Source organism: Rhodopseudomonas parapalustris (assembly GCF_053772255.1).
The window spans coordinates 1-55,727 of the sequence record NZ_JAMKBZ010000028.1; the positions used below are offsets into that span (position 1 = coordinate 1).

A 55,727-nucleotide genomic window follows, 5' to 3' on the forward strand; every position below is an offset into this window, starting at 1 on the left:
TCAGCAAACTTCACGGACGACCCAATAGGCCATGCCGACTCTCCAACGAGAGCCTTCGCTGAAACAGCTTTATCATCCAAGAGGATGGATTGCCGGGTCAAGCCCGGCAATGACGCCGAGAAAAGATTTCCGCTGTCATCCGTTCTCGGCCAAGACCGCGATCACTTGCACAGCGTCATGCGCGGGCTTGACCCGCGCATCCATCCAAGCGCGAGCGCGCTCGCATCAAGTAATTACAAGGAATGATGGATCGCCAAGTCGAGCCGGAATGGCGAGCAATTGAGGTTCGATGCCCGGCCGCGACCAAGACGCCTACCCAATATTCCCCAGCGCCGGGAAGGTGTTCAGCAGCCAGATACTGACGTCGCTGATGGCGCCGGTGAGGAAGCCGATGCCGGTGAGGACCATCAGCACGCCCATCACCCGCTCGACTGTGGCGAGGTGTTTCTTCATCCGGGCGAACAGGCCGGAGAACTGTTCGACCATCAGCGCGGCGAGCAGGAACGGCACGCCGAGGCCGAGCGAATAGATCGCCAGCAGCCCGGCGCCCTTGGCCACCGTCGCCTCCGCAGCAGCCACCGACAGGATCGCAGCCAGGATCGGGCCGATGCACGGCGTCCAGCCGAACGCGAACGCCAGCCCCATCACGTAAGCGCCCCACAGCCCGACCGGCTTTGGAATCGGCAGGCGGCCTTCGCGCATCAGGATGTTGATCCGCGTCAGGCCGAGGAAGTGCAGCCCCATCAGGATGATCACGACACCGGCGACGATCGCGAGCTGTGCCGAATAGGCGCGGATCAGGGTGCCGACCAGGCTGGCGCTGGCGCCGAGCGCGACGAACACGGTGGAGAAGCCGAGCACGAACATCGCCGCGGAGATCATCACCGCACGCTTCGAGCTGCGCTCGGCCTCGTCGGCGGCGACATGCTCGATCGTCGCGCCGGTCAGATAGATCAGGTACGGCGGCACCAGCGGCAGCACGCAAGGCGACAGGAAACTGACCAGGCCGGCGATCAGGGCGGCGGGGATCGAAACGTCGTGGATCATGGCCGGCTACATGCACCTGCGCTTCCCACCCATGCAAGCCGCTGCGTCAACGTTCCGCGCCTTGTGATCGCGCCCGAGGGATTGCTTCGACCAATTGTTTATGCCGACAATGTTCCCCCTTCAGTCAGCTTTCCGGACGGTTCGATCTTGCACAACCTGATGACCGATGTTGCCGGCGTTCGCGTCGGCCACGCGCACGACTATACGCTCGCTTCCGGTGTCACCGCGATTTTGTTCGACAAGCCGGCGGTCGCCTCGATCGACGTGCGCGGCGGCGGCCCGGGGATTCGCGACGGCGTACTGCTGGAACCGGTCAACACCGTCGAACAGGTCGACGGCTTCACGCTGTCGGGCGGCTCGGCATTCGGGCTCGATTCCGGCGGCGGCGTGCAGGCCTGGCTCGCCGAACGCGGTCGCGGCTTTGCGATCGGCAATGCGACGATTCCGATCGTGCCGGGGGCGGTGGTGTTCGACATGATCAACGGCGGCGACAAGGCCTGGGGCCGGTTCTCGCCGTATCGCGACCTCGGTTACGCGGCGGCCGAGGCCGCCGGCGACAGCTTCGCGCTCGGCAGCGTCGGCGCCGGCCTCGGCGCCACCACCGCAACGCTGAAAGGCGGGCTCGGCTCGGCCTCAGCGACGACGCCGGACGGCGTCACCGTCGGCGCCATTGCGGTCGTCAACGCGATCGGCAGCGCCACGATCGGCGACGGCCCGTGGTTCTGGTCGGCGCCGTTCGAAGTGGGCGACGAGTTCGGCGGACTCGGGATGCCAGACAGGTTCACGCCGGAGATGCTGCAGGTGCGGCTGAAAGGCGCCGCAACCCCGAGCGCGGTCGAGAACACCACGCTGGTCGCGGTGGTCACCGATGCCGCACTCACCAAGACCCAGGTCAAGCGGCTGGCGATGCTGGCGCAGACTGGATTCGCCCGTGCGATCTATCCGGTGCACGCGCCGCTCGACGGCGACGTGGTGTTTGCCGCCGCCACCGGCGTCAAACCGGTCGAGCCTCTGGCCGGCCTCACCGAGCTCGGCGCCATCGCGGCCAACACGGTGGCACGGGCGATCGCGCGCGGCGTCTATGAGGCCACCGCGCTGCCGTTCAAGGACGCGCAGCAGGCGTGGCGCGATCGGTTCAGACGCTGACCGACAGCGACGAGGCCGAGGCAGCCTGGATCTGCGCGGCTTGGCGCTGGATCAGTTGCTCGACGAAATTGTACGACGAGGTCGCGCTGCCCGACGAGGAGTTGGTCGCCGCCTGCGTCATCGTCACCTTGCTGCCGTCGGCCTGAAGCAGTGCATCGCTGGAGCCGCCGCTATTCGCGCCGTTGCCGCCATGCGCATGATGGCGACGATTGCCCTTCAGTGCGGAGGACATCTCGTCGAGGCTGACCTGGCCGTCGCCGTCGCCATCGAGCTTGCCAAACACCTTATCGGCATTGGCGACATTGGTGCCGCCTGCGCCGAGCGCGTTCTCGAATTCGCTCTTGGTGATCGAGCCGTCGCCGTCGGCGTCGATCTGTTTGAACAGATCCTTCAGCGCGGCATCGCGGGTCTTCGAGGCGGTCGAGCTCGAACTGGAGGTCGACTGCTGGCTCTGCGCGTCGAGCAGCGCCTGCATCGTCTCCTGCGACAGTCCGCTGCTCGGAAGCGAACCGCTGCCGCTGGTGGGCAGGCTCGGGAACGACGAAGTGCTCGCGCTGCTGCTGGAGCTGGCGAACGGATTGGTGAAGCTGGTGGTCTGCGCCGACGATTTCGACTTCGATGTCGCCGCGCTCAGCGTATTGAGCAGTCCGGACAGCGCGCCGAGCGCGCCAAGGGCAGGCAGCATGACTGAAACTCCGCATTACACCGCTCGCCGCGGCCGGCAACTACCCATTCCGGCATGTTGTGGAGCAATCCCTGTGCCAGCCTCGAAATCACCGGAAATGCTGGACTTTTCCGTCCGTCGCGGCGCCGCCGGGACGGCAATTTCTGCCTCCTCCGGCACAACCTGCCGGGCGCGCGCAGCCAAGTTTGCGCTCTCGATTTGCGGGAAACCGGCGCGGCGTGGTAGCGAAGCTGATCCACTCACACGCAACCGGAAGCCCTGATGTCCTCCTTCGCGCACCGTCCGCTCGCCATCGCGCCCTCGATCCTCGCCTCGGACTTTTCCAAGCTGGGCGAAGAGGTCCGTGCGGTCGACACCGCCGGCTGCGACTGGATCCATCTCGACGTGATGGACGGCCATTTCGTGCCGAACATTTCCTACGGCCCGGACGTGATCAAGGCGATGCGGCCGCACACCAAGAAGATCTTCGACGCCCATCTGATGATCGCGCCGTGCGATCCGTATCTCGAGGCCTTCGCCAAGGCTGGCTGCGACCATATCACCGTGCACGCCGAAGCCGGCCCGCATCTGCACCGCTCGCTGCAGGCGATCCGCGGTCTCGGCAAGAAGGCCGGCGTCTCGCTCAATCCCGGCACGCATCCGAGCGCGATCGAATACGTGCTCGACGACATCGATCTGGTGCTGGTGATGTCGGTCAACCCCGGCTTCGGCGGCCAGGCCTTCATCCCGAGCGCAGTTCAAAAGATCCGCCAGATCCGCGCGATGATCGGCGACCGCCCGATCGACATCGAAGTCGACGGCGGCGTCTCCGACAAGGTCGCCGGCGAACTCGCCGCAGCGGGCGCCAATGCACTCGTGGCGGGCTCGGCCGTGTTCAAGGGCGGCACGCTGGAAGCCTACAAGGCCAACATCGCGGGGATCAGGAATGCGGCGATGAGCGCGCGGGGGGAAGTGGTTTAAAGACCGTTCAGACCAAACTCGTCGAAACTGACGAGAGGCAAAAGTGCGCACCGTGCCAGGTGGGACTGATGATGTAGCACCACCTGAGCACACTCAGCCTCCATTTCGACTTACACAAGTATCACTGTGTTCATCTAGCGGCTGCTCGCTTACATCGCCGTCATTGCCGGGCTTGACCCGGCAATCCATCACTCTTCGCAAGATAGCGCGCTGACGCGCGCGATGGATGCGCGGGTCAAGCCCGCGCATGACGCAAATGAATGTGGCTGCGACTGCGCCACATAATCGGTCCCCCCCCCCTGCAGCTGTTACACCCCCCTCGTTCGTCATTCCGGGGCGCCCGGAGCGCGCAGGCCGGAATGACGCGGTGAAAAGACAGGTTCTGCCAACCGCGGAATTCGGGCTTCGCCCAGCCGGGCCTGAAGCCCGGGTGGCGGCGCCCCCCGCCCGTCCCACTCCCTCCCCGTCCCTAGCCCCTGCCCCGCCGATCTGCTAAAGCGCGGCGTAATCCCCAGAACCCACGAGTTTGCGATGATCCCGCGTTATACCCGTCCGGAAATGGCTGCCATTTGGGAGCCGCTGACCCGTTTCAAGATCTGGTTCGAGATCGAGGCCCATGCCTCCGACGCGCAGGCGGCGCTCGGGGTGATCCCGAAGGAGGCCGCCGAGGCGATCTGGAAGGGCGGCAAGGACGCGGCGTTCGACGTGGCGCGGATCGACGAGATCGAGCGCGAGGTCAAGCACGACGTCATCGCCTTCCTGACCCATCTGGCCGAGTTCGTCGGCCCGATGTCGCGGTTCGTGCACCAGGGCATGACCTCGTCGGACGTGCTCGACACCTGCTTCAACGTCCAGCTCACCCGCGCCGCCGACATTCTGCTGGCCGACCTCGACCGCGTGCTGGCGGCGCTGAAGGCCCGCGCCTTCGAGCACAAGATGACCCCCGCTATCGGCCGCTCGCACGGCATCCACGCCGAGCCGGTGACGTTCGGCCTGAAGATGGCCTACGCCTACGCCGAGTTCAGCCGCGCCCGCGACCGCCTGATCGCGGCCCGCAAGGAGGTCGCGACCTGCGCGATCTCCGGCTCGGTCGGCACCTTTGCGCATATAGACCCGCGGGTCGAAGAACACGTCGCCAAAGCGATGGGCCTCGCGGTCGAGCCGGTGTCGACGCAAGTGATCCCGCGCGACCGCCACGCGATGTTCTTCGCGGTGCTCGGCGTGATCGCGTCGTCGATGGAGCGGCTCGCCACCGAGATCCGCCATCTGCAGCGCACCGAAGTGCTCGAGGCCGAGGAGTACTTCTCCGAGGGCCAGAAGGGCTCCTCCTCGATGCCGCACAAGCGCAACCCGGTGCTGACCGAGAACCTCACCGGCCTCGCCCGCATGGTGCGCGCCTATGTGATGCCGGCGATGGAGAACGTGGTGCTGTGGCACGAGCGCGACATCTCGCACTCCTCGGCCGAGCGGATGCTGGCGCCCGACGCCACCGTGACGCTGGACTTCGCGCTCAACCGCCTCGCCGGCGTGATCGAGAAGCTGGTGGTGTATCCGGAGAACATGACCAGGAACCTCGACCGCCTCGGCGGCCTGGTGCATTCGCAGCGGCTGCTCACCGCGCTGACCCAGAAGGGCTGCTCGCGCGAGGAGAGCTACAAGCTGGTCCAGCGCAACGCGATGCCGGTGTGGCGCGGCGAAGGCGACTTCCTGACGCTGCTGAAGAACGACCCGGACATGAAGAAGTACATGACCGACGCCGAGATCGAAGAGCAGTTCGACCTCGGCTATCACCACAAGCACGTCGACACCATCTTCAAGCGGGTGTTCGGCGAAAGCTGATAATCGCCACCGAAACGGCGTAGCTCAACAAAAAGCCCCCGGTTCGCGGGGGCTTTTTCATGGCTGCGGCAAGCCTGATACGTACGCAACCGGCCGCCCGCTCGAGCACGGAGCTTGGGTTCAGACTCACGACACGTCATGCCCGGCCTTGTGCCGGGCATCCACGTCTTCAGACCGATGTGCAGGAAAGACGTAGATGGCCGGGACAAAGCCCGGCCATGACGAAGATCATCAAAGAGCTGCCGCTCACGCCGCCTTGGCGAAGTGCTGGGCGAGGCCGGCGAACAGGCCGCGGCCGTCGGTGCAGCCCATGATGTCTTCGACGTGGTTTTCCGGATGCGGCATCATGCCGAGCACGTTGCCGCGCTCGGAGACGATGCCGGCGATCGAGGCGGCGGCGCCGTTGATGTTGTGGCTCTCGCCGATCTCGCCTTCCGGCGAGCAGTAGCGATACAGCACCCGGCCGTCGCCTTCGAGCCGCTTCACGGTGTCTTCGTCGGCTTCGTAATTGCCCTCGCCGTGCGCCACCGGCACCTTGATCACCTGCCCGGCCTTGTAGCCGCGGGTAAACGGAGTGTCGTTGCGTTCAACGCGCAGATGCACGTCGCGGCAGATGAACTTCAGCCGCGCGTTGCGCATCAGCACGCCCGGCAGCAGGCCGGACTCGCACAGGATCTGAAAGCCGTTGCAGACGCCGAGCACCAGGCCGCCATCGGCGGCGAACTTGCGCACCGCGTCCATCACCGGCGCCCGCGCCGCGATCGCGCCGCAGCGCAAGTAATCGCCATAGGAGAAGCCGCCCGGGACGACGACGAGGTCGGTGCCCTTCGGCAGTTCGGTTTCGGCGTGCCACACCATCGCGGCATCGTTGCCGGAGACGAGTTTCAGCGCGCGCGCCATGTCACGCTCGCGATTGATGCCGGGGAAGACGAGGACGGCGGATTTCATGCAATTTCCGATTTCGCGTAGAGCGGGCCTGGGACGATCTCGTCGACTGCTATTTGTCAGGTCGAGATTGCCGGTGCGTCATTCAGTTCGAGACGGCGCTCAATGTGTTCGAGCCGGCCGTCGTAGCGACCAAGGATTGCGTACACGTTCTGGACGTCCTGTTGCATGGAAATCAAATAGCCACGCATGGCGTTCATTTCGGACTTCAGTTCGTCCACCTTATGGTCGACCTTGTCCAATCGCTGCTGAACCTGCTTCAGCACCTCGAAAATCAACTCATTGCTCACTTCAGCCATGACCTGATCCTCTGAACGTCGGCTTAGCCCAGCACCTCGACGCGATAATTCTCGATCACGGTGTTGGCCAGCAGCTTGTCGGCGGCGTCCTTGAGGGCGGCTTCGGCCTTGGCCTTGTCGGCGGCGCCGTCGAGCTCGATGTCGAACACCTTGCCCTGGCGCACGCTGGCGATGCCGGCGACGCCGAGCGACTTCAGCGCGCCCTCGATCGCCTTGCCCTGCGGATCCAGGATCCCGTTCTTCAAGGTAACAGTTACCCGTGCCTTCATGGTCGCCTCGATGATCCCCTCGTCATGCCGGGCGAAAGCCTCGCCCTGCCGGTCATTCCGGGGCGCTCGCGCAAGCGAGCGAACCCGGAATCTCGATCGTTCTATAACTTCTGGATTCCGGGTTCGCCGCTGCGCGGCGCCCCGGAATGACGTCGACGGGGCGCTCAGCGCGCCCGAGCGACGTCAGCCCTTCACCAGAACCGGGCCGGAGCCGATCGGGCGCTCGTTTTCCATCAGGATGCCGAGCCGCTTGGCGACTTCGGTGTAGGCCTCGAGCAGGCCACCGAGATCGCGGCGGAAGCGGTCCTTGTCGAGCTTCTCGTTCGACTTGATGTCCCACAGCCGGCACGAATCCGGTGAGATCTCGTCGGCGACGATGATACGCATCATCTCGGCTTCGAACAGCCGGCCGCACTCCATCTTGAAGTCGACCAGGCGGATGCCGATGCCGAGGAACAGGCCGGTGAGGAAATCATTGACGCGGATCGCCAGCGCCATGATGTCGTCGATCTCCTGCGGGGTCGCCCAGCCGAACGCGGTGATGTGCTCCTCGGAGACCATCGGGTCGTTGAGCTGGTCGTTCTTGTAGTAGAACTCGATGATCGAGCGCGGCAGTTGCGTGCCTTCCTCGATCCCGAGCCGCTGCGACAGCGAACCCGCGGCGACGTTGCGCACCACCACCTCGAGCGGCACGATCTCGACTTCGCGGATCAGCTGCTCGCGCATGTTGAGGCGGCGGATGAAATGGGTCGGCACCCCGATGTCGTTGAGGTGCTGAAACAGATATTCCGAGATCCGGTTGTTGAGGACGCCCTTGCCCTCGATCACCTGGTGCTTCTTGGCATTGAACGCGGTGGCGTCGTCCTTGAAGTGCTGAATCAGCGTTCCGGGTTCCGGACCTTCATACAGCACCTTGGCCTTGCCTTCGTAAATGCGACGTCGCCGGCTCATGGGGATGTACCGTGTTTTGTTGAAATCCATCGGGTGGTGGGCTCCGTCTGACGAAAGCGGCCCACGGCGGAGCTGCCGAACAGGCCAGGAATAGGAAACAGAACGAGAACCCAGCCTCGCTGCAACCTAGCTGATTGGCCCCCTCGATACAATCGATCCGGCCGGGTGGCCCTGGAGTTTTACCCCTCGCTGTGCGCCATTGTGGCAGTTGTCTTAACGGGCGGCTCTGGATATCTAGGCATCGAACCCGCCCACCGCAAACCGGCCGTTCTGCCGGCTCAAGATCGGAACATCAGACATGACCACGTTCGACAAGCGCGAGGAAGGCTTCGAGAGGAAGTTCGCGCTCGACGAGGAGCAGAAGTTCAAGGCCGAAGCGCGCCGCGACAAACTGCTCGGCCTCTGGATCGCCGAAAAGCTCGGCCTGTCCGGCGACGCCGCCGCCGCTTATGCCAAGGAAGTGGTGATCGCCGATCTGGAAGAGGCCGGCGACGACGACGTGGTGCGCAAGGTCACCAAGGACCTCACCGACAAGGGCATCACCCTGCCGGAGACCGAACTACGCGCCAAGATGGCCGAGTTCTATGCCCAGGCGGTGCAAGAGGTGAAGTCCGGCACCTAATTGGTGCCGGCCGCTGCGGCAGCGTGCTTGATTGCTTGATCGAATTTTCGAATGCCCGGGCCTGTCCCGGGCATTCGTGTTTTCGGCGCAGGTTCTCGGTCAGACCCCAGTCGAGGTGTCCCGCTCTGCGACAGCGCGCCCGTCCCGCATTAACACTCGGCACACAGACGGAACAAAGCGGCGACGAATCGCTGCGAATCGGCGTTGCCGCCGTGGCGAGCGCTGCAGCTTGTGCGTCGACATTCCCGCCCACACCAAGGCTGGAACCCGCCACTTCATCCACCGCGGTGAAACAGGGCGAAAAAGTTAACATCCCGGATCGGAAACATCGGGGCGCGGGGTCGATCGCCGTGGCGGCGCCGCGACGCTCTGCCCATTCAATCCGGCGCCTGTCGCTGGGGCGGGGCTCTTCCCGATGCGATGGCTGCAGGGCGAGCCTTGCTGCGGCAGAACATTAGGCATATATTCTTATTTTGAATTGATGCCTTGCCTTTAACGGAGCCCAACATGCCCTTCCCGGTTTTTCGCTCCCCCATTCGCGTGATCGACTCCCCCATCGACCGACCGATCCTGGCGGCGCTGGACGACGGACCGCCGCCGGTCCCGGGCGGCCGTCCGAAGGGCTGCAAGCGGCTGCACACCAACGCCAAGGTCGCTCATGTGCGCCGGCTGATCGAACAGACCTCGTTCACCTACAAGGAGATCGCGGCGAAGACCGGCGTCAGCGCCGGCACCATCGGGCGCTGGGCCCGCGACGGCGGCTGGGCCCGTTACCCTTTGGCGCCGCGCGCCAGCGACACCGTGCCGACCGAGCGCGCCGGCCGCCGGCTGAAGCTGCGGATGCTCAGCCACAAGCTGCAGCAGCTTGCCGAACGCTATGTCGACGAGCTGTGGCAGGCGCCGTCGGTCGATCTCAACCGGCTGATCGAGGCCATGGAGGTGCTGAAAATGGCGCGGCTCACCCAGAAAGGCCGCGGCCGCCCCGGCAAACCCGGCCCGGCGCCCCGCACCGAAGAGGACTGGCTCGACCGCGAAAGCGCGATCCGAAAAGCCCTGACCGACATGCGTCACAACGGCGTCTTCACCACCTGCATCCCCGCCGAAGCCATGGCGCTGCTGGACGACGCCTACACCCCGCCGGAGCGGGAGGTGGTGCGGCGGGGACCGAGGAGGAGGCTGTAGATCGGTCAACAAACAGCACATTTGCCCGCGACTGTTTGCCGTCGCCACAGGCTCCCCCTCCCCCTTGCGGGGAGGCGCCTCAAGACGGCCCCGGATGCCGCCTTTCGATCATCCGGCTTACGCTTGCTGCCCCATGCGAAATAACACCTTGAAGTGCGGAGCCAATTGACCGCAAACCTGTCGAAGGAATTGTAGGTCCAACGGCATCTACGACGCCGGGACAGCGTCGGTGAGGCGGCATGACTCCAGAGGACGGCAAGGGCGAAGGCGAACTGATCCTCTATCGCACGGAAGACGGCCGCGACGCGTTGCAGCTTCGTCTGGTGGACGGAACGGTGTGGCTGACCCAGGCCGAGATCGCGGTGCTGTTCGACACCACCAAGCAGAATGTCAGCTTGCACTTCAAAACCATCTTTGCCGATGCGGAACTGGCCGAGGGGGCAGTTGTCAAGGATTCCTTGACAACTGCGGGCGACGGCAAGCGCTATGTGACGAAGCTCTATAATCTCAATGCCATCCTGGCTGTCGGCTACCGAGTCCGCAGCGCCCGCGGGGTGCAGTTCCGGCGTTGGGCGACTGAGGTGTTGAACGACTATCTGGTTAAGGGCTTCGTCATGAATGACGAGCGCCTGAAGGACCCTGCCGGCTTCGACTATTTCGACGAACTGCTCGAACGCATCCGCGATATCCGGGCGTCGGAAAAGCGATTCTATCAAAAAGTCCGCGACGTGTTCGCCGCGACAAGCGCCGATTACGACCCGAAGAACGAGACCGCGAAAACCTTCTTCGCCTCGATCCAGAACAAACTGGTGTTCGCCATCACCGGGATGACCGCCGCCGAACTGATCGTCGCGAGGGCCGACCCGTCACAGCCGAACATGGCGCTCACCAGCTGGAAGGGCGACCGCGTCCGCAAAGGCGACGTCGCGATCTCAAAAAACTATCTGACCGCCGAAGAGATCAGCGACCTCAACCTACTAACCACTGCTTTCTTGGACTTCGCTGAATTGCGCGCCCGCAACCGCCAGCCGACCACGATGGCCGAATGGATGGCGCAGACCGACCGCTTCGTCGCCTTCAACGAACGCGGAGTGTTGCAGGGCGCGGGCCGCATCTCCCATCTCCAGATGGAGCAGGTCGTTTTCGACCGCTTCGAGACATTCGATAAACGCCGCCGCGCCACCGAGACCGATGCAGCCGAGCAGGCAGCGATCAACGAACTGACCGAGCTCGAGCAGCAGGCGCGATCTGCGAAACTCCCCTCTGCGGGCAAGAAACCATCGAACAGGCCATCGTGACGGCCACGCTGGCGCATGAACACCGAGTGAAGCCGGCGGACCGAATCCGCAGTTCAGCCGTCGCCTGCATGAGCGACGCGACATTCAGGAGAGGCCGCCACCAGTCTCCCGGGCATCACTTCGCTCACTCGGATCACGCTCGTTGAGCCACGAGCCGATCGCAGCCACTACTCCCCCGCAAACAGCCCGTTCAGCTCCGCGCCCTTGGTCGCCCCGGCGAAGGCCGTGAAGGTGCCCTGCTCGGCGATCTCGCGCGCGGCGCCGAGGAAGCCGGCCCAGGCGCAGCGCGCCAGCGAGCCGCCGACGCTGATGCGGCGGACGCCGAGGTCGGCGAGCATCGGCACCGTCATGCTCGGCTGTGCGATCAGCACGTTGAGTGGCTTCGGCGCCACCGCCTTCACCAGCGTGGTGATCTCGGCCTCGGTGGTGATGCCCGGCGCGTACAGGCAATCGGCGCCGGCCTCGGCGAACGCCACCAGCCGCGCGGTGGTCTTGGCGAGATCGCGCTCGCCCTTGAAGAAGCCTTCGCAGCGCGCCACCAGCACGACGTCCTCGGCCGACGCATCGATCGCCGCCCGCGCCGCCTTGATCCGCTCGGCGGCGAGCGCGTCGTCGTAGAACGGTTGCGCCGGATCGGTGGTCGTATTCTCGATCGACAGCCCCGCGATGCCGGTGGCGATCGCGCGCGTGACATTGGCGGCGAGGGCGTCCGGGCTGTCGGCAAAGCCGTTCTCGAAATCGGCGTTGACGGGCAGATCCACCGCCGCGCACAGCGTCGTCAGATGCGCCAGCACGTCGTCGCAGCTCACCTGATTGTCCGCCCGCCCCGCCGACCAGGCAAAGCCAGCGCTGGTCGAGGCCAGCGCCTGAAACCCGAGCGACGCCAGCGCCCGCGCCGAGCCGACATCCCACGGATTCGGCAGCACGAAACAGCCGGTCTCGTGCAGCTTGCGAAACGTGGCGCGCTTGGCGGCGGTGCTGATCATCCGCGATCTCCCTGTGATGTTGGCTGTTGTTGTCGGGACGCTAGCATGGTGCCGGCCGCGGCGTCGAAGCCGCCGATGCCAGCCGAGGTGTCCCACCCTGCGACAGCCGCCACCGCGCGTCTTAACGTTCCGAACGCAACCGGAACAAAGCGGTGACGAATCACAGCGAATCGGGCCGGGCGGGAAGCGGCGCGCTGCATGTCGCGCGGAGGCCAGCGCCACCACACCAGGGATGGACCCGCGTCAGCGCTGGACGAAGGCAGCGAAGGCAAAGAACGTTAACGGCGGGACACCGTCAAGTAACCCGCTGCTCCGGACAGCAGACCGAAGAGGCGGCCCTACAGACCATCCCGAATCGCAATCGAATAGAGGGCGTACTGGACCAAAGGTAACATATATGTTACCCTTGGTTATGCTGGACATTCGCTACTATTCGGCGGATCGGGAAAGCCCATTCGCGGATTGGCTCGACGGGCTCGACGTCATGGCAGCCGCCAAGGTGACGACCGCCGTGGCGCGGCTGTCCCTCGGCAACCTCTCCAACGTCAAGTCGGTCGGCGAAGGCGTCCTCGAAACCAAGATCGATTTCGGGCCCGGCTATCGGATCTATTTCGGGCGTGACGGCGACACGCTGGTCATTCTGCTTTGCGGTGGCACCAAGAAGAGACAACGCAGCGATATCGCGCGAGCCATCGTGTACTGGCGCGACTACAAGCAGAGCAAGAAGCGGCGGTCAGGACTGAGCAATGGCTAATACGAAGAGCTTCAAAGAATTGATCCAGAACCGCGTCGCGAAGGACCCGGCATTCGCCGACGCCCTGCTGCGCGAAGCGATCGAGGTGATGCTCAAGGGTGATATCGAGACCGGAAAAGCCGTCCTGCGCGACTACATCAAGGCCACCGTCGGCTTCGAACAACTCGGCGCCGCGACCGAACTGCCGCCCAAAAGCCTGATCCGGATGTTCGGCCCCAACGGCAACCCGCAGGCGAAGAACCTGTTCAGCGTGATCGGCTATCTGCAGGATCGCGCGGGGTTGGAGCTGAAGGTGAGCAAGGCACGACGGGCGTGAGCCGACCGCATCGAGCCGCTGATGCGGAGACAAAGACCATGAGCGAACAACGATTCGACAGCGTCTGGGATGCGTTGGAAGAGTCCCCTGCAGACGCCGCCAACATGAAGGCCCGATCGGCGCTGATGATCGCGATCCGCAACGTGGTCGACGATTGGAAGCTCACGCAAGCCGAAGCAGCCAAACGCCTCGGCGTGACGCAGCCGCGGATGAATGATCTGCCCCGCGGACGGATCGACAAATTCAGCCTCGACGCCCTGATGCTGCTGGCGACGACGGCGGGGCTGACAGTGAAATGGCGCGTGGTGAAGTCAGCGGCGTGACAAATAATTGCGGACGGCAGCCTGCATGAGCGAAGCGATATGCAGGAGACATCAATCGTCCCGGGTATCGCTGCGCTCACCCGGGCTACGCTCGCTTCGCTATTGCGCCCTGCGGGCTGAATGGAAACACGATGAAAGGCATTCTTGGCTGGGCACACGATCTGATCGCTTGGCTTGAATTACATGACAAGCTGGCAGGTTGGGCTCAATTCGTCGGCGCGATGATTGCTATCGCAATCACATATTTCACAGCTTTCGCTCCAGCTTGGCGACGGAAGCGACAGCTAAGAAGTGCGGCAGCGCGGCTTCTTTCGCATGGCTACGAGGCCTTGGAGAGCTATCATCGCACGTCGATCCATTTTCTGCCGTTCTCTCTGTCACTTCGCCAAGCTGCATTGAGCATGACTGCTGTGGCCAATGAAATAGATCAATTTCCGATCTTTGAGCTCGATGATCAAGGAAGTCGCTCTACGGCCCGGTACCTAGTCGCAACAAGTTTGACGTTGAATAGTGTACGGCTGTTTTTGGAGACCTTTGCAACTGAACTTGAGGGCCGCAAAGCAACGGAGGAAGATCGAGAGGCCATCAGAACTTTTGTCGGCCAACAGATCGACGTTCTGCAAAAGATGTTCTCAGGAGCCGACTTGAAGCGCCCGCAATGGTCCACTCCAAGGGAGTAAGGAATTGCATAAGGAGATGCTAAGATCCATCACGCAATCCCCACTACCTCCAACTCCTGCGCGCCCTTCCCGACCACGTCGCCGACGCTCTTGCCCATCAGCAAGCGCGCGACCGGGGCGACGAATGAGATCGTGCCGGCATTGGGGTCGGCCTCGTCTTCGCCGACGATGCGGTAGGTTTGGACGCGGCCGTCGGCGCGGCGGAAGGTGACGGTGGAGCCGAACGCGATCTCGTCGGTCGACGGCGGATCGGGCATCACCTGCGCGGTGCGAACGCGCGCCGCGTAGTAGCGCGCGTCACGCAAGGGGATCGCTTCGGCGCGGCGGCGTTCGTTGACATCCTCGATTAAACCAGCGGCTTCGAGCGCGGCCTTCGCTTCCGCAAGCTGCACCTCGAGTGCCGCGAGCCCGGCCGCGGTGACGAGATTCGGATGCTCCGAGATCGGGCGATCCGGCAGCACGGTCTCCGAGGCGGTCTCGGCACTGTCTTCCTTGGTAAAAGCGACGCTCAAGTTGAACTCCATTGACGGTCGGCAGACGACGACCTGACGCAGCGACACCGCAGCCCTCGATCAAGAGGAGCGGACCAGTTCGGCAAACTCCCACCAGTGGATCTTGTTCGCCAGCCAATTCCAATCCGCCATCGGCGAGGTCGATGGCAGCACATAGATCGACGTCGTTCCGATGCTCTCCTCATAACGCCCCAGGCCGACCCTGCGACCGACAAACCGCTTCGCAGCTTCCAGACTGGTGAAGGCGAGAAAGTCGGGGCGGTGCTCTTCGATCTTACGTCTGAGCACCACCCGATGTTCCGGCCGCGGCCGGACCTCATGATCGCTTCCGGCGACATCCTTGCACAGATCCGTCAGGCCGATGCCGAAGTTCGTCACCTCGCGAAACTCGTGCGGCGCCAGCTTTCGTGTCGTGAGGCCCGTTTCGCTCAGTACGCTCCAGAACTTGTTCCGGCCGTGCGCATAGTAGCTTTGCGCCTTCTCGGACGCGCGGCCGGCGGCGGTGCCGCAGAACACAACTCTGAGCCCGCGCTGCAGAACATCAGGCAAGATGACCTTGGGCAAGCTCTCCAGACCTTGCTGGCGCGCCTCCACTCAGTTCGCCCGCGTCCAGGTCGAGGACTTGCAGATCAGGCCGCCCATCGCGCAGCCCTGGGTGGTCAGGGTGCCGCCGGAGAGATTCATCTTGCCGGTGTAGGTCTTGCCGTCCTCCGGATTGAAGGCGCTCCCGGCCCAGGCGTTCGGCCCGGTGGGCTTCATATCGAAGAACACCTTCTGGCCGACCTTGGCGGGGGTCTCGACGCCCGGCTTGATCCACACCAGCGTGCCGCACAGCGCGCCGCCGCACGGCGCGAACTTGACCTTGGAAGCGCCGGTGTCGCGCAGCCAGGTGCCGCCGACCTCGTCGGCACGCGCACCCGTCGTCGCCAGGGCGGCGGCCAGCAGGCCGAGGCCGGTGAGCCATCCCGCGCGGCGCATTGTCGGTGTCGTGGTCATGTCCCCTCCCGCTTCCTTGCAATGCGGCGAGCCGCCGCTTGGCACGAAGCGAATCTCAGCCGGGGCGTGAAGTCAATCAGGCGCGCGCCAGCGCCGTCTCCAGCCGCTCCAGCACGGGGGCGATGTCGGCGGTGATCTCGGCCGCCTCGATCCACACCACCCGATAGTCCCGCTCTGCCAGCCAGTCTTTGCGCGCGGCGCGGTCGTTCGCGACCATCTCGCCTTCTCCCGGATGGATCAGCTCGATCGCGACGCGGCGGGTGAAGGAGACGAAATCCGGGATGTGGCGGCCGACCGGGGTCTGGCGCTTGAAGTTGCCGGCGAAGCGGCGGTCGGTGCGCAGCTTCTCCCATAAGAGCCGCTCGGCGTCGGTCGGGTTGCGGCGGAGCAGCCGCGCCAGCCCGCGCAGCGAGCCGCCCTCGGCCTCGGCGCCGCCGGCCGCGCGTTCGGCCAGCAGCGCGCGCAGCCGCGTGGCCTGATCGCCGTCGAGCACGCCGCCTTTGGCCGGGCCCTTGCGGCCGTCGGCGATCGCCATCACCACGCCGTGCAGCGTATGCATGTCCTGCTTGGACGGCTCCATCCGGGTGAAGATGTTGCGCAGGTTCACCAGCATGGTGTCGCGCTTTTCCGGCGGGCGGAGGAATTCGACGCGGTCGAGCTCTGCGACCAGATTGGAAAAGAACGCGTCGATCTGATGCTGCGAGGCGCGCGGGCTGCGCTCCGGCATCTCGTAAGGCAGCGCGTTCTGGGTGGCGTGCTTGAACCACTCGTAGCCCATCAGCAGCACCGCTTGCGCCAGGTTCAGCGAGGCGAACGCCGGATTGACCGGGAAGGTGATAATGCGGTTGGCGAGCGCGACCTCGTCGTTCTCCAGGCCATGGCGCTCGCGGCCGAACATCAGGCCGGTGGTGCCGCCGGTGGCGGTCTCGGCGACGATCTCCTGCGCAGCGGCTTCCGGTCCGCGCACCGGCTTGGCCTGGTCATGGGCGCGCGCGGTGGTGGCGAACAGCAGCGTGCAGTCCTTCACCGCGTCGGCGACGCTGTCGAACAGCTCGACCGCGTTCAGGATGTGGTCGGCGCCGGCGGCCGAGCGCTGGGCGGCGATGTTCGGCCAGCCGTCGCGCGGCTTCACCAGCCGCAGCCGGGTCAGCCCGAAATTGCCCATTGCGCGCGCGCACATCCCGATGTTCTCGCCCAATTGGGGCTCGACCAGAATCACCACCGGGCCATCGAGCGCGGCCGCGGGCTTGGATCGGTCGGTGCCGGAGCCGGACATGGGCAAGGTCTTTCAAAAACGGGCGCCCCTCGGAGTGATCCGAGGCGGCGCGAGGAGAAGCGGGAAAGCCGCGGCAGGCTGGCCGGTCGCCGGCGGCCGCCGCGCCCTCCCGTTGCCAAGGCGGCGGAAATTTCTCAAGCAAATAGTGGTTTTACCGGCGCGTTTTAGGCGGTGTGACGTGCGCCTGACACAGCGCCCGCCCGCCCCGCATCCAGCCGCGGCGGCGCACGCGGCCGCGAACTGGCCGAGCCATGCGCGAACGCGCTGCGAATCCGTCCAAATTGCTTCCCCAATCGCCTTTCGGCCCGTCCGGCGCGGTGCTATAGCGGGCGCGGCTTTAGTCCAATTCCCGCCCCTTTGAAGCGCAGAATCACAAGAAGGCCCGATCCCGCATGGCGAAAATCAAGGTGAAAAATCCCGTCGTGGAACTCGACGGTGACGAGATGACCAGGATCATCTGGCAGATGATCAAGGACAAGCTCATCACCCCGTTCCTTGATGTCGAGCTGATGTATTTCGACCTCGGGATGGAGCACCGCGACAAGACCGACGATCAGGTCACCATCGATGCGGCCAACGCCATCAAGCAGGTCGGCGTCGGCGTGAAGTGCGCCACCATCACCCCGGACGAAGCGCGGGTGAAGGAGTTCGACCTCAAGAGCATGTGGAAGTCGCCGAACGGCACCATCCGCAACATCCTCGGCGGCGTGATCTTCCGCGAGCCGATCATCTGCAAGAACGTGCCGCGGCTGGTGCCGGGCTGGACCAAGCCGATCGTGATCGGCCGCCACGCCTACGGCGATCAGTACCGCGCGACCGACATCAAGTTCCCCGGCCCGGGCACGCTGACAATGAAGTTCGTCGGCGAAGACGGCTCGGTGATCGAGCGCGAAGTGTTCAAGGCGCCCGGCGCCGGTGTCGCGATGTCGATGTACAACCTCGACGAGTCGATCAAGGACTTCGCCCGCGCCTCGCTGAACTACGGCCTGATGCGCAACTACCCGGTCTACCTGTCGACCAAGAACACCATCATGAAAGTCTATGATGGGCGCTTCAAGGACATCTTCCAGGAGATCTTCGACGCCGAGTTCAAGAAGGAATACGACGCCAAGGGTCTGACCTACGAGCACCGGCTGATCGACGACATGGTCGCTTCGGCGCTGAAGTGGTCGGGCGGCTACGTCTGGGCCTGTAAGAACTACGACGGCGACGTGCAGTCCGACACCGTGGCGCAGGGCTACGGCTCGCTCGGCCTGATGACCTCGGTGCTGATGACGCCGGACGGCAAGACGGTGGAAGCCGAAGCCGCGCACGGCACCGTCACCCGCCACTATCGCGAACACCAGAAGGGCAAGGCGACCTCGACCAACTCGATCGCCTCGATCTTCGCCTGGACCCGCGGCCTGGCGCATCGCGCCAAGCTCGACAGCAACGAAGAGCTGGCCCGCTTCTCCGACCTGCTCGAGAAGGTCTGCGTCGAAACCGTCGAAGCCGGCGCGATGACCAAGGACCTCGCGCTTCTGGTCGGCGCCGACCAGCGCTGGCTGTCGACCGAGGGCTTCCTCGACAAGGTCGCGCAGAACCTGCACAAGGCGATGAGCGAGACCAAGGCCGCCTGATCGGGCGCAGCGACTGAATACGCGAAAGGCGCGGGGCCCTGCTCCCCGCGCCTTTTTCGTTGGCGGCGCGGCTCGTCTATGGTTCGGCGCGGCGATCAATATGCCGATTCATCGAAAGCCACGGCTCACGCTCATGACTTCATTGCTGACCTTCTGCGCCGCCGCGCTGATGGAGATCACCGGGTGCTTCGCGTTCTGGGCGTGGCTGCGGCTCGACAAGTCGCCGCTGTGGCTGATCCCCGGCATGCTTGCGCTGGCGCTGTTCGCTTACCTGCTGACGCTGGCCGACAGCCCGCTCGCCGGTCGCGCCTATGCGGCCTATGGCGGCATCTACATCGCCAGCGCGCTGCTGTGGGGCTGGGCGATCGAAGGCAACCGCCCCGACCAGTGGGACGTCATCGGCGCCGCGATCTGCCTGGTCGGCATGAGCGTTATCCTGTTCGGACCGCGCACACTGCCAGCGTGAGCGATCCGACTGCGGAACCAGAACGGGCGGACGGCAGACCATTGGTGCTGAACCATCTCGGTCACTTTTGAGATGTTCTCGACTCGTCCCTGCGGCGTCCCGGTGCCGTGGCCGGGCTTCGGTGTCATAGTGTGGCTCATTGTCACCAGTGGTGTTCAACGGCGGAAGCATGACTTTGGAGCACAGGTGGACGGGCGCAATCTCACAGATCGATCTGGCCAGCGGCGTTCTGCAACAACCGGATGGTGATTGGGTCGACGAGCAGTTGCATCACGGCACCAAGGTGGTCGTTGTCCTGCGCGGTGCGATGCGGGCGCAGATCGACGGCTGCGGGGGCGAATTCAGTATCGCCGGCCCCACGGTCTGTGTGATCCGAGCGCCGGCCGATGCCTCCGGTCGCCAGATGATAACGGCCGACGAGCCGTTGCATTACGTGATGGTCAAGGCTGCCTTTGAGCCCGGCAGCGAGGCCGACCGCGAACGGGATCCGTTGGCGCCGCTGTTCTGCACCGATCGACCGAGCCTGCAACACATCGAGGCGCCGCGCGCACTGCAGGCGCTGTGCACGCAGCTCGAGGTGTGCCCGTTTGTCGGCGCGGCGCGGGATCTGTTCCTGTCCGCCAAGGCGATCGAGATCCTCGCTTTGGCATGCGACGCGGTCGACACCAACTCCGCGATCGAGACGCTGCGGCCTTCGCTCGGCGATGTCGAGCGCTTGAAAAAAGCCCGCGCCATCCTTCTGGAACGGCTCGGAGCTCCGCCGAATTTGCCGGCCCTGGCGGCAGCGGTGGGAATGAACACCCGGAAGCTGACGGACGGTTTCCAGGCGGCGTTCGGAACCACTGTGAACGACTTCCTGCAGGATGCCCGCTTGAACGAAGCTTACCGGCTACTGTCGAGCGGCGCCACCAACGTCTCGGAGGCCGCGCATCGCGTCGGCTACACGCCCGCTTACTTCTCGGCGGTGTTCCGAAAGCGCTTCGGGATTTCTCCGCGCGATCTGCTGTAATTCCGCTCTGCGACCGTTCGGCCGCGCCGCGATCGTAGAACGTTTGTAATCGTAAGAAATCGTCCGGATATCAAAAGTCCGGCGGCTTGTCGCATTCCTCGCAGTCACGCTTCTGTGCCGCGTCCTGGAGGAATAACACGATGACGACACAGCCGCGTTCCGCCGAACTAACTTCTTCACGCCAGCAAGCGCTGCGGCGCAGCCGCAGATACGCAGCGACGCTGCCGATGAGTGCATTGCTGTTGATGGGTGCGGTGGCCGACGATGCGCGGGCTCAGGCTGCGGGAACTGCGCCCTCCTCCCCGGCCGCGAGCGCGCTGCCTGCCGTGGTCGTCAGTGCCCCGAAGCAGAGCAAGCCGAAACGGAGGGCTACACCGCCGACCGTAACCGCCGCCCCCGCAGCGCCTCCCCGCCCGACCTCGCGGGCGACAACCGCGCGCGACGCCGACGGGTCGGGATTCGTCGCCCGGACCAGCACGACAGGAACCAAGACCAATACGCCGCTGATCGAAACGCCGCAGTCGATTTCGGTGATCAACCGCCAGCAGATGGATGCACAGAACGTGCAGTCGGTGACCGACGCCCTGCGCTACTCGGCCGGCGTTGTCGCGACAACACCGGCGATCTCGCAGCGCTTCGACACGTTCAGCATTCGCGGCTTCGATGCCAGCAGCAGCGGAATCCTGCGCGACGGCCTGCGCGGCACCACCGCCCAAGCCTGGCCCAAGACCGAGCCTTACGGTCTCGAACGCGTCGAGGTGCTGCGCGGGCCGAGCTCGGTGCTGTATGGCCAGAACGCACCGGGCGGCCTGATCAACCTCATCACCAAGCGACCGCTCGACAAGCCTTTCCACGAAGTGATGCTGCAGGGCGGCAGCTTCGACCGGCTGCAGGGGCAGTTCGATCTCAGCGGCCCGATCGACAAGGACGGCCAGTTTCTCTACCGGCTGACCGGACTGGCTCGCGACAGCAATACGCAATTCAAGGCGATCCCGGACGACAAGGTGTTCATCGCGCCGGCATTCACCTGGCGGCCGGATATCGACACCACGCTGACCATCCTGATCGACTACAGCCACGAGAAGTTCGGGCCGCCGCGCCCGTACATTCCGATCCAGGGCACGCTGCTTCCGAACAAGAACGGGCAATTGCCGCGCAACCAGTTCCTTGACCAGCCCGGTCTCGACAACGATCGCACGCAATATTCGGCCGGCTATCTGTTCGAGCGCAATCTCGACGACACCTTCACGATGCGGTCGAATTTCCGCTACGGCCACGTCGACCTTTTGACCAACACCGCGTCGGGCATGAGTCTTGCGGCCGACCAGCGGACACTCAATCGCGCGCTGTATCAATTCCGCATCGTTGGCGACACCTACGCGTCCGACAATCAGATCCAGGCCGACTGGTGGATGGGCTCGACGCAGTTCGTGTCGCTGGCCGGCGTCGACTATCGCCGTTCGACCGAGGATTACTACCTCAACAGCGGCCGCGCTCCATCGATCGACATTTTCAATCCAGTCTACAACCAGCCGATCGGTGCGGCGACCACGGCGAGCGCCTCGACCTGGCAGACCTCCGACCAGATCGGCATCTATGGCCAGCAGCAGATCAAGTTCGACGGACGTTGGGTACTGAGCTTCGGCGGGCGGCAGGACTGGTCGAACACCGCCACGGATAACCGCCTGAAGCGCTCGACCGCGACGCAAGACGACAAGGCGTTCACCTACCGGACAGGGCTCGTCTATCTCAGCGACGTCGGCCTCGCGCCCTATATCGGCTATTCGACCTCGTTCAGCCCGGTGCTCGGGACCGACTTCTACGGCCAGCCCTACAAGCCGACCATCGGACGGCAAGCGGAGATCGGCATCAAGTACCAGCCGGCCGGGGCGAGCAGCTTCGTCACCATGTCGGTGTTCGATCTCTATCAGGAAAACGTGCAGACCACTGATCCGAACAATTCGCTCAATCGTCTTCAAGTCGGAGAGGTGCGTTCCCGCGGGTTCGAGCTTCAGGGCGTCGCCAATCCGATCGCAGGCCTGAATCTCGTGGCCTCTTATACCCACGCCGAACTGACCGTGACCAAGAGCAACACCGCAGCCGAGCTCGGCAACCGTCCGACCGGGCTGCCTGCGGACACCGCGTCACTGTGGGGCGACTACACGTTCCAGAGCGGCCCGCTGGCCGGCTTCGGCGCTGGCCTCGGCACGCGCTATGTGGGCGAGAGCTTCGCGGATTCCGCCAACACTATCGGCGTGCCGTCCTATGTGCTGTTCGACGCCGCGCTTCACTACGATCTCGGCAAGCTTCATCGCGATCTGAAGGGGATGCGTCTCGCCGTCAACGCGACCAACCTCACCAACAAGCAGTACTATGTGAGCTGCTCGGCCACGAGCTGCAACGCCGGCTTCGACCGCTCGGTCATCGCCAGCCTTCGCTACCGGTGGTGAGCCATTCAGGAGACCAAACGATGCGCTTCATGACACACCTGACCCGGGCCGCGATCGTCGCGGTGTGGGCGTCGACGATGCCCTGCCTCGCTTCGGCGCACGAGCTAAGACCCGGCCTGACGCAAACCGCCGTCGCCTATCGCGGTGAACATCGTTGGGCGTGGCTGTCAGAGGACGGCGAGACCGGCACGTTGCGCCTCGGCTTCACCGCGCTGCCGAGCGGTGACTATCTGGTCGCCGGATCGTTGGTGCTCGACGACGCCGAACTGGGAGCCAGCGGCTCCGCCCGGTGGCGGGGCGACCGCCTGATCGTCGACCTGATGGTGAGCGGCGGGGTGCGCGCACAGGCGCCCGACGAAGCCAAGCAGCGGCTGTTCGCGAAAGGTGACGTGCCAAAGCAGATCGATTCGGCCGGCTTTGCCAGCTTCCGTGCTGAACTGTCGACGACGCTCGACGGCGTCACCCAGCAATATCAGACCAACGTGCTCACCGGCGGCAAGGTGCAGGGGCCGATCTATCGTAACGGCACGTTGAAGCTACTGTAGCAGTGACGAAGCGCCCCGATCACGCCGTGCGGCGGCCGTCGGCTCGCCGCATCTGGCGTGCGCTGCATCTTTCGCTTGCGCTCACCGTCGGTGCCGGCCTCGCCTTGATCGGCGCGAGCGGCGCGCTGCTGGTGCTGAAAGAGCCGCTGGTCGCCCTCGAAGTCGGACGCGAGATCGTCAAGCCGCCGCGCATCGCGGGGCGGCCGGACGCCACTGCGGACCGGTGGATCGAGCGAACGAGAGAGCGCTATCCCGAGCTGAAGGTGATCGGAGCCAACGCGCCGGGCGCGGGATTCCTGCCCGGCGACGCGGCGATCGTATTCGGTCGCCTGCCGCCGGGCGATCTTGGCGTGGTGTTCGTACATCCTCAGAGCGGCGAGCCGCTCGGACTGTTCGCGTTCGATCGATCGTGGTTCGCAGCGGTGGTGAATCTGCATCGCCGGTTGCTGCTGCCAAGTTCGCTGGGCGCCGACGTGGTCGGTTGGTGCGGCATCGGCCTCGCGGCATCGCTGCTGTCAGGCGCGTATCTGTGGCGGCCGCGGCAGCGAAAATGGTGGCGATCATTCTGGATTAACACATCCGCCTCCGGGCGGCGAAGCCTGATCGAATGGCATGGCGTGTCGGCCGCGTATCTGCTGGCGCCCATGCTCGTGCTGGCGGCCACCGGAGTGACTCTTACCAAACCGGAGTGGCTGGGACTGCCCGGGCCAGCACCGGCCAAGCCGACGGCCCAGGCAATCGCTCCGGCCTGTGCGGCCGGCGCGGACATTAACGCCGCATTGGCAGCCGTGGCGCAGACGCATCGTAGCGCCCACATCGTCGGCGTCGTCCTGCCACGAGGGCCGGCCGGCGCGTATCAGATCAGGTTGCGTTCACCGACATCGATCCGCAACGACCTGACTGTGGAGGTCAGAACGGGATGCACCACGCCTCTGGTGGAGACCGTTGAGGCGGACTCCGCCCTCCGGCGCGACTGGCTGAACCCGCTGCACACCGATATGCGGCTCGGCATGCTCGGACAAGCGGTCGTTTTCCTGTGTGGCATCGCGCTTCCGGTTCTGTATGCGACCGGGCTTTGGTTGTGGATAGGACGGCGGCGCAAGCGCGCCGGCTGAGGCGCCTTGCGGATGCACGGCCGTCTGGATCAAGCCGCCGCGCCGGCCGAAGCCGGGGCGGTGGAGCTGCTGATCGGACTGCCGCCAGCGCCTGCGTCGCCGCTGCCGGCCTCGACGCCGAGCCTTGCGATCATCGCGCGGGCGATTTCGTCTTCGCCCATGATCACCAGGTTGGCGCCGTTGCTCCTCAGATGCGTCACTTCCTCGGTGGAGTGTGCGCGGGCGATGATCAACAGGCCGGGATTGACCGCGCGCGCCTTCGAGATGATCTGGCCACCTTCGAACGCGTTGGGGATCGCCACCAACAGACCGTGAGCCTGAGCGATCTCGGCTGCATCGAGGATTTCCTGGGCGGCGGCGTTGCCGTTGATCGCCACGAAGCCCTCGCGCTGCAGCCGAGCCACCCGCTCGTCGTCGTTCTCGATCACCACCACGTCGGCACCTATTCGGCGCAGCACCGCGCTGACATTCGAGCCGACCCGGCCGTGGCCGACCAGAACGACATGGCCGCGCGGCTGCGCCGGCGCCGCGGCGGCTGCAGCCTCCTTGGCCGCCTGCTTGGCGGCTTCGGCAGCCGCCGCGACCTTGGCGCTGACGCGGTCGAGCAGCACGAACATCAACGGATTGAGCATGATCGAGATGATCGCGCCGGCAAGCACCAGATCGCGGCCACGCTCCGGCATCAACCCGAGCGCGACGCCGAGCCCGGCGAGGATGAAGGAGAACTCGCCGATCTGCGCCAGCGAGGCGGAAATCGTCAGCGCCGTCATGTTGGGATGGCCGAACAGCCGCACGATCAGGAACGCCGCGATCGATTTGCCGAACACGATGATCAGCACGGTGACGAGCAGCGGCAGCGGCTCGCGGACCACGATCGCCGGATCGACCAGCATGCCGACGGAAACGAAGAACAGCACCGCGAAGGCGTCGCGCAGCGGCAGCGTCTCGTTGGCGGCGCGCTGGCTCAGCTCGGACTCCGACAGGATCATGCCGGCGAAGAACGCCCCCAGCGCGAACGAGACGTCGAACAGCACCGCGGCGCCGAACGCGACGCCGAGCGAGATCGCCAACACCGCGAGCCGAAACAGTTCGCGCGAGCCGGTGTGCGCCACGTAGTGCAGCATCCAAGGGATGATGCGGCGGCCGACCACCAGCATGAAAACCATGAAGGCGAACACCTTGCCGAGCGTCAGCGCCACCGGCCACAGCACCGTCTCCCAGCTGGCGGTGGTGGCCTCGCCCTTGAGCAGCCCCGCGACCGCCGGCAGCAGCACCAGCGTCAGCACCATGGCGATGTCTTCGACGATCAGCCAGCCGACCGCGATCCGGCCGCGCTCGCTGTCGACCAGGCGGCGCTCCTGCAGCGCGCGGAGCAGCACCACGGTGCTCGCGACCGACAGCGCCAGACCGAACACCAGGCCGGCGCCGAACGGCCAGCCGAGCGCATGACCCAGCCCGGCGCCGAGCACGGTCGCGGCTCCGATCTGCACCACCGCGCCGGGAATCGCGATCGCCCGGACTTCGAGCAGATCCTTCAGCGAGAAATGCAGTCCGACGCCGAACATCAGCAGAATGACGCCGATCTCGGCGAGTTCGTTGGCGAGACTTTGGTCGGCCACATAGCCCGGCGTGAACGGACCGATCACCACGCCGGCGAGCAGATAACCGACCAGCGGCGAGATCTTCAGCCGCTGCGCCACGACACCGAGAGCGAATGCCAGCACCAAACCGGCCACGATGGTGGAAATCAGGGGTGTATTGTGCTCCATCGTCCTGTTGTGCGGCATGAAGCCGCGACTTTCCACCCGAATGAAGGCTACCGATCGCCGCAGTGCACGCGGCACAAAGAAACCAGAGTTGGGCCGGAACTCGAATCGCGGTGTATTGCCGCAGCTTGCGACGGACGCGCGGGAGACCGCCGCATCCAGCTACCGCATGTGGGTTGAGGAACGATGTCAGTCGAGAACGATGTTGGAGTATACCGCGAAGCCCTGGTGTTTCTCGGGACTGCAGGCGTCCTGATCCCGGTGATGACCCGGTTTCGCGTCAGTCCGGTGCTCGGCTTTCTGGTCGCCGGGCTGGTGCTCGGCCCGCACGGCCTCGGCCGGATCGGAGCCGATCTTCCGGTACTCAGTTACATCGCAATTACTTCGCAAGACGCGGTCGACCGCCTTGCCGAACTCGGCGTCGCGTTTCTGCTGTTCACGATCGGCCTGGAATTGTCGTTCGACCGGCTGTGGACGATGCGGCGCCTGGTGTTCGGCCTCGGCATGTCGCAGGTGGTGCTGACGACCGCTGCGATCAGCGGCATCGCTCTGGCGTTCGGTAACACGGTGGAGTCCAGTCTGGTGATCGGCGCCTGTCTGGCGCTGTCCTCGACCGCGATCGTGCTGCAGCTCCTCGCCGAGCAGAAGCGACTCGCCACCATCGCCGGCCGTAGCATCTTCGCGGTGCTGCTGGCGCAGGATCTGGCGGTGGTGCCGATCCTGTTTCTGATCGTGGTGTTCGGCAAGGCCGGCGCGGCGGCAGGTGACGCGTCGATCGGGGCCGGCCAGGTCTGGTTCGGTCTGCTGATGGCGCTGGTGCAGGCGGCCGCCGCGATCCTGCTGATCATCGGCTTCGGCCGGCTGGTGCTGCGGCGGCTGTTCCGGCTGGTGGCCTCGACCAACAACCGCGAATTGTTCATGGCGACGATCCTGTTCGTGGTGGTCGGCACCTCGCTGGTCACCCACGTCGCCGGGCTGTCGATGGCACTCGGCGCGTTCCTCGCCGGCCTGGTGCTGGCCGAGACCGAATTCCGCCGCCAGGTCGAGGTCGACATCGAGCCGTTCAAGGGCATGCTGCTCGGGCTGTTTTTCATCTCGGTCGGCATGCGGATCGATCTGGCGGAAGTCGCGCGCTATCCGGTGATGGTCGCCACCTCGGTGATCGGCATGACGGCGTTGAAGGCGGTGGTGATCGCGGGCCTCACCTGGATGTTCCGGCTGTCGCGGCCGGTGATCGCCGAGGCCAGCCTGCTGCTCGCCGGCGGCGGCGAATTCGCCTTCCTCGTCCTGGGCCTCGCCAGTTCGAGCGGCCTTGTCACCCGCGAGGTCGAACAGTTCATGCTGCTGGTGTCGTCCGGCACGATGATGCTGACGCCGTATCTGGCGCGGCTCAGCCGCAAGGCCAGTGCGCGGGCGCGCAGCGCGGTGGCGGTCGAGGCCGGCCACACCGATCCCCGCCCCGGCGACACGCCGCTGATCATCCTGGTCGGCTACGGCCGGGTCGGCCGCATCGTCGGCGAGATCCTGACCAAGCAGGGCAAGCCGTTCATCGGCATCGATGTCGACGCCGAGGCGGTGGCGCGGGCGCGCAAGGCCGGCGCCGATGTGGTCTATGGCGACGCCAGCCAGCGCGCGTTCCTGCGCAAATGCGGCCTCGGCGACACGCCGGCGATGGTGGTGACGATGCACGACGCCGCCGCGGCCGAGCACGTCGTCGCCGCCGCCCGCGCCGAACGCGCCGACCTGCCGATCATCGTCCGCGCCCGCGACGCCGACCATGCGGCGCGACTGTTCCAGCTCGGCGCCACCGACGTGATCCGCGAAGTGCTGGAAGCCAGCTTCGAGATCGCCAGTTCCGTGCTGCAGACTCTCGGCATCCCGGCCGGGAAAGTGATCGCCGCCATCCACGACGAACGCGACACCAGGAAGAAGCAGGTCCGCGAAGGCGTTGCGGCGGATTGAGGGCGTAGCTCCGCAAAAACCTACATCTCTCGCGCCACGTCGGTATCTCCGCGCTCTCCTACCATTCAGACCCGCGCTGAACGACGGCACGGAACAGATCACCGCGACCGAACTTATCGGTTGATGCGGTCAGTCTGCCTCGTGTCTCGAGCAGCGTTCGCAGCTTCGAAGTCAGCTGATCGGCCTCCCCCGTCCGATCTCCATTGCGATCGAAAGCCTCGACCTGATGAAGCTGGGCAAAGCCCAATCCCTGGAAGACGTCGCCGGTCTGGTCGGCGCCTGCGCGGTCACGATCCTGGCCGTCATCATCATCTTGGCGCTGTATGTCGGCCGAGAGGTGTTCGTCCCGGTCGCCCTGGCGATCCTGCTGAGCTTCGTGCTGGCTCGCCCGGTCAACTTCCTGCAGTCGCTGCGGGTGCCGCGGGCAATCGCGGCGATCACCACCGTTCTTTTCGCCTTCGCGGTGATCTTCGCGCTCGGCAGCCTGATCGCGACGCAGCTGTCGCGACTGGCCGACGACCTGCCGCAGTACCAATCCACGATCCAATCCAAGATCACCTCGCTGCGCGGCGTGACCGGCGGTTCCACGACGCTCGAACGCGCCGAGGGGATGCTGCAGAATCTCAGCAAAGAACTGAACAAACCGAAGAACGCGCCCGCGCCGTCGCTGAGCAATCCGCCGACGTCGTCGTCGAGACCGGTCACCCCCGTTCCGGTCGAAGTCCTGCAACCCGACCCGGGGACCTTGGCGAACTTGCGATCTCTGATCGCGCCGCTGATCTCGCCGCTGGCGACGACCGGCATCATCGTGATCTTCGTCATCTTCATCCTGTTGCAGCGGGAGGACCTGCGCAATCGGCTGATCCGGCTCGCCGGCACGCGCGATCTGCAGCGCACGACCGCGGCGCTGGATGATGCCGCCAGCCGGCTGAGCCGCTTGTTCCTCAATCAGCTGCTGATCAACTCCGGCTTCGGCGTGCTGATTGGCACCGGGTTGTGGATCATCGGCGTGCCGAGCCCGGCGCTGTGGGGCATTCTCGCCGCGGTGCTGCGCTTCGTGCCGTATATCGGATCGATCATCTCAGCGGCCTTCCCACTGACCCTGGCGGTCGCGGTCGATCCCGGCTGGACAATGCTGGTGTGGACGGCGATCCTGTTCTTCGTGATCGAACCGGCGATCGCCCATGTCGTCGAGCCGATGGTGTACGGCCGTAGCACCGGGCTCTCGCCGGTCGCCGTGGTGATCTCGGCGACGTTCTGGACCGCGCTGTGGGGCCCGATCGGCCTCGTTCTTGCCACGCCGCTGACGGTGTGTCTCGTCGTGCTGGGACGGCACGTCGAGCGGTTGGCGTTTCTCGACGTAATGTTCGGTGATCGGCCGGCGCTGTCGCCGCCGGAGATCTTCTATCAGCGCATGCTAGCCGGCGACCCGGCCGAAGCGGCCGAGAAGGCCGAGCAGTTTCTCAAAGAACGGTCGCTGTCGTCGTATTACGACGACGTCGCACTGAAAGGCCTGCAACTCGCCCAGGCCGACCTCGATCGCGACGCACTCGACGCCGTGCGCCTGACGCGGATCAAGGAGACGGTGCAGGAGTTCACCGAGGACCTCACGGACGAAATCGATCAGGCGCCGGACGGCGACGAAGCCACCACCGACGCCGAGGCAGCTGCCGCAGTCGAAGTGGCGCCGGTCGATCACGCCGACGACGACATCGCAGTGCTGAAGCCGGCTGATCTCAAGCCTGGATGGCAAGGCGCCGCGCCGGTGATGTGCATCGGCGGACGGTCGCAATTGGACGAAGCCGCGGCGCTGATGCTGGCGCATTTGTGCCGCGTGCACGGCATCGGCGCCCGTGTCGAGCCATCGAGCGCGCTGTCCACCAAGAACATCTTTGGCCTCGACGTCTCGAACGTCGCTCTGATCTGCCTGTCGTATCTCGAGGCGTCGAACACGACCCATATCCGCTACGCCGTCCGCCGCCTGCGCCGCAAGGCGCCGCACGCCAAGATCATCGTCGCCTTGTGGTCGGCGGAGACTCCGCAACTGGCCGATACCAACGAATCCGCGCAGGCCGACGCGACGGTACTGACGCTGCGGGACGCCGTGAAATTCTGCGTCGAAGAGGCGATCATTGAGCCGCCGCCGCAGACGATCGAAATGCCGGTGATCAGCGAGGCTGTGTAGAAGCGTAGCGGACAAACTTCGTACCGCGAATGTCCGCGTCCGTCATTCCGGGGTGTACGTAACGCGAACCCGGAATGACGGGGTAAGGCTGTTAGTTTTGCGCCGTCCGGCGATAGTGATAGCGATACAGCTCCAGGTCGAAGCTCAGGCTCGCATACAGCGCGCGGCCCGCTTTGTTGTCGGCAACGACTTGCAGGCAAGCGCCGGTGGCGCCTTGGGCGGCGGCCCAGGCCAGCAGCGCGATCATCAGGCGCCTGCCGAGACCGTGGCCGCGTAGCGCTTCATCGACCACCACCGACTCGATCACCACCAGACTGCTGTGCAGCATGCCGTAGGCGGTGGCGACGATGCGGCCGTCCCGGCGAAGCGCGAAGAAGCCAGTCGGCAGCGCGATCGCATCGACGACGCGGGCATAGACGGCCGCGTGCGACGGCGACTGCCCCTGCAGCCGCGCGATCGCGGCCAGCCATTCGGCGTCGGCGCGTGGAGCAACGGTGACATCGGGTATTGCGTCGGCAAAGCTCTCGCGCGTCAGGCTGCGATACAGCGTGCGGGCCTCACCCTCGCACCCGAAGCCGCGCTGATCGAGTTCGCGATTGAGCTCCGCGGCCCCTGCGAGCAGCGACGGCACGCGCACGATCAGCGGAAGGCCGTGGTGACGATACAACGCGTCGAAGCCATCCAACTGCGGCGCAATCAACTCGGCGCGGTCGTGCAGCGGATTGACCGAGTTGGCGCGCCGCGACACGCCCTCGCCGAACCTCAACAGCCAGTCGCCGTCGACCGCGCTGCGCAACGCCGGCCAGGCATTGAGACAGGCCTGCTCGACCCGCCACGCGAGCGCATCGGACATGCTTATCCGCCGATGGCGGCCGCGATCGCGTCGAGTGCGGCGGCTGCCTTGGAGCCGTCGGGACCGCCGGCCTGAGCCATGTCGGGCTTGCCGCCGCCCCCCTTGCCGCCGAGCACTTCAGACGCCTTGCGGACCAGATCGACAGCGGAGAACCGCGACACCAGATCGGGCGTGACGCCGACCACGATCGAGCCCTTGCCGTCTTCGCTGGTCGCCACCAGTGCGATCACGCCGGAGCCGATCTGCTTCTTGCCCTGATCGACGAGGCCCTTGAGATCCTTGATCTCGATGCCCTCGACCGCGCGCGCCATCAGCTTGATGCCGCCGATGTCGCGGACGTCGGACGCAGCGCCGTCTCCGGACGCACTGCCGCCCATCGCCAGCTTCTTGCGCGCCTCGGAGAGTTCGCGCTCCAGCTTCTTGCGTTCGTCCATCAGCGCGGTGATACGCGATGGCATGTCGTCCAGCGTGGTCCGCAGCTCGGCGGCGGCGAGCTTCGCCGTGGCGATCGCCGCATTGGCGCTCTGCCGCGCGTAGCGCCCGGTGAGCGCCTCGATGCGGCGGACGCCGGCCGCGACCGCGCTCTCCGCGGTGATCGACACCAGGCCGATGTCGCCGGTGCGCTTCACATGGGTGCCGCCGCACAGTTCCACCGACCAGCCGAGGGCGTTGGAGCCGTGCTCGCGCGCCGCCTTGCCCATCGACACCACGCGGACTTCGTCGCCGTATTTCTCGCCGAACAGCGCGCGGGCGCCGGCTTCGCGGGCATCGTCGACCGCCATCAGGCGAGTAGTCACCTCGCCGTTCTCCAGCACGATGTCGTTGGCGATGTCTTCGACCTTGCGCAGTTCCTCGGTGCTGATCGGCTTCTGATGCACGAAGTCGAAACGCAGCCGGTCGGGCGCGACCATCGACCCCTTCTGGGCGATGTGATCGCCGAGCACCTGGCGCAGCGCCTCGTGCAAGAGATGTGTCGCCGAGTGATTGGCGCGGATCGCCGAACGGCGGGCGTGATCGACATCGAGCGCCAGCGCGTCGCCGAGCTTGATGCTGCCCTGCTCGACGGTGCCGAAATGCACGAACAGATCGCCGGCCTTCTTCAGCGTGTCGGTGACGACGAAGCGGACGCCGTCGGCGCTGAGCACGCCGGTGTCACCGACCTGACCGCCGGACTCGGCGTAGAACGGCGTCTGGTTCATCACGATCGCAGCCGCATCGCCCGCCTTCAGCGCATCGACCTCGGCGCCGTCCTTGACCAGCGCGGTCACCACACCCTCGGCAGTCTCGGTGTCGTAGCCGAGGAACTCGGTGGCGCCGAACTTCTCACGCAGCGAAAACCACACCGCCTCGGTCGCAGCCTCGCCCGAACCCGCCCATGACGCACGCGCCTTGGCGCGCTGCCGATCCATCGCGTCGGTGAAGGAGGCGATATCGACATTAATACCGCGGTTGCGCAGCGCGTCCTGGGTCAGGTCGAGCGGAAAGCCATAGGTGTCGTACAGCGTGAACGCGGTCTCGCCGTCGAACATGTCGCCCTTCTTCAGGCCGGCGCTCTTCTCGTCGAGGATCGCGAGGCCACGGTCGAGCGTCTTGCGGAAGCGGGTCTCTTCGAGCCGCATCGTCTCTTCGATCATCGCCTCGGCGCGGACCAGCTCTGGATAGGCCTGGCCCATCTCGCGCACCAGCGCCCACACCAGCCGCCACATCAGCGGCTCGCTGGCGCCGAGCAACTGCGCGTGGCGCATCGCGCGGCGCATGATCCGGCGCAACACATAGCCGCGGCCTTCGTTCGACGGCAGCACGCCGTCGGCAATCAGGAACGACGACGAACGCAGGTGGTCGGCGATGACGCGGAACGAGGCGGCGTCCTGTTCGGTCGGGCCACGGCCGAGCGCTGACGAAGTCGCGTCGATCAGGCTGCGGAACAGGTCGGTGTCGAACACGCTGTCGACGCCCTGGAGGATGGAGGCCATCCGCTCCAGGCCCATGCCGGTGTCGATCGACGGGCGCGGCAGCGGCACGCGCTCGTCCTTCGTCACCTGATCGTATTGCATGAACACCAGATTCCAGAATTCCAGGAATCGGTCGCCATCTTCATCGGGGCTGCCGGGCGGGCCGCCGAAAATATGCTCGCCGCGATCGATGAAGATCTCCGAGCACGGGCCGCACGGGCCGGTGTCGCCCATCGCCCAGAAATTGTCGGAGGTCGGGATGCGGATGATGCGGTCGTCGGAGAAACCGGCGATCTTCTTCCAGTAGCCGGCCGCCTCGTCGTCGGTGTGATAGACGGTGACCAGCAGCTTGTCCTTCTTCAGGCCGAAGTCGCGGGTGATCAGGTTCCAGGCCAGCTCGATCGCGCGCTCTTTGAAATAATCGCCGAACGAAAAATTACCGAGCATCTCGAAGAAAGTGAGATGCCGCGCGGTGTAGCCGACATTGTCGAGGTCGTTGTGCTTACCGCCGGCGCGCACGCATTTCTGCGAGGTGGTGGCGCGCTGGTAAGAGCGCTTCTCCAGCCCGGTGAACACGTTCTTGAACTGCACCATGCCGGCATTGGTGAACATCAAGGTCGGATCGTTCCGCGGCACCAGCGGCGACGACGACACGATCTCGTGGCCGTTCTTGGCGAAGTAGTTCAGAAACGTAGACCGAATTTCGTTAACGCCGCTCATGTTCGTCCAATCACCCGGAATGCCCGCGAAACGCCCGCCGAACCCACCTCTTCCGGTGTCATGCCTTTTAGACGCGGGGGCGCGCGCTGTCTAGAAAGTGGGCATGGATTCAGGTGTTTGCCAGCCGGGGAGCCCCACCCAGCGGGCGTTTACGAAGACCCGTTGATAGCTCACCTAGCCGCGTTGACAGCCTTGCTGCGGCCGTGTTTGTGTCCTACCTACCTAAGACTAAGTCGCGTCGGGAGAGATCGGCCCAATCCTTCAGTGAAGGGGGCCGGCGCCGAAGGAGCAACCGCCCCGGAAACTCTCAGGCAAACGGACCGCGCGGCCAACTGACATCTGGAAAGTGACCCTGCCGGGCGATCCCGGGACGGGTCCGCCGACGGGATAATGCTCTCAGGCACAGCGACAGATGGGGCTCGAATGGTGACGAGAAATCGGTCTCGGGAACCTTGGGAGCCTGAACATGCTGGCGGGTGACGACACCCAATCCTTGAAACGCACGCCGCTCTACGCGCTGCATCTGGCACGCGGCGGCAAAATGGTGCCCTTCGCCGGCTACGACATGCCGGTGCAATACGCGCCTGGCGTGCTGAAAGAACATCTTCACACGCGCAGCGCGGCAGGCCTGTTCGACGTCTCGCATATGGGCCAGATCGAGCTGCGGGCGAAGTCCGGCAAGCTCGAAGACGCGGCGCGGGCGCTGGAAACACTGATCCCGCAGGACATCGTGGCGCTGCCGCCCGGTCGCCAGCGCTACGCGCAGTTCACCAATGAATCCGGCGGGATACTCGACGACCTGATGGTCACCAATCTCGGCGACCGGCTGTTTCTGGTGGTCAACGCCGCCTGCAAAGCCGAGGACGAAGCGCATTTGCGGGCGCATCTGTCGGACGCCTGCGAGATGACTGCGCTGACCGATCGCGCGCTGATCGCGCTGCAGGGCCCGAAGGCGGAAGCCGCGCTGGCGAAATTCTGTGCAGACGTCACCAAGCTGAAATTCATGGACGTGGCCGAGCTCACGCTCGACGGCCTGTCCTGCATCGTGTCGCGCTCCGGCTATACCGGCGAGGACGGTTTCGAGATCTCGGTGCCGGCGGACGGCGCTGAAAAGCTGGCAACCGCGCTGCTCGACAACCCCGACGTGCTGCCGATCGGGCTCGGGGCGCGCGACAGCCTGCGGCTGGAAGCCGGGCTGTGCCTGTATGGCCACGACATCGACACGGCGACGACGCCGGTCGAAGCGGCGCTGAACTGGTCGATCCAGAAGAGCCGCCGCAGCGGCGGCGCCCGTCCCGGCGGCTTCCCGGGTGCATCGGAGATTCTCGGCCAGCTCGATGGCGGCACCACGCGGCTGCGCGTCGGCCTGCGGCCTGAAGGTCGCGCCCCGGTGCGCGAGAACGCGCCGCTGTTCGAGGCCACCGATTCGACCGCGCCGGTCGGCACCGTCACCTCCGGCGGCTTCGGGCCGAGCCTAAACGCGCCGGTGGCGATGGGCTACCTGCCGGCCGCGCTGGCTGCGCGCGATACCGTCGTTTTTGCCGAAGTACGCGGCCAGCGCCTACCGCTGCGCGTCACGGCGATGCCGTTCGTTCCGAACACTTACAAGCGCTGAGGACTCGTCATGACCACGCTCTACACCCCCGATCACGAATGGCTGAAGATCGAGGGGGACGTCGCCACGATCGGCATCACCAACTACGCGCAGGAACAGCTCGGCGACGTGGTGTTCGTCGAGCTGCCCAAGGTCAGCCGCGCTGTGAAGAAAGCGGAAGCCGTCGCTGTGGTCGAATCGGTCAAGGCCGCGTCCGACGTCTACGCGCCGATCTCCGGCGAAGTGGTCGAGATCAACGAGACCCTCGGCACCGAGCCCGGCCTGGTGAATTCCGACGCCGGCGGCGCCGCGTGGTTCTTCAAACTGAAGATCGCCGACAAAGCCGAACTCGACGGCCTGATGGACGAGGCCGCCTACAAGGCCCACACGGCCTGACGGGCCGACCGTTCGCGTGAATTCGTCATTGCGAGCGAAGCGAAGCAATCCAATTGCAGCGTGCCGAGTCTCTGGATTGCTTCGTCGCTTCGCTCCTCGCAATGACGCCGCTGAGATTTCCGAGCAACCTGCCTTTGCGGGCCGTTGCATTGACGAGGACCAGAGCATGCCGCATCGCCGACCGATCGACGCCGCCAACGATTTCGTGCGTCGGCATATCGGGCCGTCACCCCAAGACACCGCGGCGATGCTGGCGACCGCCGGCGCCGGCAGCCTGGAGCAGCTCGTCGCCGAGACGCTGCCTTTCGCGATCCGGCATCGCGAGCCGCTGAAGCTCGGTGCGCCGCTGACCGAGAGCGAGGCGCTGGCGCATATGGCCGAACTCGGCGCACAGAACCAAGTGTTCACCTCGCTGATCGGCCAAGGCTATTACGGCACCATTCTGCCGACCGTGATCCAGCGCAATATTCTGGAGAATCCCGCCTGGTACACGGCCTATACGCCGTACCAGCCCGAGATCAGCCAGGGCCGGCTGGAAGCGCTCTTCAACTTCCAGACCATGATCTGCGACCTCACCGGGCTCGACGTCGCCAACGCCTCGCTGCTCGACGAAGGCACCGCGGCAGCCGAGGCAATGGCGCTCGCAGAACGCGCCGCCGCGAAGAGCGCCAGAGCATTTTTTGTCGATGCCGACACCCATCCGCAGACCATCGCGGTACTGCGCACCCGTGCCGAGCCGCTCGGCTGGCGGATCATCGTCGGCGATCCGGAAACCGAGCTGGAAGGCGCCGACGTGTTCGGCGCGCTGCTGCAATATCCCGGTTCGTCGGGCGCCTTGCGCGATCCGCGCGCGGTGATCGCGACGCTGCGCCAGAAGGGCGCGCTGGCGGTGGTCGCCGCCGACCTGCTCGCCCTGACGCTGATCACTCCGCCCGGCGAGCTCGGCGCCGACATCGCAATCGGCTCGGCGCAGCGGTTCGGCGTGCCGATGGGCTATGGCGGTCCGCACGCAGGCTATATGGCGGTGCGCGACGGCCTCAAGCGCAGCCTGCCCGGCCGCATCGTCGGGCTGTCGATCGACAGCCACGGCCAGCCGGCCTACCGGCTGGCGCTGCAGACCCGCGAGCAGCACATCCGCCGCGAAAAGGCGACCTCCAACATCTGCACCGCGCAGGTGCTGCTGGCGGTGATCAACGCGATGTACGCGGTGTATCACGGCCCCGACGGGCTCGCGGCGATCGCTCGCCGCGCCCACCGGCGCACCGCGGTGCTGGCCGCCGGCCTGCGCCAACTCGGCTTTGCCCCGAGCCACGCCACGTACTTCGATACGCTGACCATCGAAGTCGGCGACCGCCGCGACGCCATCGTGGCGCGCGCCGAGGCCGAAAAGATCAACCTGCGGATCAACGCGTCCTCGCTCGGCATCTCGCTCGACGAGACCACCACGCCGGCCGTTGTCGAGGCGCTTTGGCGGGCGTTTGGCGGATCGCTCGACTACGCCGCGATCGAGCAGGAGGCAGGCGATGCGCTCGGCTCCGTTCTGCCGGGTGCGCTGAAGCGGACCAGCGACTACCTGACCCAAGCCGCGTTCCAGGACTATCGCTCGGAAACCGAGCTGCTGCGCTACATGCGCAAGCTGTCCGACCGCGATCTGGCGCTCGACCGCGCCATGATCCCGCTCGGCTCCTGCACCATGAAGCTGAATGCCACCACCGAAATGATGCCGCTGACCTGGCCCGAATTCGGCAGCCTGCATCCGTTCGTGCCGAAGGCGCAGGCCGCCGGCTATCATACCCTGTTCGCCCGGCTCGAAACCTGGCTGGCCGAAATCACCGGCTATGACGCGGTGTCGCTGCAGCCGAACTCCGGCGCCCAGGGCGAATATGCCGGGTTGCTCGCGATCCGCGGCTATCATCTGTCGCGCGGCGAGCCGCATCGCAGGATCTGCCTGATCCCGTCCTCGGCGCACGGCACCAATCCGGCCTCCGCCGCGATGGCCGGCATGGACGTGGTGGTGATCGGCTGCGACGTCCATGGCGACGTCGACGTCGGCGATCTGCGCGCCAAGGCGGAAGCGAATTCCACCAATCTAGCGGCGATGATGATCACCTATCCGTCGACCCACGGCGTGTTCGAGGAGCACATCCGCGAGATTTGCGACATCGTCCATGCCCATGGCGGTCAGGTCTATCTCGATGGCGCCAACCTGAATGCGCAGGTCGGCCTCGCCCGGCCCGGCAGTTACGGCGCCGACGTCAGCCACCTCAATCTGCACAAGACGTTCTGCATTCCGCACGGCGGCGGTGGTCCCGGCATGGGGCCGATCGGCGTCAAGGCGCATCTGGCGCCGTTCCTGCCCGGCCATCCCGCCGAGGGCGAGCCGCTGAACGGCGGCCTGCACGGCGGCGGCACGGTGTCGGCAGCGCCGTGGGGATCGGCTTCGATCCTGACGATCTCCTACATCTACATTCTGATGATGGGCGCGGCCGGCTTGAAGCGCGCCACCGAGATCGCGATCCTCAACGCCAACTACATCGCAGCAAGGTTGCATCCGCATTTCCCGGTGCTGTATCGCAACGCCCGCGGCCGGGTCGCGCACGAGTGCATCATCGACCCGCGGCCGCTGAAGACCACGACCGGGGTCACCGTCGACGACATCGCCAAACGGTTGATCGACTACGGCTTCCACGCACCGACGATGAGCTTCCCGGTGCCGGGCACGCTGATGATCGAACCGACGGAATCGGAATCCAAGGCCGAGATCGACCGGTTCTGCGATGCCATGATCGCGATCCGCCGCGAGATCGCGCAAGTGGAAGACGGGCGCTACAAGATCGAGCAATCGCCGCTGCGCCACGCCCCGCACACCGCGCACGACGTCACCAGCGCGGAGTGGACCCGGCCCTATCCGCGCACCGAAGGCTGCTTCCCGGCGCCGAACTCCCGCACCGACAAATACTGGAGCCCGGTCGGCCGCGTCGACAACGTCTATGGCGACCGCAACCTGATCTGCTCGTGCCCGCCGGTCGAAGACTACGCGCTGGCGGCCGACTACGCGCGCGCCGCGGAGTAGTAAGATCGGTCTTTGAAGAGGCGGCCTTGCCACGCTGAAGACGTCATCGCCGGGCTCGACCCGGCGATCTATCCTCTTCGCAACTTGCCTCGGTTCAGCGCGCTGCGCCCGCGATGGATGCGCGGGCCTTCGCGGCGCCGGAGCGGCTACGGCCGCTCAGGCGGGTCGAGCCCGCGCATGACGTCTGTTTGAGAGCAGCGCTTCAGCACAGCATCTTCAGTCTCGAGCGGCAATCAAGCCGTCCCAAAACGAATGCGGCGAGCACTGCAGAGGCCCCGGTAACAGGGGACCGCAACGCTCGCCGTATTGAAATCTGTCAGCCGCTGTCCGTATGGACGGCTCGTCTCTCGTGCGCGACGCGGCCGGTGCATCCGGCCGCGTGCGATCGGTCGATCTCAATCCTCGACCGGCTCCTCGCCGTCGGCGTCACGCTCCGGCGAGCCGGCGAGGATCTGCTCGGCGATCAGCCCCGAGTTCTGACGAATCGCCGCCTCGATCTTGGCGGTCATGTCCGGGTTGGCCTTGAGGAACGCCTTGGCGTTCTCGCGGCCCTGACCGAGCCGCTGGCTGTCGTGCGAGAACCAGGCTCCGGACTTCTCGACGATGCCGGCCTTGACGCCGAGATCGAGGATCTCGCCCATCTTCGACACGCCCTCGCCGTACATGATGTCGAACTCGACCTGCTTGAATGGCGGCGCCAGCTTGTTCTTCACCACCTTGACGCGGGTCTGGTTGCCGACCACCTCGTCGCGCTCCTTGATCTGGCCGATGCGGCGGATGTCGAGGCGGACGGAAGCGTAGAATTTCAGCGCGTTGCCGCCGGTGGTGGTCTCCGGCGAGCCGTACATCACGCCGATCTTCATCCGGATCTGGTTGATGAAGATCACCATGGTGTTCGACTTGTTGATCGAGGCAGTCAGCTTGCGCAGCGCCTGACTCATCAGACGGGCCTGCAGACCGGGCAGCGCGTCGCCCATTTCGCCTTCGAGCTCGGCGCGCGGCACCAGCGCCGCGACCGAGTCGACGATCAGCACGTCGATCGCGCCGGACCGCACCAGCGTGTCGGCGATCTCCAGCGCCTGCTCGCCGTGATCGGGCTGCGAGATCAACAGGTCATCGACGGCGACGCCGAGCTTGCGGGCATAGACCGGGTCGAGCGCGTGTTCGGCGTCGATGAAGGCGCAGATGCCGCCCTTCTTCTGGGCCTCGGCGACGCAATGCAGCGCCAGCGTGGTCTTGCCCGAGGATTCCGGGCCGTAGATCTCGATCACCCGCCCCTTCGGCAGTCCGCCGACGCCGAGCGCGATGTCCAGCCCGAGCGACCCCGACGAGATCGTCTCGATGTCCATCGAGCGATCGTTCTTGCCGAGCTTCATCACCGAGCCCTTGCCGAACTGACGCTCGATCTGAGACAGCGCGGCGGAGAGCGCCTTGGATTTGTCCATTGAGGAACCTTCGACGATACGCAATGCAGTGGGGGCAGCCATCAACGTGCTCCTTATGAACGGGATTCGGCAACTGGACAAACGGCGCCGGCCTCAGCCAACAGAAACAACGTACCCCATTTGTTCTCTGTTCGCAATATGTTCCTTTCCGGGTGCTGCCCGGATTTGACCATGAGTGTCCTAAGTTGAATTTGGAGGTGGTGGAGGCGAAATCGTTTTTTGTCGGCGCGTGCAGCAATTGTTTGTCGTTTTAAATGGATAAGTGCTTAATTCCGCTATCGTTTCTGCTTTACCAAAGACCGGACCCAAAATGAGGCCAAAATGTGTCCGACAAGGATTGAACGAAAGGGCGGTAACCGATTGAAGTAGCGTTCGAATCTCACGTCTAGATTCGTAAACTGCGCGCTCGCACGGCTCCGCCGTGATGCTGATTGGTCAACCTATTGGTCAACCTGCAGATCCGCGTTTTCGGCGGGGTCCTCTTCAAGTGGGTCAGAGAGAGTGCTTTCCGAGATGATGTCGTAGCGGCTCCTGATCATTGCCGTCAGAAACCGGGCCGCTTTGTGCACGCGCTCTTCGTCGAAATCCTCAGCGGCCCGAACCGTCATCTCGAAATCGTCGCTCAATTCGACCGCGTTCAATAGAGGAGCCGCAACGTCGATCAACGCTTCCTTCAACGCGTGATAGTCCAGGTCGAAACGTTGCGACACCGGATAGTCCGGTGGGCAAGCCGCAGCTTCGCAGATTTTCAAATAGACCCCCAACGGCATCCTGCTGCTCTTCGATAGGTAGTTCTGAAGAGAGCGATAACCGGATCAACCGGAAGACACAACAAGTCGGCCGCCCGACAGCACCCTTCCCCGGCGACTTCGATCTGTTCGCCCGGCTCGCCGACATGCGGGTGCAGGAATACAACGAAGCGCCGCAGCGCGGGAAGCTCAAAGGCCGCTCGCCGAACGAAGTCTATCAGGCGCACATCGACGATGGCTTCACCATCGCCAAGGTCGATCGCGCATCGCTGATCATCGCCTTTTCGAAGCGAGACGTGGCATCGGTCGGCAAGTTCGGCATCCGCGTCAACGGTCAGTGGTGGACGTGCGACGAGCTGCACTACCGATCCGGCGAGAAGATCGGCATTCTTAAAGGGCGCTTTCACGACTGGCCGGCGGTGCCGCTGTTCGACCTCGACAACGAGCGGGCGATCATCGGCTACGCCAAGCCGAACGTGGCGATCGACGGCACCGATCCCGCCAACGCGCGAGAGCAGAAGCGGCGGGAACGTCTCTTCAACTCCCGCACGCGCGAGCTGAAACAAGCGGCTCCGCCCGCCGATCCGATCGCCGACACCATCGCCGCCGCTGCCATGCTCGCGCCGGCTCCCGAGGCGCCAGTATCCGGCACCATCGTGCCGAACCAGCAAGCCGCCGAGATCGTCGCGGCGATGCTGGAAGCGCCCGAAGATCGCGAAGCCCGCCGCGTTCAGAGGGTTCAGAGCAAGATCAAAGCCGATCTGGCGATCACCGAAAAATTCAGCCGAATCCTATCTAGGAGCAAGTAATGATCCATCTGCCGTTCATCGAAACGTCAACCAGCAAATTGATACACCAGCGCCTCAATATCGCACTCAAGACTCGTGAAAACGTCGCACTCACCGGAGCGGCTGGCGTCGGCAAGACTGTAGCGCTTCGGGAATATGTCGCCAACTGCGCATACGGAGGGGCTCATTTCTTTCCCGTAAGAGTTCGCGAAGCTGTTCGAGCTGCGGAATGTGCTGGTCGGCGAAGGCTGGTTGAACACGGCCCGCAAGGGCCAGGCGCCGGTCTTGGAACAGGTGTGGGGGCCGCACTGCGCATTTCTGCATCTCGCCACCGGGGCGAAGACCGAAAATTCGGTGACGTTCGGCTACACCGCCCGGCTCGGCACTCGGCGGTCCGGCAGCTATCAAGACCCGTCTATCGGTATCGACGGCGCCGAGATCGTCCGCGTCGCCGAGCAAGCGAAAGAGCTGATCATCGCGCCCGACGTCGGTTACTTCATCGAAAACATCGTCGCCGAAACCGACGAAACCCCGTAGTCGCCCGCCGAAAGGATCGACTGATCCATGCCTCCCCCGCGCTTCCCTGGTGTTCTCGGCGAGATCGCCGAAGTGGCCGGCGAAGAGGCGGCGCTGAAACTCGGCGCCGCCTATGGCGGCACGCGGGTTAGTTTTCCAGCGCGAATCAAGTCCGATGATCATTGGCTTGTAACGTGTGTCGGACGCCCGGCCGCAGAAGCGATCTGCGATTACTTCCGGCAAGGTAGCTGCCGCGGCATATTTCATGGCGTCTATCTACTCGTTCCTCGCGGCAGCGATACCAAGATCGCATTGCACACCCAGATCATCAAACTCAGAGAGAGCGGCCTATCGGCGGCCAAGATTGGACGACAGCTCAATCTCAGCGAACGGGCCGTCTTTCGTCATCTGGCCAAGGCGCGCATCGAATCGAAAGGGCGCTCCTCATGAACCATTTCGCAACCCTCGATGCCGCCGCGATCGATGGCGCCGCCAACATCGTCAAGGTCGCGCCGCGCGGCCCTGTGCAGACCCGCGACGGGCGATCCTACACCTTCATTCCGGAGGTGCTGGTTGCGCGCTTCGCCGCCGATGGCATCGATCTGCCGGTTGATCTCGACCACAGCATTGCGCGGAGTTCACAGTCCGGCGAACGCGCCGACGCGGTCGGATGGGTGAAGAAATTGCAGGCCCGTGCCGATGGCCTTTACGCGCACGTTGAATGGCTGCAGAGCGGCCTTTCCGTGCTGGCGTCGCGCACACATCGTTTCATCAGCCCGACCTTTCATCATGACGCGGGCGGCACGGCGACATGGTTGCATTCGATCGCGCTGGTTGCGGCGCCGGCCCTTTCGATGCCGGCGATCGCGTCCGCGAACGTTGCGGCCGGCATGACTTCCGCGCCTGATCCGGTAGCGCTCGCCGCTGCCGCGCGCAATTACTTGGAAGCGCGCGCGGCACTCGGAATCCAGATGACGTTCGCCGACGCCGTGATGGCGGTTGCCGGCGGAACGCTCGATTAGCAGCGAGGGCTAGCCCGTGTCCAATCTCGACGTTGCGCTTCGCCTACGCCTGGTCAACCAGCTCGGCGGCCCGGCCAAGGACGCCAAGAAAGAGCTGGAAGGCATCGGCGCCGCCGCCAAGAAGCTGGACGGTGCCAAGGCCGGCAAGCTCGCGGCCGATCTAACCAAAGCCAAGACCGAGGCCAAACAGACCGGCGCCGCCCTGGAGAAGGCCGCCGCCGGCACCAAGAAGCTGGACCCGGCCAAGGCCGACCGGCTGGCGCGCGGCCTCGGCAAGAGCAAGACCGAAGCGCTCGGCAACGAGCGGGCGCTGCGCCAGGTCGTCAACGCGCTGCGGCAGCTCGACGGCACCCGCGCCGAGCGGCTGGTGAACTCACTGCGGCGCGCCAACACCGCGGCCGACAGCCTCGCCCGCAGCCTGCGCCGCGTGCGCAGCGAGGGCCATGGCGTCAGCGCCGGCACCGGCGAAGGCCGCGGCGGCCCGCCCCATCCCAAGCGATCGAAAGCAGGCGCCGCTGTGGTTGCCGGAGGCGCCCGCGTCGTCGGAGCGGTCGGCGGCGTATACACGGCGTATCGCGTCGTCGGCGGCGTCAAGCAATCGTTCGAAGACTTCGCCGAATTGGACCGCCGCATGACGCGCGTCGGCATCACGGCCGATGCAACGAAGGCGCAGGTTGACGCCGCAACGGCCGATGTGCGCGGCATCGCGAAGAAATACGCGATGCCAGTCGAGGAGGTGCTGAAAGGGCTGGAAGTACTTGTTGCGCGGGGCGATGAACTCCCGGACGCTCTCGCGCTCCTGGACCCCGTAACGCAGTCGGCGCAAGCGTCCGGCGCTGCTGTCGATGACATGGCGAAAACGTCCGGAGCCATGCTCGACAACCTCAAAATCAAGATCGAAGAGCTCCCGGAGGCGTTCGATAAGCTGAGTTACGCCGGCAAAAAGGGGCAATTCGAACTCAGAGCGATTGCGCAATATCTGCCGCAGCTCGCTTCGCAATGGGCAAACGTCCACCAGGAAGGCATCGGCAAGCTCGGAGAGTTGGGCGCGATGCTGGAGATCGTGAGAAAGCAGACCGGGACCGACGAACAGGCTGCAAACGGCGTTCGCGATCTGCTCACCAAGATCTACAGCACGGACGTGCAGAACAACTTCAAGAAAATGGGCGTCGATCTCGAAGGCGGCCTTAAGAAGGGGCTAAAGGCGGGGAAGTCGTTCTCCGATGTCGTGATCGAACTAACCGAGCAGGCCACCAAGGGCGATCTGTCCAAGCTACCGAAGCTGTTCGGCGAGATCGACAGTCGGCAAGCCGTCAGCGCGATCGTAACCCTCAAATCCGAGCTTCGTGCACTTATTGCGGAGATCAACACGAAGTCGGCTGGCAGCATCGTAAATGACGTTGCGCGCGTGACAGGCGACGCCCAAGGCGCGATTGTGGGTCTGTCGAATGCGTGGTCGGCCGCCGGCGTCGCAGTCGGCAAGTTCGTGGCCGAGGCAACGCCGGCGATTTCGTTGCTGGAGAAGATCGCTGGCGGCCTCGACAGCGCACGCGAGTACTTCAAGGGCGACAAGAAGGAATCGGACGCGCCGCGTGTTGATCAGCCGGCCGGCCCGAGATCGGCTTATCCCGGCCGCTTCCAGGCCGCCGCCCACGCTAAGGCGACGCGCGAAGCACTGGCCGGCAAGCCGCCGCCGAAGTCGGCCTTCCCCGGCCGATTCCAAGGCGCCGCCCATGCGGCGGCGCAAGCCCAGCACGAACGCGAGGTTCGGGCGTCGCAGACGGAGTACGGCGCCGCAACGCCGAAACGTCCCGACTATTCGCCGGTGAAGAGCTTCAACCCGCCTGAGATCGGACGACACAAAATCAAGGTCGATGACCCGCAAAACTTCTCTCCGGTGCAGCCGATCGCCGCCAGCGTGGCAGAATCGACGATGCAGCGCATTCGCCGGGCGGTCGCCAGCGAGAGCGCAAGGGCCGTGGACGAGTCGCGATCCGCGGTGGACGCGATCCGCGCGATTTGGAATTTTTCCGTCTCGCCGCAGATTTCACCGCGGCTCGGCGGTGCGTCCGGCGCTCCCTCCAGTGAGCAATCCGCGCCGTCGCCCGCACCAGCTCCCGCCGCACCGAGCGGCAAGCGGGCCGCACTCGGCGGCCGATCGGTCCAGGTGGTCAACAACATCACCGTCAACGGTGCTGGCAAGAACGGCCGCCAGATCGGTTCGGAGATCACCCGCGAGCTGGCCAAGCTCGGCAACAGCTCCAATGCGCTGTTCGACACGGTTTGAGCGATGCGCAAGCCGACCAAACGGACAGTTGCGGGCGTCGTCGAGGCGGTGACCATCCCGGCGGCGGAGTACGCCGAGCTGCTGAACTGCCAGCGGCAACTGGCGGCGTTAAAGCGGGCTAAACAGGGCTTCAAAGGGTGGCTGTCATCGGTCGAAAAGGACGCCCAAGTTGAGGCGTTCATCGCAAGACGGCTTGCGCGCAAGACCGTCCCCGTCATCATGGCCGAATGCCGCGAGCGGTTCGGCGCGGACCGGACCCCGAGCCGTTCCGCCATCTACAGGTATCGGGCTAGGGACGGCTAACCCCATTCCATCCCGCGACGTCCAGCCTGATCCCGGATGATCCCGTCTAAACCGACACGGAACCCCTGAAAACGACAGAGATCGGGAACGGTTCCAGTGGCCTGTTTAGACCCCGTTGCGGCTTTCAGTCATCGAGCCCACCATGGTCTCGGAATACACCGACAATTGGAGAAACCGAGATGGCCAAGGCTTTGTGGCAGCGCTTCAATCATCGCTAGAATGCTTGGCATATGCCAAGCATATTGCTTGGCTAATGTCTCGGTTGCTTAGCTATCTTCGCGCGGCGGCGACCATCGCTTTCGCCGCACGCCAGGCCACCCGAGCCTCCCGCAGCCGCGGCGACAACGTCGCGGCTCGGTCCTCCCCCCTGTCAGAACGCGACCTTGAGGCCGCCGCTGACGCCGGCGTCGTTGCCGCTGCGGCGGGCGAAGCTGGTGGTCCCGGTCACGGTGGCGGAGACCTTGTCGGTCACCAGCGCCGAGACGCCGGCGGCGACGCGGCCGTAAGTGCCGCCGTCGGCCGACACCGGCGTCAGGATCGGTAGCAACGGGGCCGTGACCAGCGTGGTGGTGACGCTGTGGCCGCCGAGGAAATCATGCGCGGCGGTGAGGTTGACGAACGGCGTGTAGATGCCGCTGCCGAGCTGCAGCGGATAGCGGAACTGCACGCCGGCATCGCCGGTGAGGCTGTCGAGCGTCTGCCGGTCCACCATCATGGTCAGCAGCACGTCGCCGGTCTCGGTGTAGCCCTGGATAGTGGCGTAGCTGTATTGCAGGCTCGCGATCGGCCCGACGCGCAGCTTGCCGGCGTCGAACAGATAGCCGGTCTTGGCGGCGGCGGTGAAAACGTCGGCATGGGTGCTGCCGCGGATCATGTCGATGATGCCGCGACGCTCGAGCGACAATTCGTGCCGGCCATAGGCCACGATGGCGTCGGCGAACCAGTGCGCATCGGCGTAGGAGCCGTAGCCCGCGAACTGGAACGCGTCGATCCGGTTGCGGGCGTCCTGGACGCCGAGTTTGACCTCGGGCTGCGAATAGCCGAACACGCCGCCGACGCGCCAGTTCGGATCGAGCCGATACTCGACGCCGAGATAGCCGCCGGTCGAGGTGTAGTCGTAGCCCGACGCATAGAACTGCCGATCGCGATTGCCGCCGGCATAGCTGACGTCGCCGTACACCGACCAGCGATCCTCCGGGGCCGTCGGCATGGCCGCCTTGGTCGGCATCGCCGCCATCGCGGCGCCGAGGCCAAACGGCTGGAAGCGACGGCTGGCGTCGAGGCGGTCGAGCGCCGAGGCCGTGAAGCCGGTGATCACGGCGTTCGCGATCCCCGCCTGCGGCGCCACAGTCGAGGGCGCATCGATCTGATTGGCCATGTAGTTGCCGATCAGTGTCATCGCGGCGGCAGTCGGATGCACCGCGTTCTGATAAAAGCAGGTGGGACTGTGCGGCGCCGAACTCTGCTGGCATAGCGGGTCGGCGGCAAAGCCGTATTGGGCGGGATTGGCGTAGATCCGCGCCTGCAGGATTTCGAAGTCGAACAGGAAAATGCGCACTCCGGCCTGGGCCATCGGCCGGAGCAGGAGCTGGATCTGCTGATAATAGGTGTGGGCAAAGGCGTCGCGGGCGGCGTCGCCGATGGCCCCGCCGCCCTCCGGCACCGGAAAGTATTTGGAATTTCCGGCGCTGAGCCAGGCGATGTTGCGGGCGCCGGCGTCGACCAGCTGATGCACCCCGGAGGTGACGACGTTGTTGTAGGTGACGCCGTCATAGGTCCCGGACAGCGGAGCCACCCCGGTGCCGTTGACGGCCCGCCCCGCGGCCGCGATGCCAAGCGCGGTGGCGCTTGCGACGCTGCTGGTCAGCAGCGACGAGTCGTTGCCACCGATCGACACCGTGACCAGGTCGGTGCTGCTGAACCTGACCCCGTCATGAGCGAGCCGGGCAAGCTCATAGACGAAGCCGGGCAACGGCGGCACCAGACCGGGGATCTCACTGTTGAGCGTATTGGTGTTGTCGGTGAGCGCGCCGCCGATCGCATAGTTGGTCAGGCCGCGCAGACCGTAGATCGATTGCAGGGTCTCGACGAAATTGGTCCCGCCGGTGAACCGGCAATTGTCGGGCAGCGGCAGTGACTGGCAGCCTGCAGGCGCGCCGGCGAGACGAAACGCACCACCGGGTGCCGCACCGGTGTCGGCATAGCTGTCGCCAAAGCCGTAGATGCCGGTGAACTGCGCTTGCGCCGATACCGACGTGGCACCGACGAGACCGATCGCCACGACACCCGCCACCATCGCGCTGCGGACCCTTGGGGCAATAACAGCGAATAAGCGAAAGCCAGCCGAAAGAAGCCACGCGCGCGGTCGCGCGCCCCTGATTGAACCATCGGACATCGCGAATCACCCGCCCCCGTTGCAATGCCCAGCAGTGTGGCCTGTCACGAGAGCCGGCAACTGAGAGAAACACGGGAGACGTGCTAGTAAATAGTCTCGCTCCACAGCAATCACGAAACACGCGGCCTGCGCCTGGTAATCGCTTGCCGGCCGCGTTGCAGCGGGCGCTGCTATCAGCCTGCTCCGCAGTCCTTGACCGCTTCGGTCCGACGTAGCTGCCGATGATCAGCGCGTGCTGCGCTCGGCTTCGACAGAGGATGTGTCTGGTTCTTAACCGCAACTCATAGTCATCGGCGCCGATCGTCCAGCATGCGAACGTGCTGCACAATTGGACCGATCAGCAAGCCTCCCCTTCACCCTTTCTCAACCCGGCTTCGCCCCAACTGAAAGGATGGACAGCCTTCTTGCCACTCCAAAGATGCCGGACAAGGTGCAGGTGCTGTGCAGCCGCTGCCGGGTGCCGTTCCGGGAGAAGATCAAGAACATGCGGGAGGGGTTTCAGACCCAGTGCCCGAAGTGCAACTAGCTGATCACCTCTTCCTGCGACTCTGGAGATCTCGGGGTGCAGCGGGCGATGACCGAGGCACGCCGCATCCGCAACAGCAGTGCCGCGGCGGCCGTCTACGCTGGCGGCACTGAGCGGCTGTGAAGGCCGCGCCACCCGCTCTCAGCGCAGGTTCTGAATGCCCCACATCACCAGCAGCATCGCCGGCACGCAAATCGCCGCATAGATCGCCCATTTGGTCAGGCCGGCGCCGGTGCCGCGCTTGAAGGCCTCGAGCAGCCGATAGGTCGCGACGATCCAGGGCAGGACGATTCCGACAGCGACGGCGTCGACCACATACCAAAAGCTCATCTTCCAATGTCCCGTGCAATGACCGCACGCCTCCTTTACCGCAGCGGGCTCCCCTCACCATCCATTCCTTCGGATGAGGCTGCGACACCGGCCGAAATCGCGGTCGTCGTCCGGATCATTCCTGACAACGACCGGAAATTTCCTGCAACCTTTGGACGGCTTTTCGGATCGACATGAACTTTGACGCGCACTAGCCTGATGTCGCTATCCAGTCGCAGTGGTGACGAGCAACGTGGGGCGCAGGCGTTACGATCGTTGCCGGGGCCCGCGGGATCAACGCGCAGGAGGGCGTCTTGGAGACATTCGTCCGCGACGAGAACCTGAAACTGTATCGGCGGCTGCTGTCGGAGACCCGCGACGAGGACCGCCGCCGGGTCCTCAAGCAACTGATCGCCAAGCTCACCGAGCGCGATCCGCGCAGCAGCGTCAGCGGCCGAGGATAGCAACGGTATTTGATCTCACGCATAGGCAATACGAAATCCGCGCCGCTAGCTTAGCGGCGTCATTGCCGAGCTTTCTAGAGGTGGGGAGTTTCGACGCTGACCGGAGCCCCGAACACGGCCTCGTTCGGGGCTCCTTGTTTTTTGTCCCTCCGGTTTTTCAGGTCGAGCCTGGAAGAGAAAACCTGGTGGGCGGAGCCCGGAAGACGGAATCTGGAAGACGGCGACCTTGGGCAGGCTGCGCGGCGCCGGCGCTACGGAAGCATCCTCGTCTCGATCCCGTCAGGTTCCGTTTCGAACCCGGATGCTCTAGGATTCCGACGGGAGCGGCGGCCGGTTCGATGGTCGTCTGACAGATGACAGGCCGCATGCCGAACGCATCCGGCCGAAGCGACAGGGAGTGAAGGATGCGGCGGACAGCACTGCACGGATTTCGGATGGGCGCACTGATCGTGCTGGCGGGTGCCGCCCTCGCGTTGGCAGGCTGCGACGACGGCGCCCGCGGGCCACAAGGCGAAGCGGGCCCGCAAGGCCCGGCCGGTCCCGCCGGACCGCCCGGCCCTGCCGGCAAGGACGGCGCCTCGGTTTCCAGCATCCGCACTTTGTCGTCGACGAGCTGCTCGGCCAATGGCTGTCCGACTGCGTGCGATGCCGGCGAAGCGCTGGTCTCGGCGCTGTGCGTCGGCAACGGGTCGGCGCGATTCAGCGACAACATCTCGGTCGAGAACGGCATCATGACCGCACGTTGCGGCGCCAGCTCGGTGCGCATCGAAGTGAGCTGCGCCCGCAAGTAACGACGGCTCAGACTGAGCAATACCGCACAGGCCGCGCGGCGTTCACGCCGGCGGCCTTTTGCGTTTCGGGGTCAGAGGCTTGGCCGTGCGGCAGTGGACGCCTGTGTTCCAGCACCGGCAAGGTTACATCGATTACACTTGCGTGCGTTTCAGGGGCAATTTAACGGTATAATCATACGCAAGTTGATCTATATCAATCGTGCGGACTAGCGGGGCCTTCAAGTCGTTCTCTAGAACTAAAGGCGAAACCGGCCGTCCCTATGACGCATGTCCTGTATCAGTGTCCCCGGACCGGGATGAAGGTCCAGACTTGGCTCACAGACGATCCCGAAAGCCCGGCGCAATCGAGCTTCGAGTTGCTGCACTGCCCGGCCTGCTCGCAGATGCACTTCGTCAATCGCCGCACCGGGAATCTGCTCGGCGAAAAAAAGGCATAAGCTGGACGCGCGAGCCCAGCTTTGCAGCTTCCGATCGAACCGGAACTCTCTATCGCATGAATCCATGCCCCGGATTCACGATGCGATCCGCCGCACGTCTCGGAGCTCCCCGCCCGGATTCCGTCCCGCCACGGACCGCACCGACTCGCATCACTCCGGATCGCGGTCGCTCGCGACGATGCGGGGCCGGTCGGGCAACACCGCGTTGCGTAAGGTCGGGTGCACCTCGATCCGGCCGTTGTAGTCGATGAAGCCGGCCTTGCGGAACTTGTTCATGAAGTAGCTGACGCGCGAGCGCGTGGTGCCGATCATCTCCGCCAGCGTCTCCTGGCTGATCTCGATCGGCACGGGACGCGACGCTTCGACCGCGTCGGCCAGCAGCAACAGCAGTCGCGCCAGGCGCTTCTCGCTGTTGTTGAACAACTGATCGATCAGATCGTCCTCGACCCGGGAATTGCGCGCGACCAGATAGCGGGTGAACAGCTCGCACATCGCCGGTTCGCGCTGCAGCGTCGCCATCATCGTCGTATTGGTGATGCTGGTGACGGTGCAGTCTTCCAGCGCGATCGCCGTCGCGCGACGCCGATGGTCGAGCAGGCCGCTCTCGCCGAAGAACTGGCCGGGCTGCAGGATGGCGACCACTGCGCCTTTGCCCTGCTCCGACATCACCGACAGTTTGATGCGGCCCTGCTGGATATACATCACGCAGTCGGCGGCTTCGTCCTGCATGAAGATGGTCTGGCTGGCGCGAAATTGCAGAACGGTGCGTCCCGTGCCTGCACTGCGAAGAAAGACCTTTGGATCGAACGGCACCTCGCGCGACGTCACATGATATCCTACGAACGAAAACGATTGTGTCAGTCGGATTCGGCGCGCAACTGGTCGCGCACGCCGGAGCTCCGCCGCGCATCATCCTCAAATCGCAGAAAAAATCTGTGCCGTTTTGACCACCTGCCGATCGCCCGGGGTGTGGTCTTTGGACGAGCTTAATTGGCTTGATGGGCCTTGCGCTTGGCCTTGGGCTGGCTGGCCTCCACCCCGCGGACACCGCCCCAGGGATCGTTCGGCGCCTGAGCATCCGGAATCTTGCGCAGCGACTCCTGGTAGGCCTTCTGCCTGATCGCGTCCTGGGCCCTCTCTTCCGGGGTCTTGTGCTGGATCTCCGGCACCAGATTGACGTGCGGGCCCTCGCCCTGGGCAAAGGCCGGTCCGGTCAGCAGGGCCAGGACGGCAACGCCGTGCAGAATCTTCATCGCAAACTCCCTCTTGCGCAGCGCCAACTCAGCGGCTTCCGCGCTACAGATGATCCGACCGGCAGGATTTCGGCGACTGCCAGTCTTCCCAGATCGGACCACATTTGGTGCAACCGCTCACCACGATCGCCGTCACCACCAGGCCGACCACCAACGCAACTCGTCTGACCATTGTGTCCCCTTTCGGATGCCGCCGAACTTAAGGGATCGACGGTGTCGTTTTCAAGCCGTGCCGAATCGGGTGGGATGCTGCGAAACATTGCGAAATACGTGGATAATCAAAGGTTCAGGGAGAGACGCATGGCGGAGCAGCAGGCGGAGTTCGGCCTTCAGGAGGCGCGGCAGATGCTGCAGGAGGCGTTCGCGCCCTGGGTGCTGGACCTCGGGCTGTCGATCGAGGCGCTCGAGCTCGACCCGCCGGTCGGGGCCCCGGCCGACTGGCAGCCGGGCGCGATCCTACGGATGGCGTTTTCCGAGCGGCTGTGCCGGAGCGGCGGGGTGGTCTGCGGCCAGGCGCTGATGGCGCTCGCCGACACCGCGATGGTGTTCGCGGTCTGTGCCGGCAACCGTGGCTTCCGGCCGATGACCACGGTCGATCAGACCACGCACTTCCTCAAAGCGGTCGCCTCGACCGACGTGATCGCCGACGCCCGGCTGGTCCGGCTCGGCCGCACCATGAGCTTCGGCCGGGTCACGCTGCTGGGCGCCACCGACCGCAAGCCGGTGGCGATGGTGTCGAGCGCGTTCGCGATGCTGTGAGCGAGCCGGACGCCGCTTCACAGCCGTCGCTCCGGCGCCTGCCGGGTGGCACGTTCAATAGCGGCCGCGGCTCGGACCGATCGGTGCCCCGCGATTGGGGCCGCCATAGCCGCCGCGGAAACCGCCGCCGAACTGGATCACCGGGCCGGACGGCGCATCGTAGATCGGCGGCCGCCGCACCACGACGTCGTCCTCCTCGTCCTCGACATAGACCCGGGTGCGCGATGCCTTCTTTCCGCGCTTGGGCGGATCGTCACGCTCAGCGCGGGACTTGGTCTTCTTCCCGTCGGTTTTCTTGGGCTCGACCTTCTGCTGCAGCAGCGGCGTGGCCGGCCCGCACGGACAGGTCGGTGCCACGGCGGCGACCACCGGGGTCGCCAGAGCGGCCGGCACCACCACCGCGTTGTCGGGGCGGTTACGGAGCCGGTCGGCCAGCTTGCGGGCGGTCACCGTGAGATCGCTGTCGGGATATTCGGCCAGGAACGTGGTGTAGGCCGACCCGGTGTTGGCCAGCACCGCCCGGTTCCACGCCTGCATCCGGCGGTGGCGGTCGAGCCAGCGCTTGGCGTCCGGTGCGAACGGTGGCTCGGCATACAGCCCAACGAACGCCTCATAGGCGTCGGCCGAGCCGTCGGAGACAATCAGCGCATTGGCCTGATCCACTGGCTTGCCCTTGAGCAAGCTGCGCCATTCCTCGACCGTGCGCGGCCTCGGCGCCGGATTGTCGCCCGGCGCGGGCGGAGGTGCCGCCGCGGCGGCGAAGAAATGGAAATCGTCGACCAGCGACGAGCTTTCCCATGGCGTCTGGCGTCCCTCGGTCGCCTGATTGACCGCAAGCCGCACCCGCTTGAGCGTATCCTCGATCTTCAGCCCGCTTTCGCGCCCGGCCTTCAGCAGCGCGGTGGTGTAGGGACTATTCGTGCCGCCTCCGTCCTCCGCCTCCGCGCCCGGCGAGGTCGAATACGACAGCAGCGTGCCCGGCGCGCCGGACTTGGTATCGACCAGCGCCAGGCCCTGGCCGGTGGTCTTGTTGATGCTCGGGAAGGGATTATTGCGGCAGGCGTCGAGCATGATGATCCGGGTCCTGCTCGGCACCGAGCTCAACGTGTTGAGCACGTCGTTGAGCCGCACTGCCTGCAACGGGATGTCGGCCTCGCGCTTGGGATCGATGTCGACCGGGATCAGGTAATTCTCACCGTCAACCTGGATGCCGTGGCCGGCATAAAACATCAGCGCCACAGTGTCCGGCCCCTTCGCCGCCACCGTCGCGGCAAAGTCGCCGACCTTGGCGCGCAGCTCGTTCTGACTCAAATCCGCGGCCTCCGTGACCTCGAAGCCGGCGTCGCCGAGCAGCGAGCCGATCGCCTTGGCGTCGTTGACCGGATTGGGCAGCGCCGGCACTGCCCGATAGGCCGATTGTCCGATCACCAGCGCGACCCGACTTTCTGCCGACGCGCCTCCAGCTCCCGCGCTGAACAGCATCGTCGCGGCTAGCGCCGCGGTTCTCATCATCGCGCGTCGCATGGCGTCTCCCCTGCCTGTCCGATGTCGGCTTTTGGTCGCACCCGCCCCGCTTTGGGTTCAGCCTCGCTGCTGTGGCCATTCGACGCCTGCGCCGCTCGCCCGGAAAGCCGTGGTTAACACTATCGGCAGATTGCTCCGCAGAACCAAGCAGACGTTCAGGGACGTGCAGCTAGATTCGGGGTCCGCGTGCCGGCCTGCGATCGGCCGGCGCGCCCCAACGCGCAGGATCCATTCCTTGGCCGACACATATCCCGCCTCGCCCTTGGTGCACCACCGCGCAAGACCGGCAATGGAGCCGGCACGGCCGGGTACGCTGCCTGGCCTCGCGGCAATCGACGAGCCGGCGTGGCGCGATCTCGCCGAGCGGGTGATCGAGCCGAACGGTTACTACCTGCCGGAATGGGTCGGAGCCGCCAATGGCGGCGCAGGCGACGGCGCTCCACAAGCCCTGGCGGCCCACGACGCCGCCGGCCGCCTGATCGGTCTGCTGCCCGTTGTCTCGTGCTGGCGCGCGTTCCGCCTGCCGCTGCCCGCTCTGGTGTCCGCCGATCCGTTTCGCTCGCTCGACACGCCGCTGCTGGACCGTAACGCCGCCGACGATGCCGCGGCCAAATTGCTGGCGCAGGCGCGTGCGTCCGGCGCCCGCGCGCTGGTGCTGCGCGACGTCGCACGCGACGGCGAGGCGGTCGGTGCTTTGCGCCGCGCGCTCGCCGCGTCCGGCCTTGCCCCGCGCCTGATCCGCGGCTGGACCCGCGCCGGCCTCGACGCCACCGGCGATGCCGATGCGTTGCTGCGCGACGGGCTCGGCAGCCGGAAGCTGAAGGAACTGCGGCGGCTCGAACGCCGGCTCGGCGACCATGGCGAGGTACGGTTCGACGTTGCGCGCGCCCCGGACGAGGTGGCGCGCGGCTTCGATGTATTTCTCGACCTCGAGGACAGCGGTTGGAAAGGCCGCCGCGGCTCCTCGCTGAAGCGGCAGCCGGCGCTGGCGGCACGGCTACGCAGCGCCGCGATCGCGCTGGCGGGGCGCCGTCAGTGTGAAGTGATCATCTTGTCGGCCGGCGCCACACCGGTCGCGGCCGGCGTCGTGCTGCGCCACGCCGACCGCGCTTACTTCTTCAAGCTCGGCATCGACGAGAGCTTTGCGCGCTGTTCGCCCGGCGTGCTGCTGACCCTGGCGCTGACGCGGCATCTGTGCGCCGATCCGGAGATCCGCTTCGCCGACTCCACCGCCAGCGCCCAGCATCCGATGATCGATCCGATCTGGCGCGGCCGGTTCGCGGTCGGCGATCTGGTGCTGCCGCTCCGCACGCGCGATCCGCTGTTCGCCCCGATCGCCGCGGCGCTGTCGGCGCGCGACAGCTTGCG

At 65.3% G+C, this 55,727-nt stretch carries 56 protein-coding genes and 1 riboswitch (1 of these 57 running past the window's edge); of the genes, 34 read left to right on the forward strand and 22 right to left on the reverse strand.

All coding sequences use genetic code 11. The features are described from left to right. Positions 1 to 246 (forward strand): hypothetical protein (locus tag M9H71_RS19985; RefSeq protein WP_455406670.1); only part of this gene is annotated, 246 nt, incomplete at its 5' end. 66 nt (positions 247 to 312) lie between these two features. Here M9H71_RS19985 and M9H71_RS19990 read toward each other — a convergent pair. After that, complete coding sequence (locus M9H71_RS19990; protein ID WP_164607613.1) at positions 313 to 1,047, reverse strand: cytochrome c biogenesis CcdA family protein; 735 nt, start codon at positions 1,045 to 1,047, stop codon at positions 313 to 315. Between the two features lie 147 nt (positions 1,048 to 1,194). Here M9H71_RS19990 and M9H71_RS19995 point away from each other — a divergent pair, with 147 nt between their 5' ends. Then, positions 1,195 to 2,193: a P1 family peptidase gene (locus tag M9H71_RS19995; protein WP_455406671.1), complete on the forward strand. Its 999-nt coding sequence runs from the start codon at positions 1,195 to 1,197 to the stop codon at positions 2,191 to 2,193. Here M9H71_RS19995 and M9H71_RS20000 read toward each other — a convergent pair. Next, positions 2,183 to 2,878 (reverse strand): EF-hand domain-containing protein, encoded by a 696-nt coding sequence (locus M9H71_RS20000; RefSeq protein WP_455406672.1) that lies wholly within the window; start codon positions 2,876 to 2,878, stop codon positions 2,183 to 2,185. The two genes, M9H71_RS19995 and M9H71_RS20000, sit on opposite strands and share 11 nt — an antisense overlap. 261 nt (positions 2,879 to 3,139) lie before the next feature. Here M9H71_RS20000 and rpe point away from each other — a divergent pair, with 261 nt between their 5' ends. Together rpe and purB are read left to right on the forward strand one after the other, a co-directional pair. Then, entirely contained in the window at positions 3,140 to 3,838 is a 699-nt protein-coding gene (gene rpe / locus M9H71_RS20005; protein WP_110788544.1) for a ribulose-phosphate 3-epimerase, read from the forward strand. A gap of 531 nt (positions 3,839 to 4,369) precedes the next feature. Beyond that, a complete protein-coding gene (gene purB / locus M9H71_RS20010; protein ID WP_455406673.1) occupies positions 4,370 to 5,677 on the forward strand; it encodes an adenylosuccinate lyase in 1,308 nt (435 codons plus the stop codon). A 246-nt stretch (positions 5,678 to 5,923) separates the two neighbouring features. Here purB and purQ read toward each other — a convergent pair whose 3' ends face one another. The 4 genes from purQ to purC form a co-directional block, all read right to left on the reverse strand. Then, entirely contained in the window at positions 5,924 to 6,625 is a 702-nt protein-coding gene (gene purQ, locus M9H71_RS20015; RefSeq protein ID WP_455406674.1) for a phosphoribosylformylglycinamidine synthase subunit PurQ, read from the reverse strand. Positions 6,626 to 6,681: 56 nt separating this feature from the next. After that, entirely contained in the window at positions 6,682 to 6,921 is a 240-nt protein-coding gene (locus M9H71_RS20020) for a hypothetical protein (protein WP_011159357.1), read from the reverse strand. Positions 6,922 to 6,944: 23 nt separating this feature from the next. Then, positions 6,945 to 7,190 carry a phosphoribosylformylglycinamidine synthase subunit PurS gene (purS, locus tag M9H71_RS20025; protein ID WP_011159358.1) on the reverse strand — a complete coding sequence of 82 codons (246 nt, stop codon included), beginning with the start codon at positions 7,188 to 7,190 and terminating at the stop codon, positions 6,945 to 6,947. A 183-nt stretch (positions 7,191 to 7,373) separates the two neighbouring features. Next, positions 7,374 to 8,141 carry a phosphoribosylaminoimidazolesuccinocarboxamide synthase gene (gene purC / locus M9H71_RS20030; protein ID WP_181902418.1) on the reverse strand — a complete coding sequence of 256 codons (768 nt, stop codon included), beginning with the start codon at positions 8,139 to 8,141 and terminating at the stop codon, positions 7,374 to 7,376. A gap of 298 nt (positions 8,142 to 8,439) precedes the next feature. Here purC and M9H71_RS20035 point away from each other — a divergent pair, with 298 nt between their 5' ends. The 3 genes from M9H71_RS20035 to M9H71_RS20045 all read left to right on the forward strand — a co-directional run bounded on the left by M9H71_RS20035 (position 8,440) and on the right by M9H71_RS20045 (position 11,243). Beyond that, complete coding sequence (locus tag M9H71_RS20035) at positions 8,440 to 8,763, forward strand: DUF1476 domain-containing protein (RefSeq protein WP_164605732.1); 324 nt, start codon at positions 8,440 to 8,442, stop codon at positions 8,761 to 8,763. Between the two features lie 507 nt (positions 8,764 to 9,270). Further along, positions 9,271 to 9,945, forward strand: coding sequence for a hypothetical protein (locus M9H71_RS20040; RefSeq protein WP_455406675.1), 675 nt, complete (start codon positions 9,271 to 9,273; stop codon positions 9,943 to 9,945). A 239-nt stretch (positions 9,946 to 10,184) separates the two neighbouring features. Continuing rightward, the gene (locus M9H71_RS20045) at positions 10,185 to 11,243 is read left to right on the forward strand and encodes a virulence RhuM family protein (RefSeq protein ID WP_455406676.1); all 1,059 of its coding nucleotides are present in this window, start codon (positions 10,185 to 10,187) and stop codon (positions 11,241 to 11,243) included. Positions 11,244 to 11,410: 167 nt separating this feature from the next. Here the strand turns inward: M9H71_RS20045 and M9H71_RS20050 are convergent, their stop codons facing one another. Next, the gene (locus tag M9H71_RS20050; RefSeq protein ID WP_455406677.1) at positions 11,411 to 12,229 is read right to left on the reverse strand and encodes an isocitrate lyase/PEP mutase family protein; all 819 of its coding nucleotides are present in this window, start codon (positions 12,227 to 12,229) and stop codon (positions 11,411 to 11,413) included. 397 nt (positions 12,230 to 12,626) lie between these two features. On the opposite strand from M9H71_RS20050, the gene M9H71_RS20055 reads away from it, so the two are divergent. The 4 genes from M9H71_RS20055 (at position 12,627) to M9H71_RS20070 (ending at position 14,302) form a co-directional block, all read left to right on the forward strand. Next, a complete protein-coding gene (locus M9H71_RS20055) occupies positions 12,627 to 12,983 on the forward strand; it encodes a type II toxin-antitoxin system RelE/ParE family toxin (protein ID WP_455406678.1) in 357 nt (118 codons plus the stop codon). After that, the gene (locus M9H71_RS20060) at positions 12,976 to 13,299 is read left to right on the forward strand and encodes a transcriptional regulator (protein WP_164638635.1); all 324 of its coding nucleotides are present in this window, start codon (positions 12,976 to 12,978) and stop codon (positions 13,297 to 13,299) included. The genes M9H71_RS20055 and M9H71_RS20060 overlap by 8 nt, the downstream gene beginning before the upstream one ends. Before the next feature lie 38 nt (positions 13,300 to 13,337). Then, positions 13,338 to 13,622 carry a helix-turn-helix domain-containing protein gene (locus M9H71_RS20065; RefSeq protein WP_455406679.1) on the forward strand — a complete coding sequence of 95 codons (285 nt, stop codon included), beginning with the start codon at positions 13,338 to 13,340 and terminating at the stop codon, positions 13,620 to 13,622. Between the two features lie 131 nt (positions 13,623 to 13,753). After that, a complete protein-coding gene (locus M9H71_RS20070) occupies positions 13,754 to 14,302 on the forward strand; it encodes a hypothetical protein (protein WP_455406680.1) in 549 nt (182 codons plus the stop codon). A 29-nt stretch (positions 14,303 to 14,331) separates the two neighbouring features. Here the strand turns inward: M9H71_RS20070 and greA are convergent, their stop codons facing one another. The 4 genes from greA to M9H71_RS20090 form a co-directional block, all read right to left on the reverse strand. Next, positions 14,332 to 14,814: a transcription elongation factor GreA gene (gene greA / locus M9H71_RS20075; RefSeq protein WP_455406681.1), complete on the reverse strand. Its 483-nt coding sequence runs from the start codon at positions 14,812 to 14,814 to the stop codon at positions 14,332 to 14,334. A gap of 60 nt (positions 14,815 to 14,874) precedes the next feature. After that, positions 14,875 to 15,408 carry a mismatch-specific DNA-glycosylase gene (locus tag M9H71_RS20080; RefSeq protein WP_455406682.1) on the reverse strand — a complete coding sequence of 178 codons (534 nt, stop codon included), beginning with the start codon at positions 15,406 to 15,408 and terminating at the stop codon, positions 14,875 to 14,877. Beyond that, complete coding sequence (locus M9H71_RS20085; protein WP_455406683.1) at positions 15,409 to 15,810, reverse strand: DUF2147 domain-containing protein; 402 nt, start codon at positions 15,808 to 15,810, stop codon at positions 15,409 to 15,411. Between the two features lie 76 nt (positions 15,811 to 15,886). Further along, positions 15,887 to 17,086: a TrmJ/YjtD family RNA methyltransferase gene (locus M9H71_RS20090; protein ID WP_455406684.1), complete on the reverse strand. Its 1,200-nt coding sequence runs from the start codon at positions 17,084 to 17,086 to the stop codon at positions 15,887 to 15,889. A 392-nt stretch (positions 17,087 to 17,478) separates the two neighbouring features. Here M9H71_RS20090 and M9H71_RS20095 point away from each other — a divergent pair, with 392 nt between their 5' ends. The 6 genes from M9H71_RS20095 (at position 17,479) to M9H71_RS20120 (ending at position 24,290) form a co-directional block, all read left to right on the forward strand. After that, the gene (locus tag M9H71_RS20095) at positions 17,479 to 18,705 is read left to right on the forward strand and encodes an NADP-dependent isocitrate dehydrogenase (protein ID WP_455406685.1); all 1,227 of its coding nucleotides are present in this window, start codon (positions 17,479 to 17,481) and stop codon (positions 18,703 to 18,705) included. Positions 18,706 to 18,838: 133 nt separating this feature from the next. Continuing rightward, complete coding sequence (locus tag M9H71_RS20100) at positions 18,839 to 19,171, forward strand: YnfA family protein (protein WP_119019004.1); 333 nt, start codon at positions 18,839 to 18,841, stop codon at positions 19,169 to 19,171. A gap of 148 nt (positions 19,172 to 19,319) precedes the next feature. Next, entirely contained in the window at positions 19,320 to 20,180 is an 861-nt protein-coding gene (locus M9H71_RS20105; RefSeq protein ID WP_455406686.1) for a helix-turn-helix transcriptional regulator, read from the forward strand. A gap of 227 nt (positions 20,181 to 20,407) precedes the next feature. Then, positions 20,408 to 22,630: a TonB-dependent siderophore receptor gene (locus tag M9H71_RS20110; protein WP_455406687.1), complete on the forward strand. Its 2,223-nt coding sequence runs from the start codon at positions 20,408 to 20,410 to the stop codon at positions 22,628 to 22,630. A 29-nt stretch (positions 22,631 to 22,659) separates the two neighbouring features. Then, positions 22,660 to 23,175 (forward strand): hypothetical protein, encoded by a 516-nt coding sequence (locus M9H71_RS20115; RefSeq protein WP_455406688.1) that lies wholly within the window; start codon positions 22,660 to 22,662, stop codon positions 23,173 to 23,175. Between the two features lie 2 nt (positions 23,176 to 23,177). Continuing rightward, the gene (locus M9H71_RS20120; RefSeq protein WP_455406689.1) at positions 23,178 to 24,290 is read left to right on the forward strand and encodes a PepSY-associated TM helix domain-containing protein; all 1,113 of its coding nucleotides are present in this window, start codon (positions 23,178 to 23,180) and stop codon (positions 24,288 to 24,290) included. A gap of 29 nt (positions 24,291 to 24,319) precedes the next feature. Here the strand turns inward: M9H71_RS20120 and ybaL are convergent, their stop codons facing one another. Then, the gene (gene ybaL / locus M9H71_RS20125) at positions 24,320 to 26,077 is read right to left on the reverse strand and encodes a YbaL family putative K(+) efflux transporter (protein ID WP_455406690.1); all 1,758 of its coding nucleotides are present in this window, start codon (positions 26,075 to 26,077) and stop codon (positions 24,320 to 24,322) included. 165 nt (positions 26,078 to 26,242) lie between these two features. On the opposite strand from ybaL, the gene M9H71_RS20130 reads away from it, so the two are divergent. After that, on the forward strand, positions 26,243 to 28,018 hold the full coding sequence (locus tag M9H71_RS20130; RefSeq protein WP_455406691.1) for a cation:proton antiporter domain-containing protein: 1,776 nt from the start codon (positions 26,243 to 26,245) through the stop codon (positions 28,016 to 28,018). A 226-nt stretch (positions 28,019 to 28,244) separates the two neighbouring features. Then, positions 28,245 to 30,203: an AI-2E family transporter gene (locus M9H71_RS20135; protein ID WP_455406692.1), complete on the forward strand. Its 1,959-nt coding sequence runs from the start codon at positions 28,245 to 28,247 to the stop codon at positions 30,201 to 30,203. 91 nt (positions 30,204 to 30,294) lie between these two features. Here M9H71_RS20135 and M9H71_RS20140 read toward each other — a convergent pair whose 3' ends face one another. After that, entirely contained in the window at positions 30,295 to 31,056 is a 762-nt protein-coding gene (locus M9H71_RS20140) for an N-acetyltransferase family protein (protein ID WP_455406693.1), read from the reverse strand. A 2-nt stretch (positions 31,057 to 31,058) separates the two neighbouring features. Next, on the reverse strand, positions 31,059 to 33,728 hold the full coding sequence (gene alaS / locus M9H71_RS20145) for an alanine--tRNA ligase (RefSeq protein ID WP_455406694.1): 2,670 nt from the start codon (positions 33,726 to 33,728) through the stop codon (positions 31,059 to 31,061). Between the two features lie 228 nt (positions 33,729 to 33,956). Continuing rightward, positions 33,957 to 34,061: riboswitch (glycine riboswitch) on the forward strand. A gap of 133 nt (positions 34,062 to 34,194) precedes the next feature. Here alaS and gcvT point away from each other — a divergent pair. From gcvT to gcvP, 3 genes are all read left to right on the forward strand, one after another. Next, positions 34,195 to 35,343, forward strand: a complete 1,149-nt coding sequence (gene gcvT / locus M9H71_RS20150; RefSeq protein ID WP_455406695.1) for a glycine cleavage system aminomethyltransferase GcvT — start codon at positions 34,195 to 34,197, stop codon at positions 35,341 to 35,343. Between the two features lie 9 nt (positions 35,344 to 35,352). After that, on the forward strand, positions 35,353 to 35,718 hold the full coding sequence (gene gcvH / locus M9H71_RS20155) for a glycine cleavage system protein GcvH (RefSeq protein WP_455406696.1): 366 nt from the start codon (positions 35,353 to 35,355) through the stop codon (positions 35,716 to 35,718). A gap of 166 nt (positions 35,719 to 35,884) precedes the next feature. After that, complete coding sequence (gene gcvP / locus M9H71_RS20160; RefSeq protein WP_455406697.1) at positions 35,885 to 38,791, forward strand: aminomethyl-transferring glycine dehydrogenase; 2,907 nt, start codon at positions 35,885 to 35,887, stop codon at positions 38,789 to 38,791. Positions 38,792 to 39,186: 395 nt separating this feature from the next. On the opposite strand, the gene recA is transcribed toward gcvP, so the two are convergent. Together recA and M9H71_RS20170 are read right to left on the reverse strand one after the other, a co-directional pair. Beyond that, complete coding sequence (recA, locus tag M9H71_RS20165) at positions 39,187 to 40,278, reverse strand: recombinase RecA (protein WP_455406698.1); 1,092 nt, start codon at positions 40,276 to 40,278, stop codon at positions 39,187 to 39,189. A 398-nt stretch (positions 40,279 to 40,676) separates the two neighbouring features. After that, positions 40,677 to 40,946 carry a hypothetical protein gene (locus M9H71_RS20170; RefSeq protein WP_455406699.1) on the reverse strand — a complete coding sequence of 90 codons (270 nt, stop codon included), beginning with the start codon at positions 40,944 to 40,946 and terminating at the stop codon, positions 40,677 to 40,679. A gap of 11 nt (positions 40,947 to 40,957) precedes the next feature. Here M9H71_RS20170 and M9H71_RS20175 point away from each other — a divergent pair, with 11 nt between their 5' ends. The 6 genes from M9H71_RS20175 (at position 40,958) to M9H71_RS20200 (ending at position 45,901) form a co-directional block, all read left to right on the forward strand. After that, positions 40,958 to 41,794 carry a hypothetical protein gene (locus M9H71_RS20175; RefSeq protein ID WP_455406700.1) on the forward strand — a complete coding sequence of 279 codons (837 nt, stop codon included), beginning with the start codon at positions 40,958 to 40,960 and terminating at the stop codon, positions 41,792 to 41,794. A 231-nt stretch (positions 41,795 to 42,025) separates the two neighbouring features. After that, positions 42,026 to 42,310, forward strand: a complete 285-nt coding sequence (locus M9H71_RS20180) for a hypothetical protein (protein WP_455406701.1) — start codon at positions 42,026 to 42,028, stop codon at positions 42,308 to 42,310. A gap of 27 nt (positions 42,311 to 42,337) precedes the next feature. Next, positions 42,338 to 42,739 carry a hypothetical protein gene (locus M9H71_RS20185; protein ID WP_455406702.1) on the forward strand — a complete coding sequence of 134 codons (402 nt, stop codon included), beginning with the start codon at positions 42,338 to 42,340 and terminating at the stop codon, positions 42,737 to 42,739. Further along, entirely contained in the window at positions 42,736 to 43,311 is a 576-nt protein-coding gene (locus M9H71_RS20190) for a phage protease (protein WP_455406703.1), read from the forward strand. Before M9H71_RS20185 ends, M9H71_RS20190 begins: the two co-directional genes overlap by 4 nt. A gap of 16 nt (positions 43,312 to 43,327) precedes the next feature. Beyond that, a complete protein-coding gene (locus M9H71_RS20195; RefSeq protein WP_455406704.1) occupies positions 43,328 to 45,598 on the forward strand; it encodes a phage tail tape measure protein in 2,271 nt (756 codons plus the stop codon). A 3-nt stretch (positions 45,599 to 45,601) separates the two neighbouring features. After that, complete coding sequence (locus M9H71_RS20200; protein WP_455406705.1) at positions 45,602 to 45,901, forward strand: hypothetical protein; 300 nt, start codon at positions 45,602 to 45,604, stop codon at positions 45,899 to 45,901. A gap of 370 nt (positions 45,902 to 46,271) precedes the next feature. Here the strand turns inward: M9H71_RS20200 and M9H71_RS20205 are convergent, their stop codons facing one another. Then, complete coding sequence (locus tag M9H71_RS20205) at positions 46,272 to 48,197, reverse strand: autotransporter domain-containing protein (RefSeq protein ID WP_455406706.1); 1,926 nt, start codon at positions 48,195 to 48,197, stop codon at positions 46,272 to 46,274. A gap of 490 nt (positions 48,198 to 48,687) precedes the next feature. On the opposite strand from M9H71_RS20205, the gene M9H71_RS20210 reads away from it, so the two are divergent. Then, positions 48,688 to 48,822 carry a hypothetical protein gene (locus M9H71_RS20210; protein ID WP_455406707.1) on the forward strand — a complete coding sequence of 45 codons (135 nt, stop codon included), beginning with the start codon at positions 48,688 to 48,690 and terminating at the stop codon, positions 48,820 to 48,822. A 141-nt stretch (positions 48,823 to 48,963) separates the two neighbouring features. Here M9H71_RS20210 and M9H71_RS20215 read toward each other — a convergent pair whose 3' ends face one another. Beyond that, on the reverse strand, positions 48,964 to 49,152 hold the full coding sequence (locus M9H71_RS20215) for a hypothetical protein (RefSeq protein ID WP_455406708.1): 189 nt from the start codon (positions 49,150 to 49,152) through the stop codon (positions 48,964 to 48,966). A gap of 293 nt (positions 49,153 to 49,445) precedes the next feature. On the opposite strand from M9H71_RS20215, the gene M9H71_RS20220 reads away from it, so the two are divergent. The 3 genes from M9H71_RS20220 to M9H71_RS20230 all read left to right on the forward strand — a co-directional run bounded on the left by M9H71_RS20220 (position 49,446) and on the right by M9H71_RS20230 (position 50,823). Further along, positions 49,446 to 49,595: a hypothetical protein gene (locus tag M9H71_RS20220; protein WP_455406709.1), complete on the forward strand. Its 150-nt coding sequence runs from the start codon at positions 49,446 to 49,448 to the stop codon at positions 49,593 to 49,595. A 404-nt stretch (positions 49,596 to 49,999) separates the two neighbouring features. Beyond that, on the forward strand, positions 50,000 to 50,386 hold the full coding sequence (locus M9H71_RS20225) for a hypothetical protein (protein WP_455406710.1): 387 nt from the start codon (positions 50,000 to 50,002) through the stop codon (positions 50,384 to 50,386). Between the two features lie 296 nt (positions 50,387 to 50,682). Continuing rightward, positions 50,683 to 50,823, forward strand: a complete 141-nt coding sequence (locus M9H71_RS20230; protein ID WP_455406711.1) for a hypothetical protein — start codon at positions 50,683 to 50,685, stop codon at positions 50,821 to 50,823. A 150-nt stretch (positions 50,824 to 50,973) separates the two neighbouring features. Here the strand turns inward: M9H71_RS20230 and M9H71_RS20235 are convergent, their stop codons facing one another. From M9H71_RS20235 to M9H71_RS20245, 3 genes are all read right to left on the reverse strand, one after another. After that, entirely contained in the window at positions 50,974 to 51,651 is a 678-nt protein-coding gene (locus M9H71_RS20235) for a Crp/Fnr family transcriptional regulator (protein WP_455406712.1), read from the reverse strand. Between the two features lie 158 nt (positions 51,652 to 51,809). After that, positions 51,810 to 52,076 carry a hypothetical protein gene (locus tag M9H71_RS20240; RefSeq protein WP_455406713.1) on the reverse strand — a complete coding sequence of 89 codons (267 nt, stop codon included), beginning with the start codon at positions 52,074 to 52,076 and terminating at the stop codon, positions 51,810 to 51,812. 43 nt (positions 52,077 to 52,119) lie between these two features. Beyond that, on the reverse strand, positions 52,120 to 52,248 hold the full coding sequence (locus M9H71_RS20245) for a peptidylprolyl isomerase (protein WP_110788582.1): 129 nt from the start codon (positions 52,246 to 52,248) through the stop codon (positions 52,120 to 52,122). Positions 52,249 to 52,376: 128 nt separating this feature from the next. Here M9H71_RS20245 and M9H71_RS20250 point away from each other — a divergent pair, with 128 nt between their 5' ends. Beyond that, positions 52,377 to 52,835, forward strand: coding sequence for a PaaI family thioesterase (locus M9H71_RS20250; protein WP_455406714.1), 459 nt, complete (start codon positions 52,377 to 52,379; stop codon positions 52,833 to 52,835). A gap of 54 nt (positions 52,836 to 52,889) precedes the next feature. On the opposite strand, the gene M9H71_RS20255 is transcribed toward M9H71_RS20250, so the two are convergent. Continuing rightward, the gene (locus tag M9H71_RS20255) at positions 52,890 to 54,359 is read right to left on the reverse strand and encodes a caspase family protein (protein WP_455406715.1); all 1,470 of its coding nucleotides are present in this window, start codon (positions 54,357 to 54,359) and stop codon (positions 52,890 to 52,892) included. 235 nt (positions 54,360 to 54,594) lie between these two features. On the opposite strand from M9H71_RS20255, the gene M9H71_RS20260 reads away from it, so the two are divergent. After that, on the forward strand, positions 54,595 to 55,727 hold the 5' portion of the coding sequence (locus M9H71_RS20260; protein ID WP_455406716.1) for a GNAT family N-acetyltransferase. 31 nt of this gene lie beyond the right edge of the window; the window shows 1,133 of its 1,164 coding nt (coding positions 1-1,133); the start codon lies at positions 54,595 to 54,597; its stop codon lies off the right edge, out of view.

Excerpts from the sequence above, each read along its gene's own strand:
- M9H71_RS19990 (WP_164607613.1), bottom strand. The coding sequence starts at position 1,047 with ATGATCCACGACGTTTCGATCCCCGCCGCCCTGATCGCCGGCCTGGTC.
- M9H71_RS20000 (WP_455406672.1), bottom strand. The coding sequence starts at position 2,878 with ATGCTGCCTGCCCTTGGCGCGCTCGGCGCGCTGTCCGGACTGCTCAAT.
- rpe (WP_110788544.1), top strand. The coding sequence starts at position 3,140 with ATGTCCTCCTTCGCGCACCGTCCGCTCGCCATCGCGCCCTCGATCCTC.
- purB (WP_455406673.1), top strand. The coding sequence starts at position 4,370 with ATGATCCCGCGTTATACCCGTCCGGAAATGGCTGCCATTTGGGAGCCG.
- purQ (WP_455406674.1), bottom strand. The coding sequence starts at position 6,625 with ATGAAATCCGCCGTCCTCGTCTTCCCCGGCATCAATCGCGAGCGTGAC.
- M9H71_RS20020 (WP_011159357.1), bottom strand. The coding sequence starts at position 6,921 with ATGGCTGAAGTGAGCAATGAGTTGATTTTCGAGGTGCTGAAGCAGGTT.
- purS (WP_011159358.1), bottom strand. The coding sequence starts at position 7,190 with ATGAAGGCACGGGTAACTGTTACCTTGAAGAACGGGATCCTGGATCCG.
- purC (WP_181902418.1), bottom strand. The coding sequence starts at position 8,141 with ATGAGCCGGCGACGTCGCATTTACGAAGGCAAGGCCAAGGTGCTGTAT.
- M9H71_RS20035 (WP_164605732.1), top strand. The coding sequence starts at position 8,440 with ATGACCACGTTCGACAAGCGCGAGGAAGGCTTCGAGAGGAAGTTCGCG.
- M9H71_RS20040 (WP_455406675.1), top strand. The coding sequence starts at position 9,271 with ATGCCCTTCCCGGTTTTTCGCTCCCCCATTCGCGTGATCGACTCCCCC.
- M9H71_RS20045 (WP_455406676.1), top strand. The coding sequence starts at position 10,185 with ATGACTCCAGAGGACGGCAAGGGCGAAGGCGAACTGATCCTCTATCGC.
- M9H71_RS20050 (WP_455406677.1), bottom strand. The coding sequence starts at position 12,229 with ATGATCAGCACCGCCGCCAAGCGCGCCACGTTTCGCAAGCTGCACGAG.
- M9H71_RS20055 (WP_455406678.1), top strand. The coding sequence starts at position 12,627 with ATGTTACCCTTGGTTATGCTGGACATTCGCTACTATTCGGCGGATCGG.
- M9H71_RS20060 (WP_164638635.1), top strand. The coding sequence starts at position 12,976 with ATGGCTAATACGAAGAGCTTCAAAGAATTGATCCAGAACCGCGTCGCG.
- M9H71_RS20065 (WP_455406679.1), top strand. The coding sequence starts at position 13,338 with ATGAGCGAACAACGATTCGACAGCGTCTGGGATGCGTTGGAAGAGTCC.
- M9H71_RS20070 (WP_455406680.1), top strand. The coding sequence starts at position 13,754 with ATGAAAGGCATTCTTGGCTGGGCACACGATCTGATCGCTTGGCTTGAA.
- M9H71_RS20085 (WP_455406683.1), bottom strand. The coding sequence starts at position 15,810 with ATGACCACGACACCGACAATGCGCCGCGCGGGATGGCTCACCGGCCTC.
- M9H71_RS20090 (WP_455406684.1), bottom strand. The coding sequence starts at position 17,086 with ATGTCCGGCTCCGGCACCGACCGATCCAAGCCCGCGGCCGCGCTCGAT.
- M9H71_RS20095 (WP_455406685.1), top strand. The coding sequence starts at position 17,479 with ATGGCGAAAATCAAGGTGAAAAATCCCGTCGTGGAACTCGACGGTGAC.
- M9H71_RS20100 (WP_119019004.1), top strand. The coding sequence starts at position 18,839 with ATGACTTCATTGCTGACCTTCTGCGCCGCCGCGCTGATGGAGATCACC.
- M9H71_RS20110 (WP_455406687.1), top strand. The coding sequence starts at position 20,408 with ATGAGTGCATTGCTGTTGATGGGTGCGGTGGCCGACGATGCGCGGGCT.
- M9H71_RS20115 (WP_455406688.1), top strand. The coding sequence starts at position 22,660 with ATGACACACCTGACCCGGGCCGCGATCGTCGCGGTGTGGGCGTCGACG.
- ybaL (WP_455406690.1), bottom strand. The coding sequence starts at position 26,077 with ATGCCGCACAACAGGACGATGGAGCACAATACACCCCTGATTTCCACC.
- M9H71_RS20130 (WP_455406691.1), top strand. The coding sequence starts at position 26,243 with ATGTCAGTCGAGAACGATGTTGGAGTATACCGCGAAGCCCTGGTGTTT.
- M9H71_RS20135 (WP_455406692.1), top strand. The coding sequence starts at position 28,245 with ATGAAGCTGGGCAAAGCCCAATCCCTGGAAGACGTCGCCGGTCTGGTC.
- M9H71_RS20140 (WP_455406693.1), bottom strand. The coding sequence starts at position 31,056 with ATGTCCGATGCGCTCGCGTGGCGGGTCGAGCAGGCCTGTCTCAATGCC.
- alaS (WP_455406694.1), bottom strand. The coding sequence starts at position 33,728 with ATGAGCGGCGTTAACGAAATTCGGTCTACGTTTCTGAACTACTTCGCC.
- gcvT (WP_455406695.1), top strand. The coding sequence starts at position 34,195 with ATGCTGGCGGGTGACGACACCCAATCCTTGAAACGCACGCCGCTCTAC.
- gcvH (WP_455406696.1), top strand. The coding sequence starts at position 35,353 with ATGACCACGCTCTACACCCCCGATCACGAATGGCTGAAGATCGAGGGG.
- gcvP (WP_455406697.1), top strand. The coding sequence starts at position 35,885 with ATGCCGCATCGCCGACCGATCGACGCCGCCAACGATTTCGTGCGTCGG.
- recA (WP_455406698.1), bottom strand. The coding sequence starts at position 40,278 with ATGGCTGCCCCCACTGCATTGCGTATCGTCGAAGGTTCCTCAATGGAC.
- M9H71_RS20185 (WP_455406702.1), top strand. The coding sequence starts at position 42,338 with ATGCCTCCCCCGCGCTTCCCTGGTGTTCTCGGCGAGATCGCCGAAGTG.
- M9H71_RS20190 (WP_455406703.1), top strand. The coding sequence starts at position 42,736 with ATGAACCATTTCGCAACCCTCGATGCCGCCGCGATCGATGGCGCCGCC.
- M9H71_RS20200 (WP_455406705.1), top strand. The coding sequence starts at position 45,602 with ATGCGCAAGCCGACCAAACGGACAGTTGCGGGCGTCGTCGAGGCGGTG.
- M9H71_RS20205 (WP_455406706.1), bottom strand. The coding sequence starts at position 48,197 with ATGGTGGCGGGTGTCGTGGCGATCGGTCTCGTCGGTGCCACGTCGGTA.
- M9H71_RS20210 (WP_455406707.1), top strand. The coding sequence starts at position 48,688 with ATGGACAGCCTTCTTGCCACTCCAAAGATGCCGGACAAGGTGCAGGTG.
- M9H71_RS20215 (WP_455406708.1), bottom strand. The coding sequence starts at position 49,152 with ATGAGCTTTTGGTATGTGGTCGACGCCGTCGCTGTCGGAATCGTCCTG.
- M9H71_RS20225 (WP_455406710.1), top strand. The coding sequence starts at position 50,000 with ATGCGGCGGACAGCACTGCACGGATTTCGGATGGGCGCACTGATCGTG.
- M9H71_RS20230 (WP_455406711.1), top strand. The coding sequence starts at position 50,683 with ATGAAGGTCCAGACTTGGCTCACAGACGATCCCGAAAGCCCGGCGCAA.
- M9H71_RS20240 (WP_455406713.1), bottom strand. The coding sequence starts at position 52,076 with ATGAAGATTCTGCACGGCGTTGCCGTCCTGGCCCTGCTGACCGGACCG.
- M9H71_RS20245 (WP_110788582.1), bottom strand. The coding sequence starts at position 52,248 with ATGGTCAGACGAGTTGCGTTGGTGGTCGGCCTGGTGGTGACGGCGATC.
- M9H71_RS20250 (WP_455406714.1), top strand. The coding sequence starts at position 52,377 with ATGGCGGAGCAGCAGGCGGAGTTCGGCCTTCAGGAGGCGCGGCAGATG.
- M9H71_RS20255 (WP_455406715.1), bottom strand. The coding sequence starts at position 54,359 with ATGCGACGCGCGATGATGAGAACCGCGGCGCTAGCCGCGACGATGCTG.